The sequence below is a fragment of the Arthrobacter sp. ISL-5 genome, from assembly GCF_018613835.1.
Taxonomy (GTDB): domain Bacteria; phylum Actinomycetota; class Actinomycetes; order Actinomycetales; family Micrococcaceae; genus Arthrobacter.
In genome coordinates, this window is record NZ_JAGGPM010000001.1 from 113,282 (window position 1) to 157,494 (window position 44,213).

Consider the following 44,213-nt stretch of genomic DNA (forward strand, 5'->3'; position numbering starts at 1 on the left):
GCGCCCGTACAGCGCCAGGCCCGTCGCCCCCACCCGGTCGGACCACCATTGGAACAGCTCGTCGCTCGGTACGCTCCAGCCGAGGTCGTCGCCGGGCGCGGCGATGTAGCCGTCCAGGCTCAGGTTCATGCCGAAGGTCAGTTTGCGCATGGCGCCAGTCTCCCGTGAGTCGGTATTCGTTGTACAGACCAGCACGGCGCGGAAAAGTCATCGGTCAGGCCACACCGAGGGCCAGTTGACCACCACGCCAAGCAGATGCTCCGTACGGAAAGGATCCCCATGCGGACATGTAGTCGGCCGCGCAGACGACTTTGGACATTTCGTGCAGACGACTTCGGAAAATGACACTTCGGAAACTGACAGGACGAGGCCCGGGTTCCGTCTTTCGTTGCGTTATGTCTTCTGTTACGTTATTTCGTTCTGCGACGAAAGATGACACTAAAACTGATGAGTGGAAACGGTTCTGGTGGAGACGACGACAGCGGGAGTGCCGCTGCTTGAGTACCACGGGAGAACCTGGACGATCGCGGCTGAGCCGACGCGCTGGTACGAGCGCATCAACTGGTGGGCTGAATTCAAACGCCTCCCCCGCGAATGCGCGTCGCACATTGACCTTGAAGGGTGCGTAATTTTCAGGTCCGGCAGCGGTAGGAAGAGGAAGAATCTTCGGAGAGCGCCCGGGCAAGTAGATAGGAGAGGCGAACATCGTCATTCGCACCGACAACTACTAGCCGGGGCCGCGTCAGGCAGAATATCCTCATGTGCGGCAGATATGTGATGTCCAAGGCCACCGGTGACCTGCTGAGCTACTTTGATGCCAAAGAAGTGGAGGGCACCCCTCCCCCACCCAGCTGGAATGTGGCGCCTACCCAAGACGTGCCCATCGTGGCTGAACGATTGGACGAGGGAAACATCGAACGGCACCTCCTCGTGGCCCGCTGGGGACTGGTGCCGTCCTGGGCGAAGGACATCAAGATCGGCAACAAGCTGATCAACGCCCGCAGCGAGTCGATCCTGGAAAAGCCATCGTTCCGCAAAGCAGCAGTCAAACGCAGGGCTATCGTTCCTGCCGACGGCTACTTTGAGTGGCAGAAGACCGAGGACGGCAAGAAGATCTCGAACTACCTCTACTCTGAGAACGAACCGCTGCTCGGCTTTGCCGGCCTGTACGAGTGGTGGGCTGATCCGTCTCTTCCCGAGGACGACCCTGGCCGCTGGCTGCTCAGTTGCACGGTGCTGACCACCACGACGCAGGATGCCCTGGGACATGTCCACGACAGGTCGCCAGTGATCATCCCGCGTGACCGGTTCGCCGAATGGCTGGATCCGGATCTCACGGACAAGGCTGACGTGCAGCAGCTGCTGGACTCCCTGCCGGAGCCGACCCTGACTCCAAGGATTGTCAGCACCCGGGTCAACAGTGTCCGGAACAACGGGCCCGAGCTCATCGAGCCTGCTGAGTGAGCTCCGCGTGAAGCCAGCGAAGCGCCGCCCCAAAATGACCACAGGGCTGTTTGCGCTGATTCTCGTAATTTTCAATGCCGGCGTTGTCGCGTGGATGATTTGGGCCTTCAGGGACCCCACGTCAGGATACGGTGCGGGATTCGTGATGATCTTTGTCGCGCTGTCGACCTTGCTCAGCGCCTTCCTGGGCGTCAGGTCCCTAGTCGATAAGAGTGGCAGGCTGCCAGGAGCTATTGCTCTGGCAATATGCGGCGCCGGCTTGTTGCTTGCCCTTTACAGCATGATCGCCGAGGGTATGTGAAGCTCATGAAGCCAGTGCAGCTTCGCCTACAGAGTCCGCCGCCCCCGTCTACCCTTGCGTGGCCACTCTAAAAGTCGACGGGCAGGAAGACCGAGAACCCGCTAACGTCCCCACCTTTGCCGTTGGTTTCGAGCAGAAGAGGGTGGTCGTCGGATACTCCGCCTTCCTCTGCCCTCTTGACGAAGCGCTTCAGGTCGCCAAATGTGGCGACCTCGTTCGGGTCCTCAGGGTGAGAAAATTCCAGGTCCATTTTTAGTCCGATAGCCATGAGCCAAGTATGTCAGGCCGAACCGACACAACCCCCTGGGCCCCTACTTGGAATGAGCGTATTGCAGCTGCCGTGCACCCGGATACCAGCCAGGCCGTTGCACACCAGTCCGTGCGGGGGCCGGCTTAGCGCACGGCCCCCCGCCCACCGGGTGCATGCAGTGGCGCGAAGAAAGCCCGCCGATGGGGGCCGACGGGCTTTCCGGATTCGACACTACTGCGGTCGGTTGTGAACATCGAGTGGAAGTTCCGCAGTACAACGGCAACAGGTGTCCAGAGCCACAGCTGCACGGGCCAGCTAACCCCTCGGCGCACCAATGTTGTTATGACCTCCCAGTCGGATGTCGCCGGCCAGGTGCGGCCGTACACAGAGAACCTCGCGGCCTCCAAGGGCTTGGAGAGCCGGATCTACCTCAGCCTGGAGTAGGGCACGGGCGGATCCTTCAACGACTGCACCGGCTTCACACCAGCCGGCAGCGCACTCACGGACGCGACACTGTCCGCCCAGGCGACCAATCACCGTGACTACGCCACCGGCGGATCCCCATGGAATACGGCAGGCACTGTCGGAGAAACGCACAGTTACCGGGCCACCCGGCGCTTTGACACCACGGGCATGACCCAGGCACAGAGCGACGCCCTGCAGGGGGCAAGCGTCAGCATCGACCTGGTATGGGAACTGCAGTCGAGCTGATGCCCCGACCCGGCCCTGGCCCGAAGCCTGAGACAACCGCCACCCCGTGAACCCGGAGGAGCCCCAAGCTTCCGGGCAAACGGGCGTGCGCGCGTTGTTCTCGGCCGACGGCTGGCTCCTCTTCCTTCTCTCCAGCGTGTCCCGGCTGTACCTGGGCGTGCTGCTGAGCCTGGCCGCCATCGCACTCCTGCCTGCCCTGCTGGGTTGGCAGGGCAGTGTTGTCCAAAGCGGCTCCATGGAACCGCACATCAGCGTCGGAGACGTCGTCCTGTCTGACAGACTCGCCGGCACTGACTCCGTCCCTGTCGGTGGTGTGATCGAGTTCACCAGCCCCGCCTCGGCCGAGCCCGGCGGTGTGGAAAAGACCCGGCTGCACAGGATCATTGCCGAAAAGCCCGACGGGACCTTCATCTCTGCCGGTGACGCCAACGCAGAGCCCGACAGCACCCCGGTGAAGCGGGAACAGATCACGGGCAGGGCCCGGCTCCTCGTGCCCGCCATCGGACTGCCCGGCCTCTGGCTGGGCACCCGCTCCTTCGGAGCCCTGGCCCTGTGGGGCGCCGCCACCCTGCTCTGCCTGTGGGCCGCCGTGTATGGAGCCCGACCGGCGATCTCACCGCACTCAGAAACAAAACCAGACACTGCGACAAAATCAGGCACCGGGACAAAGCCAGGCCCTGGGGACCGGCCGAGGGTGAAGGCCTTCGCCCGCCGGCACCGCAGGGCTGTAGCGATGATGCTGGTCTTGGCCGCTCTTTGCATCCTCGTGATCGCCGGCGCCGCTGCTTTCTCCTCCGCGGCTTTCTCCGCCACCACCCGCAACGCCACGAACACTTTCGCCACGGCCCAGGACTGGGCTCCGCCGACGGTAACCCTGAACAATCCGGGCTCACCGGTGAAGGACACCGTGAACGTCAGCGCGTCTGCCTCCGATGCCGAATCGGGTATCCGCGACGTCGTGATCCAGTACCTTGCACCGGGCGGCTCAAACTGGACCACGCTCTGCACCGATGCCGCGGCTCCCTACTCCTGTGCCTGGAACACCACCACCGGGGCCGACGGCGGCTATGGCCTGCGCGCCATCGCCACCGACAACGCCGGGCACAGCACCACCTCGGCCCAGATCGACACCGTGGTGGCCAACAGCCTGCTCGTGGTCCTGGCCGACCCCGGCGAAATCCAAAAAGGCACCGTCAACCTCTCCACCACCCTGTACAACACCGGCGCCTCGAGCTACACCGTGCGGGTGGAATACTCCGTGGCCGGGGCGAACAACTGGAAGACTCTCTGCGCCGCCCTCGTCTCCCCCTACAACTGCTCCTGGAATACCGCGTTGTTCGCTAACGGCTACTACGACCTGCGCTCCGTCGCGACCGCGGGCACCACCAGCACGACGTCGGCTGTGGTGGCCGATATTCTGGTGGACAATCAGGCGCCCGCCGTCACGATGACGGACCCCGGCACCCCTCTCAGCGGAACCCGGACGTTCGCTGCCACGGCGACCGAAGCCGATTCCGGCGTCGCCCAGGTCCAGCTCCAATACGCCTCCACCGGCAGCCCGACCTGGACCACATACTGCACCGTGACCGCGGAGCCGTACTCCTGCCGCTTCGACACAACCACCCTGCCCAACGGCAGCTACAGCTTTCGGGCCATCGCCACCGACGCGGGGGGCCTCAGCACCACTTCAGCCGCCATCACGAACCGGATCGTGGACAACACGATATCCTCGGTCTCCGTCGAGGACCCGGGCGCGTACCTTAACGGCACCGTCACCCTGACAGCGGCCGCGAACAGCACAGCAGGCATCACCAATGTCAGGATCCAGACCGCCCCCTCAGGGACCACCACCTGGACCACCAAGTGCACGATTGCCGCCGCCCCCTTCACGTGCGGCTGGGACACCACTACTGTTTCCGATGGCCTGTATGACCTGCGCGCTGTCCTCACCGACGGCACCGGCGCCCAAACCACCTCCGCGACAGTCAGCGCCCGCCGCGTGGACAATAGCCCGCTGCGCGGCGTGGACATCCAGACCGTCAACGGCGCCGCCACCCCAGGGCGGCTCCAGCCCGGCGACAGCGTGAACTTCACCTACAGCCAACAGGTCAACATGGCGACTGTCAGCCCGGGCTGGACCGGGGCACCCCTTGCTGTCACGCTGCGACTGCGGGACGGCAACCTTCTGAGTCTGGGCAACAACGGAGACACGGTCGACATCCAGCGCGCAGGCAGCTCCGTGAATCTGGGATCGGTGAACCTGAAGCAGAACTACATCAAGAGCCGGACAACAGCCACGTTCAACGCCACCATGACCGCCGCTACCGTCACGGTCAGCGGTGTCCCGCGAACCGTCGTCACTGTCACCCTGGGCAGTATCGCAAGCGGCTCCACCACCCTGCGCACGGTCAACACCGCCTCCACCATGGTCTGGACCCCGACCGCCGCCGTGACGAACCTCTCGGGGAGCCCTTCGTCCGTTGCCCCAGCCAACGAAACAGGTGTCCTGGACAGGGAATTCTGACCGTGGCCACACGGCCGCCGCTTTCGGGGGGCAGGTTAGAATCGCACCTCCACGTCGAACTCCTCCGACGGATCACCGGTGAGCCTGGCCGCCGCCTCCCGGACACTGTCAGGGATTCCCTCGAAATTCCTCGCGCGGGCCACGAGGTCCGGCAGTTCCTCAACGCTCAGGTCCAACCAGCCGTCAGCGGCGCTCCTGATATGTGCTGTGAGCTTCAGAGCGGTTCCTCCCCCCATGATGACCGTCCGCCACCAGACTACTGCCACGACCGCGAAGCACCCCGCCCGAGATCCCCGCTGTCATTTTCAAAAGACGGCTGCACGAATGTCCGAGGTCGACTGCACAATTGCGGATGGTGCCAGGATATTCATCGAGGCCGCACCGCCGGTAGCGCCAAACCAGAAGATCCACTCACGGGCTCGTTGAGGATCTTCAACGCCCGGGGGCGAAGTCCATCAATCCGATTTCTCCTGTAGAAATGGTGGTGATCGCCCCGGCGATGATCATGCGGGGTTCCGGGCCTTCGATCTGAGCGCTGCGGTGTTCTGGATGGTGATGCGGCCGCGGCCTTGCCGGATGATGCCTTGGGCTGCGAACTCGGCCAGGGTCTTGCTGGTGGCTTCGCGGGTGGCGCCCAGCAGTCCTGCGATTTCGTGTGTGAGCCGGATAGGGCGGTTCTGTCCGAATCTGCCAGCCGGGGCGGTACTTGCGAGGTTGAGCAGGGTTGATGCAACGCGGGCCGTCATTGGGCGCAGGGCCAGATCGGTGAGGCGTTCTTCGAGCCGGGCGACTTGTTCTCCGAGGAGCCGGGAACTGGGGATGGCGATCCGGGGCTCCGAGATCAGGAATCGTTCCACCTCCTCGGCGCTGAGGAGGCAGATCGCCGAACGCGCTGGATGGGACGTGCGCGTGCGTTCAAGGGTGCGTGGTACTCCCTCCGGTCGGTGGACTCGGCGCGTGTCTCCGGCGCCTCAGCCGCTCGTCCTCATCGTTCGGCTGGCGCTTCGTTCGTGACAACGACTTTGCCGATGACCCGCCCGGTCTCCACGCGGATGAGGTCAGCATTTTGAGTGCTCGTGTGTTTCCCCGAACGGGACGGTTTTGCTGAAAGCTACTGTGTAGCGGCGGGGATTGTGCCGCGTGATCAGAATGCCACCGAGGTCCCGGGTTGCTAGTGATGCCGCCATGAGGGCTGATTCTGCATCGGCAAGCAGCTTGGAAATCTGTTCCGGGGCATGGATTAGAACCTCAAGTTCGGTCGTCTGATTCATCGAATTCTTTCCCATTCTTCACTTCTGGGGACTGTCGGACACCTTTGGCGGCGAACACAATGTTGGGGAGTCTGGGGCCTTTGCCGCATGAAGGCCCCGGTTCAGAAGTCCCTGGACCGGGGCGCCGGGCGGGGTGCGGGGCTCCGCAGGCGTGCCCCGGGGAATCATGTCACGATGCGCGCCTGGATTGTTTCGTGGAATCATTTGATTTTTGCCCGGATGGCGGGCTGGGGCTTGGTGGTTTGGGATTCAAGCCGGGCGATTGTCCCGGCGGTGCAGTCGCGGATGCTTTCCAGGTGCGTCAGGAACACGGAAGCCGACGGGGCAGAGCCTGGCCCAGGGCCCGGAGGGCACAGCCTCAGCTTCCACTCCAGATCGCCGGCCAGGACTCCAAGACGGGAGGCGCCGACCATCAGACTGGATGTCTTGAGGCTGAGCACGGCGTCCAGTGCCGCCTCTGAATCCAGGGACTCCATGGCCCGGTCAAGGCTGTCGAGTCTGGCCGGCAGCAGCCGGATGTAGTTGTGGATGAAGCGGTCGCAGATCCAGGGATCCGGCTGCAGTTCCTCACGGAGGCGGGCAAGGATGGCACCGTCCACCAAGGGTTGCCGCGTGCGCTGTGAGTCATTCATTCGTTTTCCCGTTTTCGATTCGACTGATCTGATCAAGGACCTGTGCGGCAGATCCAGCGACCGGGGCGGGCGCCAGGAAGCCGCTCCGGGTGTTCAGAAAAAATTGAACAAACCCTGATCATTCCGAGCCGGGTGCCTTTAGGATCAGGGAAGTGCCAGCTGGCACGCGAACTGACCGGCTGCTTCACCGGCAGCCTTGACGATTGCGGGGACCGACCGCCGTGTTCAAGTTTGTGAAGATTCTCACTGCTGCTCTTGCCGTCGGCCTTGGCCTGACACTGGCAGGAGTCCAACCTGCCCAGGCTGCACGCGCAGCCCAGATTTCCCTCAGCCCGGCCACCGGGGCCGCCGGATCCGCCGTCACGGTCAACGGCACCGGCTTCAAAGTCTCCACAACGGGAACCATCATCGCAGGCTCCGCGACGTTTTCCTTCCGGACAGCATCGACCGGCGCGTTCAGCGCCTCGATCACCATCCCGGCAACCGCCACCGGGAAACTGACGGTCACGGCCAAGACCTCCTCCGTCCAGGCATCCTCCGTGTTCACGGTGACTCCGCCGGCGCTCCCGCCGGTCAGCACAGCAGCCCTGCGCTTCGGGGTGGCGACCGCCGGAGGCCCGCTGGCGAGCGGGGAGCTCGATGAAGTCTCGCAACTGGCCGGTGAGAGCCCTTCCAGCGTTCTCTTCTACAAGGATTTCCTCCAGCCGCCGCCCATCAGCGAAATGAACGCCGTGCGGGCCCGCGGAGCCATGCCGCTGGTGACCTGGGAGCCGTGGGCCTGGGGCGGCGGACTGGACCAACCCGCCTATTCCCTGAACAGGATCACCGCCGGGGACTTCGACGCCAGCATCACGCAGTGGGGCCAGTCTCTGGCCGCCTGGGGATACCCGGTACAGCTGAGGTTCGCCCATGAGATGAACGGAAACTGGTACCCCTGGGCCGAAGGTGTCAACGGCAACCAGGCCGGGGACTACGTCCGGGCCTGGCGCCACGTCCACGATGTCGTGGCTGCCACCGGCGCATCCAACGTCTCCTGGGTGTGGAGCCCGAACGTTCCCTACTACGGCTCCACGGACCTGGCCAGGCTCTTCCCCGGCGCCGGCTACGTGGACATCGTCGCGCTCGACGGGTACAACTGGGGCACCTCCGCGTCGTGGAGCGGCTGGATCTCGCCGCAGGACCTCTTCGCCCCCGGAATCGCCCAGCTGCGGACGCTGGCTCCCGGACATCCGATTTTGATCGCCGAGACGTCCTCGAGCGAAGCGGGCGGGTCCAAGGCGGCGTGGAACACCGATCTGGTGTCCTATCTCGCGGCTCAGCCGGACGTGACGGGCTTCGTCTGGTTCCATATGCAGAAGGAAGCTGACTGGCGCATTAACAGCAGCGACGCCTCGGCGGCCGCCTTCAAGACTGCGTTGGCGGCCCGCCGGGCGTCGTAGCACCATCGACCCGGCTACGGCCGGGAATCGGCGCTGCGGCGGGTGAGGGCCACCAGTGCAACGCCAATCAGTATGACGCCGAGCGCGGTCAATACGCCTGCCCCCACATTCAGTCCGGTGTAGGCCAAAGCGGCGCCGGAAGCGGGGATGGACGCGTTCATTCCATACATTGTTAGTTGATTTCCTCTGCTGTGTATTGCGCTTCCCAGCGGTCGATGCGCCGCCGGGTGATCTTAGTTCTGAGCACGGCCCACCAGGAGGCAAGAAACCATCCAGACCGCAGCCACATGAACAGTTCCTGCGGGAAGAAGGACGCCGCGATCACGAGGTCTTTCCAGTCCCGGTGCGGGATCCGCAGCGCACGCTTGATGTCCAGCGCCACGAACAGCACAGGCACCAGCCACCAGAACAGGATGAAACGGAACACCCCCAACGCCAGTGACAGGGCGATGACCGTGATCCACAGCAGCTTCAGGAAGACGCCCAGCAGGCCCATGGCCTGCTGGGCCCAGTCACGCAGCGTGAGGCGGTTGATTCCCAGGTCCAGCAGGTCCTCCACCGTGCCGACCTGCCATTTCATCCGCTGGCCCCACAGCGCCCTGATGGTCTTCATCGAATCGGTGTAGGCGCGCACGTCCGGTGAGACCCGGCAAAGGTAACCGAGCTCGCGGATCCGGTAGGTCAGCTCGAAATCTTCGACCTGCGAGGTGTAGACCCAGGGCCCCTCCCGGTCCTCCCGGGCAGCGATCCGGCGCAGGACACTGTTATTGATCGCGCATCCCGTTCCGGCCAGGACACTGGTCCGGCCGCGCCGCAGGGCCGTATCGGTCCAGGTAGCGAACTCGGCCTTTTGCAGCCGGCCCAGCAGCCCCGGGTCCTGCATGGTGAACTTCGACGACGACCCGCCCAGCAACGCCCCGTCGTCGGCGCTGAATTCCCGTGCCCAGGCTGCCAAGGCATTCGGCGGGAGCACGGTGTCGGCGTCCAGGCAGACCACGACGTCCGCGTCGTACGCATACTGTGCCCAGGCATGGTTCAGCGCCTCGGACTTGCGGTGTTCCAGTCGGGGCAGCTCCATCACCGTCACCGGGTACTTCCGCGCTTCCCAGGCCGTCGAGTCAGTGCAGCCATTGGGGATTACCACGATCAGGTCCGCCGGGCGGGACTGGACCATCAACCCGTCCAGCGTCGCACCGATCGAGCCGGCCTCGTTATACGCCGGAACCAGCACCACCACCCGCAGCGCCAAGCCAGCGTCGGCAGGCTCCTCCTGCGGTTCCGTGACTCGACGCACAGTCAGCCCGGTGGCACGGTCCCCGGATGAGCGCGCCATCCCGTCTGCTGCCGAGGGCAGGGCAACGTGCACCGAGACCTCCTTACAAGGTTTACAGGTCCCGGCGGGACCTTCAGAATCCAACCTTTCGGCGCTTCCTCAGGTTTAGACCATGCATCGGATCAAGATTGCATCAATTCCATCTACGCCTCTGCGCAGACCAAGGGCAACTTTGGGCCTGGATGTTGACCCCTTCGGCCCGTGATCCGACAACGGCTGCTTTTGTCCGATTCCTACAACGCCCCGAACCATGTCCACATCCCTGGAACTGGGACAGTTCCCACGGAAGTAGTCACGAATGCCAGGGCAGGCCGAACGTCACGACGGTGACTTCCGCTGCATTGGGCAGATCTGCCGTTTCAGTAGCTGGGGCGCGCCCATCGGCGCAATGCGTCAACGGTGGTGTCTGGGGAGGTGTTGAAGCAAAACACGATGCCTGGGACGAGCTCGTTAAGTAGATTGAGGACGCGCTCGAACAGCAAGGTGTGCTCCCCTGCCATTCGCAGGCCTGCGCCGATCATCACAACCTGGACAGGTCGGGCGGCAAGGCACTCACGGACCCTTTTTTCGGCCTCATCCAGGTCGGGTGACTTGGCAGGGCACGATGTCGAACCCGGCCTCGCGCATTGCCGCCTCGCCCGCCGCGATCCGGGTCGCCAGCATCTCCTGGGTGATTTCCGGGTGGCGGCTGAGGTCGACGGCGCTCGGATGCAGACCGAATGGATTGGCCTCTGTGGATGTCTCGGTCATCATGCCTTCTTTCCTTGATTGCCATGCTAATGAGCACGATACGGCGTGGAGCACACTCCCCATGCAAAGTGGCGCCCACCGCTGATGGGCGCCCCATTCCACTAGGATCACGCGTCCGACAACCTTGAAACCGGGGACACCCTAGTGGGGACACAGTCAAGCAGAGAGCAGCAACTTCGATATTCTCGTCCAATGGATTTATCTCGAAAGCTGGAGCTCCTGGACGAGTAGATTACGATCGCTAATGGCGGCAGACCCGCAAATTTCGAAGAGTGGCATGACCAAACCGACGTTGTCCTACGCACCGTGATGGGTAAAGGTAGCCCCATCTATGACCGCTTCCAAAACGTCAGCTACTCTCCTTCCTTCTGGACGGAGAATACAGATTTCGAGCCCTACCAGCGAAGCGGCGTGCGATCGGTCACATCTCTGCTAAACGCCGCAAAGCGTGAACTGGAGCTCACAGCCGAAAGCAGCAACAAAGCCCTCGCCGCTGACGTGGAGAAGGTTATAGAGGTCAGCGACAAGGGCGCCGGCAGCCGAATGGTCGTGTCTTTATCGTCCACGGCCACGACCAAGCAAGAAAGCACGAACTGGCCCGGTTCCTGCGCACCCTCACTGGCTTAGAACCTGTCATCCTTCACGAACAGCCAAACATGGGCGCAGTTTTGATCGAGAAGCTAGAGACCAGCGCCGCCACTACAGGCTTCGCTGTCGTTCTGTTGACCGCCGACGACTTGGGCAGAGCGAAGAAGGACACGGAAGACAAACCCCGCGGTCGCCAGAATGTGATCTTTGAAATGGGCTTCTTTTTTGGAACGCTTCGTCGCGGACACGTTGCCGTGCTCCTGGATGAAGGCGTCGAAGAGCCAGGAAACATCAAGGGCCTCGTCTACACGCCCCTCGATGGTGGTGGGGCTTGGAAGGCAACAATCGCGAGGGAGATTGAAGCGGCCGGAATTTCTGTTGATTGGGCGGCGCTGCGTTAGCCCGCATCGCCGTTCCTTGGTCTGCGGCCACCGCTGCGGATATCTGGGCGTTCCATTGCCTAGGTTCTATGGGGGTCCGATCGCCTGTGGTGGACTGTGGCACAAGCTTGATCGCTTGATTGGTGGACGACGGGTTCTCTCTGTGTGTCGGTCAGGTGTTCGTCGTTATGGCGGCCATGATTGGCATAGGAGATGACTATGCGAACTTTTCCGGTCCAGATGCCCTCTGGAGTGCGCTACTGGACAGTGATCGGCGAGGACCTGCTGGTCATGTCTGTGGCGGATGCATATCTGCGGTATTTGCGGTTCGGGCGTCATGCTGCCGAGTCGACGACAAAGACCTATGCGGGCGCGGTCGCCCTGTATCTGTCGTGGTGCGCGGCCACCGGGCAAGACTGGCGAGCCGCTGCGGCGAAGATGCCGGCGTTCGTGTTGTGGCTCCGCCACTCTCCGTCGCAGCCGGGGGCAACGACCGGCGCTGCGGTTGTGCCTGCGGTCCGCGGACCTCGGCGGATCAACTGCGTGCTCGCAGGGGTACGGGGCTTCCTTACCTTCGCGGTGGATCACAGCGACGCTACGAGAGGGGTGCTTGGTCATCTTTATGAGCTTGCCGATAGCCAGGATCTGCCGGCTGAGGCGCGCGGCGAGGACGGCGTTAACGACGAACACCTGACCGACACACGGGGGGTCCCCCACCGATAAATGCCTCGCGGCTCGCCCGGCCGCGTATCCACCGACGCCGCTGGTCGGTGCCGCCGTGGCCACCGGGGCTTGCCCTGTCTTTCTCGGATCGCCGGGCATACTCTGAGCAAACCCCGGGACCGACCTCGTCCCGCTGGGCTCACTCAGAAAGGCATCATCAATGGAGATGAAAATCAAGGACCGCTGGGACCGGCTCAGCCCCGCAACGCAGCGGTGGCTCACCGAGAACCCCGGATGCCTGATCCTGCCGCGCACCATGACGGAAACGATCTGTCATGAAACCGGCGTCAGTGCTGACTGTGACCAGCACGGACAGGCAATGCTCTCCCAAGAGGACCTGGACTTCATCCGGGCCAAGGCGGAGGAACCCCAAACAGCCCCGCCAGAGCACCGGTTCTTCGACGCAACACAGCCTGGAGAAGGCACGTAAAGCCGGGACCGCCCCTGCCCGTTGTGCGCCGCGGCGATGCCAACCAGGGAGAAGAGTGAAGACGGTGACGGTTGCTGCAGCCCTGGAGTCAGCGGGCAGCCTCCGGCGTAGTCTGGTGCTGGCAGCCATCGGTTCGGAGGAGATGACGATGATCGGATTGAACAAGACTTCCCATGATGTTCAGCACGGCGCGGCGGGATGGATCAGACACGCCCAAGACTCGTCACCCCAGGTGAACGACGCTGTGCGCTGGGCGCTGTCCCGGCTTGAGGACGCCAATATGCCCGAGGTGGTCCACGCAGTTGTCCTCACCTTGACCGGGAATCAGAAGGCGGCGAAACAGGCACGGAGGGCTGCCGAACAGGCGGTCCACCGCGCGGAGCGGAAACTCGTGGGCACCCGCCACGGCCATGGCAAGGCATGGCTGGCCGCAGGCCTTCTCGTTGCGGGCGTGGCCGCAATAGTACTTGCCTGGCGGGGTGTAACCGGCAGCGGAGAGCCCGAAGCGGCCCAGGCCGGGGACCTTCCCGCGGACGCCATCTGACAACAACCCCGGTGGATGCCAGGAACGGACTCCACTCTCCGCTTTGACCTCATCCGGCCCTCCCACACGGTGATTCCAAACTGATGGCATCACCGGTGAAGGTGGGGTACCGATCACGCCGAGTGGATTCCAGTCCGCCCTGTCGGCAGAGATCAGACTGTCACACGCAGGCCCTGCGCGGCCTGCCCTGCTACGGGGCAAGGAAAGGGAGGCCGCGCTGCTTGCCGGTCTCCCCATTTTTCCTAGCGGAGGAAACCTCTACTGTACGTCGGGTTTGATCGGGCGGCCAGATCCCCGGGCAGGCCCCCAAGGACCCCGCCCACGGAGGGCGTCCACAGACCGTGGCACGGTTCTTGGTTCCGGGTTTTTCACAGGGTCCACCGGTGACAGTGGGGGTGGCCGGCGATGGATTGAGCCCTCTGAGACCGGGGCTTATCCATTAGCCGTCGCCGGCCCCAAGGCGGCTCCACCGCCCCGGGCTGCGGCGGCCCGCCCGGTCCAGTCCCGGGCCAGCGGCAGTACGCTGGCTGGCATGCCTGTCACAAGCAACGTCGCCTGGGATGAACGCCTGGAAGCCTTCAAGGGCCCGGACACCACCCACTTCGTCGCCGCGGTCGCCGCCACGGCCAGGACCTGCGCGGCCTGCGGGATGCCCTTGCGGCCCGCCTCTGCCACCGGCACTGCCGGGAACCCGGACTGAACCTGCGCCCCGGCGCAGGCACGGAGGATGAACTCAAGACCCTGGGGGCGCGGATCACCCTGGAGTACCACGACGGGCCAGGGAACCTGCCGATCCCGGCGCTGGCCTACGCTGTTCCCGGTCCTGAGCTTCCGCGAACCCTGCGGGGAACTGACCTCCGCCCTGGTCTCGGTGCTGCTCTCCCACGGCTTCGAACTGTCCATGAGCACCGACTACAAGGAAATTGTGCAGCACGCCCGGGACGTGCGGCCCGGCGTCGGCTGCACCGTGACCGGGCAGGGCCTCGTCAGCCTGCACATTGACGGGGAGCTGATGTACTCAGAGCAGCTGGACCCCGCCGATGCAGGAGAAACCAAGTGGCTCGAAGCCGCAACCCGGGCAGGCAAGGTCCTGGTCATCAGCGGGGACTACCTGGAAATCACCGACACGGGCCTGAACATGGACGCCGCCGCACGCCTGGGCACCCTGGTCACCGGCAACGTCCCCGTCCGCACCTGACCACCGGAAACGCGAGCAGAAGCCGGGAACCAGGGTCTGGACCGGCTGCGGGTTGGCTGCCGCCGGTCATACAGGAATCCTGGCGCTCTGGCGCAGCCGGCCTGCTTCAAGTCTATGTCCGGCACGGTCCGCCAGCTTTTGTGTGGCCCGCCGGTTCCCAGTCCGTCGCGCCCCCAGGGCCGGGCCCGCTGCCGGAAGGGCCCGCCCATCGCACATTACCGCCGGGTAGAGATGTTCAGTCCCGGGATGGCACCGATAGGCTTGGAAGCCGGTGTGCGCCGCCGGAAAGAGACGAAGAGCGCCTACGGCTCAACGGTGAGCAGGGTGAAGCAAAGGGTGGTAAGTGACGGCCAGGTTCGAAGTGTTCCACGACCCGGACGAAGCCTTGCCTTTCCGGTTCCGGTTGCGGGCCGAGGACGGGGCGGTCGTCGCCGTCTCCGGCCGACTGGGCAGCATCTGCGCCGTCAAGGCAGCCATCACGGCAGTGAGGGAAAGCGCCGCAACAGGTCTCGTGGTCGATATGACCGGATCCCGGCCCGCCGGGAATACTCCAGGGGAGCACCCGCCTCCCGCGTCGCCGGACGGGGAGTAAATGGGCTATTCGACAACCATGGTCCTTAATCTGACGTTCCTCGCGACCCTCGGCGCCGGCTTCGTCTTCTTCCTGTGGCACCTCCTGATCTTCACGATCATCCTCGTGCTCGCCGACGCCGGCCGGCTAGCGGCCCTGACACTGATAGCACTCTCCGGGCGGTACCGGACAAAACACCGCGAAGGGTCACACGGACGAGTGATACCAAACTCACGCCAGTCGTCCGGCAGCCGCGGCCGCCGCTAAATCGGCCCCGCCGCCTGAAACTGCCACGGTGACAGGGTTCCATAGCACCAAGGGAATCCACCGCGCCTGGGGTCTGTGGGTTCTATGATCTGTGTGTGGGGTCCGCATCCGGGGGCCTGGGCCCTGGCTCCGGCAACGGGCCCGGTGCCGGATCAGGCGGCACCGGAGAGGTCGGGTCCGGTGACCCAGGGGCAGGGTCTGGAGACGCCGGGTCCGGCGAGCCGGGGGCGGCTGGCCCCGGCTCGGGCGGAAACGGCTCGGGTCCTGGCAGCGGCGGAATAGTCACGGCTCCCCCTACATTTCTGGCCTGGCGCCGGAAGGAAACTCCAGACTACGGCCCGCCGTGTTCAAACAACAGGGCATCGCCGTCATTCAGGCGGGCGTCCTTTGCGAGTACCGTTCCCTTCTGGCCCTCTACAGCGTTTCCCAGCCCTCGATTTCCGAGTATCGGGCAACCACGACACCGCGGCCGAAGGACGTGCTCGCTGTGGCCGCGAAGCGCAGCAGTGCGGCCCGGCACCCGGCCTCCCTCACCGCCTCGGCGGCCCCGCCGAGAGCCTCCTCGCGGTCAGTGCCGTCCACTACAGAACGGATGTCGGCATTCTGATTAACGGTGTATTCGACATAGAACGGCATGCCTGAAGCATTCCACACGCCCGGGAGGCAAGAACAGACCAACGGACGCGGAAGGCCCCTGGCTCAGACCGGCCCGACCAGGAACATCCGGGCAGACTAACCGTGCGCGCTCCTCACGCGCGCAGGAGGCCTGATGATGTGATGTCAGCGTGTCCAGGCGCCGGCTGCCAGCGTCCTGTGCCAAGCCGGGGTCTTAGGGTCGGCCATCTTTTGGGCTGCGGCCGGGCCGGCGTCTGGCTGCGAAGTAGGCCAGAGAGGCCATGGCGGCAAAGAAGAACACGGTGGCGAGAAGATAGTTGGCGATCATCAGCATCCAGACGCCGCACAGCAGCAGCGCCGGCGGGAGGAGGATGGCCGTTGCCCAGAATGTCTTGCCTTGGTGCCGGCCGGTTCCGTCCGTCATGCCTTCGGTCGGGTTTTCCTGGTTGTCGGGTTCAGAGTTCATGCCGGTTCCATGCGGAGGGGGTAGCGCTCGGGAGTCCGGGTGCGGTGCCGTGGTTCGGAATCGTCAAACGGATCCGTAACGATGATGGTGGGGTGGCCGTCCTGCTGGTGTCCGGGTCAGAGGGGCGCGGGGGGACGGGTCGCTGTGGCGGTGGGTGGGTGCTCTATGGCCAGGACCGAGATGTCGATGCGCCCGGGGATGAGGCCGGTGTAGCTGATGGTCCGGGCGATCTGCTCCCGCACGGCCTGGGCGACGTTCAGGGCTGCGAAGGCGATATCGGTGGCGATGTCGAGCTGGACGTCGGCGATGCCGTTGTGGACGGTGACGAAGACGCCGTCGTGCCGGGCGGGAGTGGTACGGGTGTCTGTCCTGCGGAGATTTTGGATTGTTCCTTTTCCCAGGTGGGTGAGAAGGTTTTTCAGGGTCGGTTCGAGCCGGAGGACACCTGGTGTATCGAGGGCGGTGCGGGCAGCAAGGTCGGCAATGAGGCGGCGGCTGATCAGCCGGGCTTCGAGGGGATGCTCAGACATCGTAGAAATCCTCCACGGTGATGTTGACGGCTCCGGCGTTGAGTCCGACGTGTGCTGTGATCATGCCGATGATCCGCTGACGCAGCAGCTCGGCGGTTCCGGGGATGTCGGTGCCGGAGGCCACGGCGATTCGAAGGTCCACCGAGATGCCGGCGGTCCCGGCCGGGCGGGGGTCGTCCGCGGTATCCGGGTCAGGACGGACGCGGCAGCGACGGCCCCGTACCCCCGCAAGGGCATCGGCGCCGAACCAGATGACTGAAGTGATGGCTTGTTCGCTGATCGTGACGCCCCCCTGGCCAGACCGGTAGACGGGCAGCCGGCTGCCCCTCCGGACTTCGGCACGGGCCACGTTCATGATGGCGTCCTTGACGGCGTGATGGGGCTGCAGGGAGGCGTCTTCTGCATCGTTGTCCCGAAGCGTGCGGGCGGCCTCCGCGAGCTTTGCCAGGCTGGCCCGTGCCGTCCGGCACTGGGCGCAGCCGTTTTCATGGGCGGTGGGGGGCTGGCTGATGGTTGCCCAGACCTCGTCGATGCTGCGGCCACAGCCCAGGCGGGGGATGGTTTCGTCTATTGCCATTGACTCATCCTTTCCGCGAGTTGTGCGCGTGCTCTGGCGAGGCGGCCTCTGACCGTCTGTTCACTGACCTTCAGCGTTGCGGCTATTTCAGCGTAGCTGCGTTCGTGGATTTCCCGCAGGAGCCAGCAGGCGCGCTGCCCGGGCGGGAGGGTTAGCAGCGCTGTGGCCAGGCCGTCGATCTCGCAGGAGATTTCCGCTTCGCGGGCGGGATCGCCTCCGGCTCCCGGTCCGGTGAAGGAATCCGCGGTTGTTTGCAGAGTTACCGGTTCCTGGACGACCTCCGCCTTTCTGGACCGTCGACGCAGACTGTCCAGGCAGCGGTTGGTGGCCATCTGGTAAAGCCACCCGCTGAAAGCCTGCACGCTTGTCAGCAGCGGCAGCTTTCTCCAGCAGGCCACCAGGGTGTCCTGCACGACGTCTTCGGCCTCTCCCCGGTCATGGAGCATCCGGAAAGCGAGACGGAAAAGTCTGCCCTGATACGCCTCGACGAGGTATTCGAAGGCGTCCAGGTTGCCGTCCTGGGCCCGGGCGACAACGGTCGCCTCGTCCAGATCCTCTGGCCGGGTCAGGACAACGGGTTCACGCTCATCCATCGTCACCGCTATCCCCTTTTGCCCCCGAACCGCGCCACCCGGGTTCCGGGGATTAAGACCAATATTTTCAGACGGGGCCGGTAATGGGAATGCCCGGTGCGGGGGAAGCAGGGACAAAACAGTTTGCCTTTCCGCGTGACGTTTGGTGGTGACGTGCGTCTTTAACCATGTAGGCAAAATCGCATCGGTTGATTGAGGAGATGGTTCCCGTGACAGAAGCCCCGCAGCTCCCAGGACAGTCCGGAGGCATGGTGGCAACCCAGGAGGAACAGAAACGGAACGCCCCCGTTGAGACGCGCCGAACGACTGACCTGCTGCACACGGACCGGGGGGATACCACCATTGAAGAAACCGTGGTCCAGAAGCTGGCCGGCATGGCCACGCGTGAGGTTCCCGGCGTGTATGCGATGGGCAGCGCTGTCCGGCGCGCGTTCGGCGCGATGACCGAGCGGATTCCCGGTTCCCAGACGAATGTCAGCGGCGGGGTGAGCGTGGAGAAGGGCGAACGCCAGACCGCCATCGACTTGAGCATCGTCGTCGAGTACGGAACGTCCATTGTCGAGGTGAGCCAAGGTATCCGGCGCAATGTCATCCAGTCGGTGGAGCGCGCGACCGGTCTGGAGGTGCTGGAAGTGAATGTCCACGTCACCGATGTTCATCTGCCCGAGGATGAACGGCCCGAAGAGGACGCCAGGAAGCCTCTGGAGTAACCACCTCACCCACTCCGCCCCGTTTTCGGGCGGTAACCGATTTTTGGAAGGAGTGCCGCATGTCCACTACACGATGGTGTCTGGCCATCGGTCTGGTATTAGGAATCGTTTTGGCCTTCGGAGGTTTTACAGCCCTGGTGATAGCGGTCCTCTTTGGCCTGATTGGGCTGGTAGTGGGCCGTATTGCGGAAGGGAAACTGGATCTGCAGGCCCTGTTCGGCAAAGCATCCAGCCGATGAAGACCCCCGCAGCACCTGCCGGCTCCCGGGACCTGGATTCGCGGGGGCGCACTTTCCTTGACCGGAAGGTGGTGGAGAAGATCGCCGGTCAGGTCGCGAGCGAAGAGTCCTTTGCCGGCGGGTCCTCCGGAGGGTTTCTGGGCATCGGAGCACATTCGGACTTTTCCGCCCGGCCCAAAGTCACGGTGGAGCTTGCGGGCAATATCGCCGCCCTCAGCGTGGAAATAGGGCTGCTCTACCCGGTACCGCTGCGCCAGGTAACCGAACAGTTGCGCCGCCGGATCAGCGAACGCGTCAACGCCCTGACCGGGGTGGAGGTACGCCAGATCGACATCACAGTGTCCTGGCTGAAACCTGCCGATGAAACCACCGGCCGCCGGAGGCTGTTATGAGCCGGCACGATGGGAAAGCCACACCCCTGCGACACCGTCCCAGCCGGGCTGTTCCTGCCCTGATCCTGGGAACGCTGCTTCTGGCCGCCGGCGTGGCACTGGTATGGGCGGCAGTGGCCCGGCTGGTCACGGGTTCGTGGCCGGTGTATCTGGCCGGCCCCCGGGACTGGCTGACCGGTTTGACCTGGAACGATCCGGGAGTCTGGGCCGTGGGGGCTGCGGCGGCGGTCGTGGGAGTCGTCCTGCTCGCGGCAGCACTGGTTCCGGGCCGCTTTAACGCCTTGCGGCTGCAGGCGCCCGGGGACGGGGGGCAGATCCCGGTGGCGGGCGCGCAGGAGATTGTCATGACGCGGCGGGCCGTTGCGCGGTACGCGGCGGCGCACTGTGAATACGTCGACGGCGTCGGTTCAGCATCGGCCACGGCCTCGGCACGCGCGGTCCACCTGAACGTGACCACGGCCCTGCACGAAACAGGGGAGCTGCGCGGCCGTGTCATTGCCGTGGTCAGGGAACGCCTGGCCGGTACCGGGCTCAACCCGGTCCCAAAGGTCACCGCGTCCGTCCGGTCCAAGGAATGACCGCGGCCGCATTCCGGAAAGAAGGCACCCCATGCGACAACACGCCGGAGCGATGAACCGCACCTGGCTGGTCATCCTTGGCATTCTCGCCCTGGCCGGCGGCGTCCTGATACTGCTGGCGGCCAGCGGAACGCTGCACGCCATGAGCCCTGCAACGGTCGCTGCAGAAAGTCCCGTCGTGACAGGGGACCTGCACACGGTCTTCGGGCCGGCCTCTGTTACGGCCATTGTCCTGGTGGCCGGGGTTCTCATGGGCTCCCTGGGGTTGCTGTGGATCCTGGCACAGATTCCACGAAGGAATCCCGCCGACAGGTACCGGCTGCATCAGGACCCCGCCTCCGGAACCACGCTATGTGATGCCTCGGTGCTGGCCTCCGCCGTGGAAAACCAGATCAATACCCTGCCCGGGGTTGTGGGTTCCTCGGCGCTGCTGCGCGGCACCGCCATGGAACCGGATCTCACGATGAAAGTCACCGTTACCAACCGCGCCGACATCCAGCACGTCCTCCACAGCATCAACACCAGGGTCATTCCGGACCTCTCCACGGCACTGGAGACACCGCTGCGGCGGACAGGAATCCAGCTCGAGGTCAGCGGCCGCAACGCCATTGCCGGCACCACCGTGGACACCACCGGCACCGTCATCTACTAACAAGTCACGTCGAAGAACACGACCTTAGCGTCGGATATTTCACTTTTCCACAAGCCACCCCTACCACAACGCCGCACCCGTCCCACAACCTAGGTTCTTTGGGACGGCTGATATCTGGCCGCTGCCTGAGAATCAGGATCTCTCGGATCTGCTGCACCCGTGACAGCTGAAACCATCCGAGCACCGGCACCGGAACCCCTTATCCGCTCGTTTGAACAGGCTGCGCCGAACGGTTGGCCGAGCGATCTGTCGACCCTGTATCGTCTCTTCGACGGTGCAGAACCGTCAACGGCGGGGAACATTCTCCCGAGGTATCGCCCACTTCCCTTGGAGGAAGCTGAGAAAGTGCGACAAATGATGCTTGGCATCTGGGCGCAGGTCGGGGCGGACCTAAACGCAGAATTCGAACGGGAAAAAACGTCCCCAATCTACCGAAACCTGCGGGCGGTCCATGAAGCCCACAGCAGCGTTCCTGTGCCCGAACCCCACAAACCCTATGACCCAGCAAGCGCTGAAGCTGATGAGGCGGGCACTCAGGCTTTTATGTTTATCTCCTCGTTCCTGCCGATCGCAGACGACAACGCCGGCGACTTTCTGTTCGTCGGTCTCAGGAAAGGGCGGCAGCACGGCTGCGTCAGCGAGTATTTCAAGGACGAGGCCGATTGGCGCCCCGCCATCTGGTCATCCGTTGAAGAACTCCTAGAGGAAACGCTGACCAGCCTGCGAACAGGACGACCAGCATTCTCCTTCAGGCCCTCGGTGATAGACGGCAGTCTGAATTGGAAATTAGTCCGGGAACGGTAACCACTAAACAAGGCCGCCCCTGAACATCTCACGCAGACGGAACGGGCGGCGCCATTTAGGGGACTGCGATGTTTCCTAAAAGCCCATTGAAATAGAGAATCACAAATGCAGCCACGACAAGAAGCGTGATGATAGGCATCTGCCATTTTTTCATCGCTTGTCCTTTCACGGGCCTCTTATGGATGAGAGTACGGTGTCCCAGCTGTCCAGCGGCCCTTGCATGGCCGGCAGCGTCGGCTCGCACAGCTCCCAATCTGGAAAGACGCCAGATGACAGACAGCCCGGTGTGAGGAAGAGGCTTTACCTCTTCCTCACACCGGATCACCTATGAGCCATCTCAAACCAGTTTGGCCTGCATTATTGATGTCTCGGAGCGCGATGGAAACCCTAACACCGGTCCCCGCATTTTCGAATGCCCAAACTGAGGCATCATCCAGGCTCACGGAATCAAAGTCGAAAGCGGAAACCACCGGTCCATCCACCAAAAAAACGCGGAAGTCCGAAGTGTTGCTCTCCCACATGGTGTCGCGCTCGTCTACAAGTCGTGGCTGCATTACTTGAGCGTACATTTAGGCAGCCGCAAAATTGTCTGGTCGAATCCCTGGAACCGTGCTTTCGTTGACGTACATGCAACTCCACCTGGGGGTCATATGAGACGCCGTTCGGATGCGAAGAGTGTTCGCCAGATCATTGCCTTCTCGCTCACGATTGCAGCTGCCATAGCGCTACTCCTGGTTCCCATCTACAACACAGTGAAACTGACGAATGACGGACCAGACGAAGTAGCTGCCTCAACACTGCTCGAGATCGTAGGACCCTACATCTTCGTGCCGTTGCTGATCCCCGTCGCACTGACCGGATTGCCTCTCCTACTGAGGGGACCGGCACAGAATTACGTGTCCGTCGCGACCACCGTTGCTCTCGCCATCTTCACCCTCATCGCTTCGGCAACCATTGGCTGGTTCTACGTGCCCGCCCTTGCGGCCGCCCTGGCCTCCATATTGGCCCCATCCAGAAAGCCGTGGAACACCAAAGATCCGTCCCTCATTGCGGGCCAGCCTTGAAACAATGCTGCCATTCCAAAGGCGAATGGCGGACGCCGTGACCGAGAAGAAGGCTTCGATGGCTCGGGAAGAATCCGCTCATGGACACCGCCGCGGCTGGCCAGGAACCCTGCTCTGGGCGCTGCTCATCGTTGCCTCCGTCGCACTCATGGTCATGGGACTGTGGCGAACTACGTTCTTCATCTACGCTCCCGAGCTGGCCCTGATTGAGCGTTCGAGAGTCGGCGGGCTGAATATCCTCGCAGGTTCGGCAGCCTCACTCGGGGCGGCAGGGTGGTCCATCGTCAGAAGGAGCCCACTATGGGTTGCGGCCTTCGTGGCAGCGCCTGCGGTCCTGGTAGGTGGCGCTGAGCTGGTGGATCCAAACAGCCTGATCCGGCACCTCGCAGCTATCGTGGCGTTCCCCTTCGCGTTCGCCGGACTGTATGCAGGGCTTCCGCCCCGGAAATCTCGAACCCCGAAGTAGGGTGCAACGCCCGCCGGGCCAGTCTGGCCCGGCGTGAGCCGGACTCGCTGCTTCCGGCGCGATAGGGCCGATCAGCCCGTCAAAAAATACGTCCGATCATCGTGATCCTGCCCATGTCGCTTGTGTAGATCGTCCCGGGAATTACCGTTCGTTCCGTCCCAAGCCACATCAAAACGCGGTCACGGTGCACGACGACCATTCCTGTCGCGCCGTTCGCGAGCAGTGCCCACCCGAGGACCGGGTGGCCATCGACGCGCACGCTGTGCGCGTGTTAACGCCAACCGAAAATGGGGCCAATAGCGCCAATTGAAACGGGGCCACGGGGTTGTGGTTCTATTGTGCCGTACTGACGTCGGGTTGGTGTTTTTTGAGCCGGTAGCTGTTGCCTTTGAGGCTGATGACATCGGCGTGGTGGACGATCCGGTCGATCATGGCCGAGGCGATGGTCAGGTCTCCGAATACGTCGCCCCAGCGGGCAAACGCGAGGTTGGACGTCAGGATCATGGAGGCGTGTTCGTAGCGGCTGGAGACGAGCTGGAAGAACAGGTTCGCGGCGTCCTGATCAAACGGGATGTAGCCGACCTCGTCGATTATGAGGAGCCCGTAGCGGCGCAGTTTGACCAGTTCCTGGGCAAGTTTCCCGCGGGAGTGGGCCTCCTGCAGTCGGGCAACCCAGCCGGTGGCGGAGTCGAAAAGAACCCGCTGCCCGGCCTTGGCTGCCTTGATGCCGATGCCGACCGCGAGGTGGGTTTTGCCGGTGCCGGGAGGCCCGAGCAGGACCACGTTCTTGGCCTCGGAGAGGAACACCCCGGTGCCCAGGTGCGCGATGAGGTTCCGGTCCGCGAAGGGCTGGTGATCGAAGTTGAACTCTTCGAGGTCCTTGTGGGCCGGGAACCTCGCGGCCTTGATCCGTGTCGCCGCGCCGGAGGCTTCGCGCTCGGAGACTTCACGGGAGAGGACCGCTGCCAGATACTCCTCATGGGACCAGCCGGCGTCCCTGGCCTGGTCCCCGAGCCGTCGGAACCCATCACTGATCCGCGGTGCCCGCAGGGCCCTGGCGTAGTACTCGATCTGTGACGGTGTCCCGGTCATGACGCCACCTCCAGAAGGGCCGGCTGCTGGCCGAGGTCGATGCCGAAAATCTCGTCGTAAGCGGCCAGATCCCGCACCTGCACCGCTTCCTCGGGTTCGGGGCGGTGCACTCTTTGGGTCCGGAAGTCCCGGCGCATCACCGCCGCGCGTGCCACGTGGGCGGGATCGGTCAGGACCAGGTGCCGGGCCCATACCCGGACGTGGGTGGCGATGATGACGCCGTCATGTGTGACCCAGACAGTGTCCAGATCAGCGGTGACATCCACGATCCGCCCAATGAACGAAGGGTCCACGGAATAGTCGTTGGAGAACACGCGCACGTAGTAATCCCGTGGCAGCCGCACGGCGTTGCGGAAGACGGCTTCCGGGGTCACCGGCGGCAGTTCCCGCATCCTCTCCCGGTCCAGGACGATCAGTTCGTCAGGGCGGCCGTGGCGGGACCGCGAGTACCGGTGATTTGCCTTGGGCAGCCAGTCCTCCAGCTGGCCGTTGAAATCCGCTGGGGAGCGGAAGTCCCGGCCCGGCATGAAGCGTTGCCGGAAGAACCTGTTCATCCGTTCGACCATGCCCTTGGACTCCGGATCCCGCGGCGGAAGCAGCTTGATTTCCAGTCCCAGGGACCCGGCGAACGCGGCCACAGGCTCCGTGGGCCGGCGCCTGCCGATGCCGGACTCGTTGTCCCACAGCAGCCGGGACGGAACCGCTTGCGCGTCCTGCAGCAGAGTCCACATTCCGCCCAGAAGATCCGGCGTCGTCCGTGACGGCAGCATCCGTGCCTGGATGAATCCCGAGAACGCCGAGGTCATCACCAGCACCTGTGGCGTGTCGTTCTGGCCCTCACCGACGGGCAGCGGCTCATGCGGGAACCATAGATCGCACTGAACCTGGAACCCCGGCTCGTGGACCAGGCGGTCGGCCGGGTCAGGCGGGGCGTATTCCGGCCGGATCGCGGCGACCTTCGCCCGGAACAGCGACGCGGAACCAGACCAGCCCACCCGCTCCGCCAGCGTCGCGGCCGGCATCGTCGGCGTCTTCACCAGCAACTCACGCACCCTGGGAGCAAACGCATCAAAACTCGATACTCCGGCTGCCCGCTGATACTTCGGCGCCCGGTCCGACTCCAGCGCCCGGTCCACCGTTCCGCGGGAAACTCCCACGATCCTGCCGATCTCACGTTTCGAGTGCTTGCCTGTCGAAAACAGGTGGCGTATCTCCGCCCAATCATCCAAATTGATCACCTTCCATAATGGTCGGTGGCCCTGTTTTCAAATGGCAGAACTGGTCCTGTTTTCGGTTGGCGTTAACAGCGCGGAGCCTTGGGCAATGCTGATAGACCTAGCGGTGTCGGCGAAAGCTGTGAGCATCCGTGTTCTGGCCAACTCGGTCAATTCGTCGGCAAGGGCTGTGATGAGGAACGAGGCGTGATAGGGGCCAGGCCGGTCGGGCTTGAAGGTCACTAGGCACTCGGATGCCTCGGCTCCGGCGCCCGGGCCTGAGGCGATAGCGAAGCGTGCGATGACGCCTTCGCCGCCTGCCGCTCGCGGCATGGGGGCGGTTAAATTGTTCGGCTCGATTCCCTGGGCCCCTGTGCCTGCGGCATATAAGCCGAAGGCTTCGAGTTCGGCTAAGAGACGCTCACGCAAGGAGAGGTGCTGCGAGATGTTGTCCCGGCGCCCGTACATCGATCCGCCCTGGCGCTATTCTCCAGCGGACTACCGTGCGATGGCCATCCCCTCCACGTTGACCCTCCAGGAATCGTCCGGCAGGGGATCCGCTTCGGGACGACGGAAAAGCTCTCGTCCTGTTGCCGTTGTGCCCGCGTGCCTGAGGCTGGCGTTGGTTGAATCCAAGGCGGTCGCGGACGAGTTTCTCGACGATTGTCTTTATCCGTTCGGTCTATCGAACATCTTTTTGGCACCGTGATCTGGTTCACTCAGCGGTCGGCCGCCCCGGTAATCGTAGGTGGAATCACCAGAGCGAAGGGCTACGTGGTGAACCTTTTCAGGACCAGGCGGTGCGGGCCACACCAGGAGCAGGTGCTCCTCCGTCGACTCCAGGGAAATGGTGTTGAATTCAGACAATCGGGCGCGCGCCATACAGCGGACCCTGTACCAGCCGGGTCCGGCTGTACTGAGTGGCGGCAGCGACGGAGTCTCGTTGAACCCATCCACGGCCAGCTGCCCTTTCGGGGCATGAATCGAGATGTCGACGGCCTCCTCCCAGCCATCGAGGGAGAACTCTGGCTCGGAGTCCAGCATCGACACGCCGACGGTGATGAAACCGGTATCGGTGCCGGTGAGGATGACCGCCCCGGCATCCAGGGGACATACGAGGCCGTCGCAGTCGTTCAGCTGCTGCGGGGAGGGAATCGTTGGAATGTTGTCGTCAACCAGACGAACACCGGTGATGGCGGTTCCTTCCAGAACTGGACCAGGTGCCGCTCAACCGGCGATTCCACGACCTCGTCAAAGGCTGTGTCCCGGCCGGTGGCATGAAGCCGGGCACGGTAGCTGCCCTTCTCATCGCCCGTAACCGTGCCGATATCCTTCATCTCCCAGCCTGTGGGCTCATTGAAGTAGGCCCGCCCCTCGGGGAACATCAGGGACACCTCGCGGATGTCTTCCCATCCGGACGTGGGTACCTCCGGTCTCGCACCGAGGATCTCCACCGTCAAGTCGACCGGCCCTGAATACACCCCGGTGGTAACCAACGGAATCCTCAGCGGCAAGTCCTGCCTCTCGCCACGCATCGACGCCTGCAGGGCAGCTACAGGGTCTGCCGGAGGAAAGGGCTCCACCACGAAATCCACGACATGGTGCCATGCCCTGATCACGAAAGCTGCCGATTCGATCACAGGCCCTGCCTTTCAAGCAATGTGGACACGGAACGTGCCTGCTTCAACTACCCGCATTGGAACATAAAGGACGCTGGCCAGTACAGAGCAAGTTCGGGCGTCTCAGGTTCCAAGTAAGTGACAGGACTGGGCAGAGTCATATGGCATGGGCTCCCCTATCCCCTCAGTTCGAAGGCCCGTCAGCCTTGGGCCAGCCAAGCCATGGCCTCGTTCCTGGACGTGAAGAAACGGCTGGGACACGCTGGCTTGTGGACGCCGAGGAACAAGGTGGCGATGACCCGGTCTACCGGGCTGGACCCCAGCAACGCAATCCGCGAGGCGGCGCAGGGGGTCGAGAATATCGATCGGGCATCCCGGCTGACAGCCTCCGTCATCGCCATGTCCACCAGCATTGGGTGTTCTGTGCCCCGGGAGACTTCGTTGACGGCCGCCCATGCCGCAAGGGCATCATCGGCTCCGATGGTGCCTTGGGGTTTCCAGATGACGTGGATGACGCCACCGGTCCTCAGCTCCACGGTGCCCTTGCCGCCTCCGATGGTGATGGGGCCCGCCAGGCTCATTCCGGTCGCCCCTGTCCGCCCCTGCACGTCCGGAAGTACACGCTGCCGGAGGTGCAGGGGCGGTGTTCGGGTCGATGCCTCGGCTGGTTCTTGTCGTGAGGTCATGAAGAAGTGAGGGTGGCGGCGTGCGACAGGGCCAGTTCGAAGCATTCCTCAACAGTGTCGTGGGAATGCAGGATCCGGTCCAAGCCGGTCAGTTCCAGCACCATCATGACCTGTGAACCTGCGCGCGCGATCCGGAGATCGCCTCCTGCTGAAAGTGCGGTTTTCAGGCCCGAGATCAGCGCTCCGAGACCGGTGGAGTCCATGAAGTCCGTGCCGGCCAGGTCCACGACAATGCGGGTCCGGCCATCCGAGTCGACGACGTGTGCCACCAGTTCCCGGAACCGGGTGCCGTGACCATGTTCAGTGGGCCGTTCACACGGATTACGGCCCCGTCATAGCCCGATGGTTCGACGTCGAACTGCATGTCTCTGAATTCTCCCTGTCGGTGGACCCAGGCCCACTTGGAAGCGCCCGGGTCGTTCTCTTCAGTCAATGCTCACAGCGAGAACGACCCGTTGGACGGTTCCCGCGCAAATCCTCGGGAAATCCTGTGCAAATGCCGGAACACCCCCTGTCGGCTCGGGACGCAGTCGAGGACTCCTGGCCACCGGCGCTCACGCCGGCGGCCCACTAAATTGGCATCAATATGCGGTGTGTCTAGCCTGCGGGTACCGAGACATCGGTGGGATCTAGCTCCGGACGGACACGCAAATACCTGACGGAGTGACGAAAAGCGTTCCCCGACCAAGCAACATCGGCCGAAATTTCCACGACGATAGGTTCCACCAGCGTTAGCGACACAGGCCCTTTGTCCTTGCTGAACCTGTTCAACATCGTTTCCGTGATTACCTCGGGCCACGGGTGCCGGCCCTGCGGCCGCTGAAGGTGCGCGGCCAGGTCCCTTGCAGCCTTCGCCGTCAGTGTTGTGGAGCGGCCGACGATCCGTAGCCGGCCCTTGACCGGCAGGCCCACCACGACGTACCCAGATCGGTCCATCGGGCCTATTACGGCACCACAGACCACATCTACAACGTCTCTGTGTTTCACCTTCAACCTTATCTGCACTTTCTGTGTGGCGGCAATGACTGCATGCCTCACGTAGGAGAAAGGGCGTCCATCTTCTGTGGACGCAGCAGCTGGCCACAGCCCGCTCCGGGATCTCTGGATAAACGACGGGGACGTCCTCAGAGAGGTCCCTGTTCCTCGTCTTCGACGCCCAGCCGCGCCGGAACTTCAACGTTCAATGGGTCGAGTCGACCGGTCCACAGGTCCGATGACGACCCCGCGACATCCAGCTCCGAAACATGCTTGGCGTTAAGCCCTAGCCCGCTTTGCGCTGGTTAGTCGATGCGCCAAACGATCGTCAGCCATTTCAAGGCTTTTATGTTTGCAGCAGGGTGCTGTGGATCTTAGGCGGAACTTTTGGTAGTCGGTCCCGGACGAGTTTGGGATTAGCCGACGGATAGAAGCACCGCCCAACACCCCGTAGGTGTTCAGCGTGAAAGTGCCTCTCCGACCCTCGCGGCCGCGCCGGTTAGGGGGCCCCGCAGTGACCCGTACCGGCGCGTTCAAGTCCGGTGAACTCTTTTCTGCACGTTTGTGCAAAGCCATTGCCCATATTTGCATCGTGTCCCAAGAATGGTTGAAGAAGGCGCCTCCGGGTGCGGAACAGAAACTGCAAGGGAGCAATTTTGGACAAGCACGATTCCGGGACCAACCAGGGTTCACCGGCAACACGGCAGATCGTCAGCGGCCTGCGGGCCCGGCCGCAGGCAAGGGTACTGGTCATCGGCGGGGGCATCAACGGGGTCGGCACGTTCCGGGACCTGGCACTGCCTGCGGTCTGGGCCTGACCGGCAGCGGCTCCGGCCAGGGCCAGACCGAGTGGGGCTTCCTGAGCGCCACCACCGGCTTGACCCACACCGACGAGAACCCTGGGGCACCAAGTTTGACTACGACGACCCCACGTTCCAGGACACCATCACCTGGTGGGCTGGCCTGATCGAGAAGGGCGACTTGCCCAAACTTGGAAACCACCGTGGGCGCCGGCCTGGCCGACAACTTCGGTGCCGGCAAGGCCGCCATCAACACCAGCGGCGACTGGCTGATCGGCCAGTACCAGACCTACAGGGGCGTCGAGACCGCTTTCGCCCCCACACCCAAGGGCCCCGACGGCAAACGCGCCAGCATGTTCAACGGCCTGGCCGACTCCATCTGGGCAGGCACCAAGAACCCGGCCGCCTCCATCAAATGGGTCGAATACCTCGCCTCCGCCAAATGCCAGGACACCGTGGCCAGCAAAGCCATAGTATTCCCCGCCATCACCAGCTCCTCCGAGAAAGCAGCCGAAGCATTCAAACGTCTCGGCCTTCACCACCCACGGCAAGGAAGGCACCACCTTCCTCTTCCCCATCGCCGACAAGCCGCCAAAGTTGATTGCATCATGAAGCCCGCGATGGACGCCGTGCTCTCCGGCAAGAAACCCGCCAGCTCCCTGACCGAAGCCAACAACCAGGTCAACGCCCTCTTCAAGTAGACCGCCCAACGTGACTGCGGAAGTAGCCGCAGTCACCCGCTCCGGATGCCGCCGCTTCTCCTCGCGGCGGCGGCATCCGGAGCTTTCCCCCACCGCCCATCATGCCGATGAGGCCCGCTCCCCTGGACAGGTCCCACCTCCCGGGAATCGCGGATGAAAGATAAAGAGCCAACCATGCCCCAACTGGACGGAAAACCTTCCACAGCACCCGCCGCGCCAACGCGGTTAACCGTCATTGGCGAATCCCTCGTCGACATCATCACCGGACAAGGGACCCCGGTGGAAGTGCGTCCCGGCGGGAGCCCCCTCAACGTCGCGGCCGCGTGCTCGCGGCTGGGCCTGCCAACCACCCTCATCACGCACTACGGGGCGGATGTGCACGGGCAGATGATCAATGCACAGCTTGCGGCCGACGGCGTCACGGTCATCAATGCCGGGACGGCCCCGACCAGCCGGGCAATCGCATTCCCGGATGCAGACGGCTCCTCGGATTACTTTTTTGACATCATCTGGGACATGTCCGTCGCCTCGATCCGGGCGGTGGCCGCCATCGAGGACTCCGCCCACGTGCACGCCGGGTCGATGGCCGCCGTTCTGGCACCAGGGAACGAGGCGGTGTACTCCCTGCTCCGTGGTGCCAGGGATCACGCGACAATCAGCTACGACACCTGCCGCCCGGCGATAAGCCCGGATGTCGGCCGCGCATGCAGGGAAGCGGAAAAATTCGTGCGCATCAGCGATATCGTCAAAGCCAGCGACAAGGACCTGTCGTGGCTTTATCCGGATATGACACTCGAGCAGGTCGTTAAGTCCTGGCTCAAGCTGGGACCATCCTTAGTCGTTGTCACCCGCGGCACCCAGTGCCTGGTCATCGCCACCGACGGGAATGTTCTCCGAATGCCCGCGAAGCTGACCGGCGTCGCGGACACCGCCGGGCCCGGGGATGCCTTCATGGCCGCACTCCTTGCAGGACTGCATCACCTCGATCTTCTTGGCCCGCCCGCCCGTAAACAGCTGGGCAATCTGTCATCAGACACACTCCGCCGCCTTGCTGTCGACGCCAACAAGGCATCAGCCGCCACCCTTTCACGTCCCGGCGCGAATCCGCCGTGGTCAGCGGAAATCGCCGCCCTGAAGCAGCTCGCGGGCTGACCGCGAGGAACGCCACGGATCCGGCCACCCGGCCTACCTCAAGACGCAACCCGATTCTTCGTGCCCTCTTTCCCAGGGGACGTTGCCTCCAAGCGCTTCACGAATGTCCGGATCTTCGATTTGTTCGGTGTAGCCGAATTACCCCAACCCGGCATGCACCTGCCCTACAACAACCCAACAACCCAACAACCGAGAAAGTACTTCCGATGCCCCATACACTAAACGTTGATCTGCGGTCATATCCGCACGGTTCCGAACTCCACAGCCAGGCGCTCAACTGGCTCTATGCCAATGGGTTCGACGCCTTCACGGTCCGCCAGGGCCCCGTTTACCTCACCGGAACCCACCTCACAGCGACTCTGGCCGATGCCACCGAGCGCACGGTAGCGATGAGGAGAGCGCCGGAGGAGTTCGGGCTGCGCAGGATCAGGCAGGGCATGGGCATGGTGTTCGGCCAGCCCCGCGGAGGCCCGGCGGTGCGGGCGTGAAGCCAGGCTTTGACGGCACGGAGCTGACTCCCTGCGGGACCCGCACATCAATGACCGGAGCCTGGGCAGAGCGGGCCGCTGCGGTCCCGCCGGCCGAACACGATGACCATCGGGCCTGCCGCCTGATACGACCAGCCACGAAAAAGGAACACACCATGGAAACGATGACCACAGCGGCGCAGGACAGGCCTCACACGGACAGGGCCCCCGCGCCCGTGAACCGGGCCCGGGTGTTGGTACCGGCACGTTGTTCAGCCTTCAGCAAAAGATCTGACGTTTGTTCTCGTCTGACTGTCCCGGGTGGAGATGACACCAAGTGAAGGCAATCCGTCGAATAACTGTCCGCACAGTCCTGCCCGCACCGATCGCTCCTCTGGCCCGGCTGGCAACCAATCTGCGCTGGTCCTGGCACCTGCCCACGCGCCAGCTGTTCGCCGGCCTGGATGCCGAAGTTTGGGAAGACAGCAAGCACGATCCGGTCACCTTCCTGGGCTCGGTCACCCGCGAGCGGCTGCAGCAGCTGGCCCAGGATCCCGCCGTCGTCGCCCGGGTGGCTTCCGCGGCCGAGGACCTGGACCGCTATCTGGAGGAGCCTCGCTGGTATCAGGGTCTGAGCGAGGCCGCACCCAAGTGCATCGCGTACTTCTCTCCCGAGTTCGGCGTCACCGAGGTGCTGCCCCAGTACTCCGGCGGCCTGGGCATTCTCGCCGGCGACCACCTCAAGGCGGCCTCGGACCTTGGCGTGCCCCTGATCGGCGTCGGTCTGCTCTACGAGGCCGGCTATTTCGAGCAGTCCCTCTCCCGGGACGCCTGGCAGCAGGAAAGCTACCCCGTGCTGGACCCGGACAACCTGCCGCTGACCCTGCTGCGCGAAACGGACGGCACTCCCGTGGTGGTCTCGCTGGCGCTGCCCGGCGGCAGGGCCCTGCATGCCTATATCTGGCGCGCGGATGTGGGCCGGGTGCCCCTGCTGCTGCTGGATTCCAATATTCCGCAAAATGACGACGAGGCCCGCGGCATCACGGACCGGCTCTACGGCGGCGGCGGGGGCCATCGGCTGCAGCAGGAACTGCTGCTGGGCATGGGCGGGGTGAAGGCGCTGCGCGTATACGCGCGGTTGACCGGCGGCACCGCTCCGGAGGTTTTCCACACCAATGAGGGCCACGCCGGTTTCCTGGGCATCGAACGCATCCACGAGCTGATGGATCCTGCCACGACCCCCGCGCCGTTGAGCTGGGAAGAGGCACTGACCGCAGGGCGGGCCTCAACCGTCTTCACCACCCACACCCCGGTTCCGGCCGGCATCGACCGCTTCCCCGCCGCGCAAATCCGGCACTTCTTTGAAGCCGGGCTGGCCCCGGGCGTGCCTCTGGAAAAGGTCCTGGCGCTGGGGGCGGAAAACTACGACGGCGGCGACCGCACCGTTTTCAACATGGCAGTGATGGGGCTGCGTCTGGCCCAGCGGGCCAACGGCGTCGCCAAGCTCCATGGCGTGGTGTCCCGCGGGATGTTCTCCGGGCTCTGGCCGGGCTTCGACCACAGCGAGGTGCCGATCACCTCGGTCACCAACGGCGTGCATGTGCCCACCTGGCTCGACCCGAAGCTCAGCGCGCTGGCCGCGGAACGCTTCGGCGCCAGCGTGCTCGACGGAACGGACTGGGAACGGGTCTATGACGTCCCGGACGAGGAGATCTGGGCGCTGCGCCGGGACCTGCGCGGCGCGCTCGTGCACGATGTGCGCCGTCGCCTGCGCGCGTCCTGGAAGAAGCGTGGTGCGGCGGACGCGGAGCTGGCCTGGACCAACAACGTGCTGGACCCGGACGTGCTGACCATCGGCTTCGCCCGAAGGGTGCCCACCTACAAGAGGCTCACCCTGATGCTGCGCGACCCGGCCCGGCTGAAAGCGCTTTTGCTCCATGAGACCCACCCGATACAGCTGGTGATTGCCGGCAAGTCCCACCCCGCGGATGACTCCGGCAAGAAGATGATCCAGGACCTGGTCCGGTTCACTGATGATCCGCAAGTGCGGCACAGGATCGCGTTTCTGCCCAACTACGACATCGCCATGGCCAGGACCCTGTTTCCGGGTTGTGACGTCTGGCTGAACAACCCGTTGCGCCCCCTGGAGGCGTGCGGCACTTCGGGCATGAAGGCCGCGATCAACGGCTCCCTGAACCTGTCCGTGATGGACGGCTGGTGGGACGAGCTCTACGACGGAGAGAACGGTTGGGCGATCCCGACCGCGGATCCTGGCGTCTCCGCGGACGAACGTGACGACATCGAGGCCTCGGCCCTGTACGGGCTGCTGGAAAACGAGGTGGCTCCCCGCTTCTACGGCCTGACTGTCTCCGCCGCGGCGGGGGCCGCCGGTCCATCGACGGCCGGCGAAAGGGGCGTGCCCACGCACTGGATCTCCATGGTCAAGCACACCCTGGCCACCCTGGGGCCGGCCGTCTCCGCCGAACGCATGATCCGGGACTACGTGTCCAAGCTCTACCAGCCGGCCGCCGTGGCCGGCCGTGCCTCCCGTGACCAGAGCTTCGCCCGGGCCAGGGAACTGGCGGCATGGACCGGCACCGTCCGGGCTGCGTGGCCGGAGGTGGCGGTGGAACACGTCGATTCGGACGGGGTTTCGGATGATCCGCAGATCGGGGACCTGCTCACCGTCAACGCTCACGTGGATCTGGGCGTGCTCTCACCCGCGGATGTCTGTGTCGAGGTGGCCTACGGCCGGGCACTGGAAACGGATGAACTCGTTGACACCTCAGTCGCGGAACTGGCCCACGAGGAAGAACTCGGCCGTGGCCGGTACCTGTTCAGCGGCAGCGTGGTCATCGACCACGCCGGCAGCTTTGGCTACACCGTCCGCGTACTCCCCAACCATGAAGCCCTCGCCGGCACCGCCGAACTGGGGCTGATCACAAACGCCTGACGCCAGCGAAGACGTCAATGACGTCACCACAAAACGGTGCGGCGGGAAGGCCCTAGGTCACATCCCGCTGCACCGTGCACGCACCGGTTCTCCTGTTTCTGCACGCCGTCCACGCCCGGCGACCACAACCGCCACCGCCGGCTGAACCGCATCAGTGCACCATCGCCCAACCAACCATTAGGACCAAGTAACGACCGACAAGGAAAACCAGGTAATGCAACACACCATTTACAGGCTTCCCCGCCTGCTCAGCGCGCTGACCGTAATCGGAGAATCTCTGGTGGAGTGCGTCAGCATGCCCAGGTCTTCCACCGGCCAGCCGCCCCGGAGGAAGCCCCCTCAACGTCGCCATCGGGGCCTCGCGCCTGGGCATGACCACAAACCTCGTCACCAACTACGGAGAAGAGCGGAGCGGGCAGCTAATCGACGACCATCTGTTGGCAAACAACGTCACCGTCATCAATGCGGGAAACCTGACCACCGGCCAAATGACCCTAACCGTTGACACTGGCGGGTCCGCGGTCCACCGGCTCGACAGTAGCCCGGGAGTGTCCATCGCAACCCTCCCTGCACTTGCCGCCATCGAGGACTCCACGCACGTCCACACTGGGTCGATGGCAACTTCACTGGAACCGGGCTCCACTGCTGTCTACTCGCTTCTCGCCGGGGCAAGAAGTCACGCGACAATCAGCTTTGACCCTAATTGCCTGCCCGGGCTCACCCCTAAGGTTGGCGACGCCCGGGCGAAGGTGGAGAAATTCGTGCGGATCAGCGACATTGTCAAAGCCAGCAGCGAGGACCTGTCCTGGCTCCACCCCCAAATGTCACTTGAAACAGCTGCGCGACAATGGCAGAGGATGGGCGCTGCAATCGTGATTGTTACCCGCGGCCACGAAAGCCCCGTCATCTGCACTGACAAGACCATCATCAGGCTCCGCACTGCCTCGAATCCGCTCCCAGACAGCGTCGGAGCCGAAGATTGCTTCATGGCAGGTCTCGTGGCAGGGCTGTATCAACTCGAGCTCCTCGGCGCACCGGCCCGCAAAGGGCTCAGAGTACTCTCCTCGGACACTTTGTTCGGGTTGGCCGCCTACGCCCACAGGGCGGCGGCCGTCGCCTGCTCCCGCCCCGGCGTCACCCCCTGGACGCATGGGACCCGCCAGCCCGCGGCAGCTGGAGCGTGCGACGAGATCAGTACTTTGAATTCAGTGCCTTCACCGGCCAAAGCCGTCATGGCATCCGGTATCCACACCACCCTCAGCTGCGATCCTCAACGACGCTCCACCGCAGCTCACCGCCCAGCGAGTCTCTCTCGCCACGGGACCAGTCACTGTTGTCTGCCAGTCCCGCCCCATCTAGAGCCGTATGGGCCCTCGGCCAGGTACGACTTCTTCCTTTGAGCTAGGACCTTCAATGCCTATTCCAGCTGGACAATCCACCAATTCCGACGCTGACAACACATCAATCAGCCAGCCTCTTCGCTTTGGCATTGTCGGACCCACACGAAGCAGCGCCATTTCGGCATTGCCTGACACGGAGCGTTCCAGACGGCGTGAAGGCGGCCAGCGGATTGTCGCGGGCTGGTCGGAAGAGAATTCAGTGTGGGGTTTCGCCCTTTACATGGGAATTGATGAATCAGCGGCCCGATCAGCCGGCACATCGGTGTGTGCGCTGGTCCGTGACATACGTGCTTTTGGTCAGTCCCTGGTACCGGGGCTGGAATGCCACGCAGCCGTGGCGCTTGGCCCTGCCAATGCCCCTGGAGGGGCTTTGAAGAGCGTGTTCTCAGCGCTCGGTCACCCGATGCAACCGGCTGCGCCTGCGACGGATGCGGCCGACCGGGGTCGGGGCGGGCTGCGCAGGCCTGAGGGCATACGCATTGATGTCTCGGGGCGGCGCGTGTATCTGGACGGGGACCCCGTGCGCCTGACACGCGTGGAGTTTAGCCTCATGGCTTACCTCATAGGGGCCAGTTTGCGCGCCGTCGGCCGGGATGAACTTCTGCGCCATATCTGGGGCGACAGTGTCGCAGTGCCGGCCGATCGCACGATCGATGTCCACATCCGCCGCCTTCGGAATAAACTGGGGCGATTCGCCATGGCAATCCGGACGGAACGAGGGGCCGGTTACCGTTTCCACGCTCATCCGGAAATTATCGTGTTCACGCCCGACTACGTGATCTAGACACATCAGCGCGGCGACTGCCCGCTGCCCGGTAGCGGGTTTCGCGGCTGCTGCCCTCCCGGCTAGCAGCAGGCCAAGCCCAATGATCCGTTCGGACCCCCGGCGCGGACATCCTTACGGGAGCACAAACGAAGACAGCCAATACCGACCATCGCCATCCACGCTCCCGGACCACCCCGCGCTCCGGGTCATCCACAACCAATCTGCGATCCACGGGCTGGCCACCATAGACCCGGAACAGAGGTCGCCGGAGTCCTTCAGCGCGTGGACGGGCCGGAACCCGGCCAGATCCGTTGACGGCATGGCCATCTAGGCGGCGAAATAGCTGCGGGCGGGAGCGGCCCTAGCTCCAGCGGTCTTCGGCCCCGGCATTTGCGGATGCGTGGTTCGTGTCGAGGTCAACGCGGACAACCGCGGCCAGGTCACGGACCCACTGAGGCATGGACGACGGGTAGCGGCCGTCAAAGTCTTGCCAGGAGTCAAAGGTATGGGTCCGTTGCTCCGCCGGCCAAGCGTGCGCTCTGCAGGATTCGGGGCCACCGGCCGTCGCTGACCTGCCACCACACGCGCAGGTCAGCCGGAACGAATTCCAGGGACGGCTCAACGGGTGTGCCAGTACCGGCTCAGCGTCGCTGAGGTCCCAGCGGCGCTCCAGAGAACGTTCGGCGGTGATCTTGGCCAGGGTCAGCTTCATTCTGACTTCCCGAGGTCGTTGAACTGGACGATCGTGGGCATGGCGAAGAACTCGTCGTCCGTAACCCAGAGGGCAACGTTGTGTCCGATCAGGCCGCTCAGTTCCTTGCTCAGTGCAGTGGGCTCAGAGGTGTTGCTCGGCGGCGTGTAGGCGTTGCCGCGGCGGGCGAACTGGCCGTCCCAGCCGGTGGCGTAGCCGACGATGTCGCAGAATCCGCGACCGATGAATCGTGGTTGCCGAGTAGGCGCGGAGCCGGCGGTGATGCCGGTGGCGTTGTTCGCGGCCGGGTGCCGGTCTGTCATCTGACTGTACGTGGCATGGGCGCAGTGGGTGATCAGGTCGGGCGGGACGCCCAACCTGGGCAGCCACTGCACTGCGCGGGCTGCCGCCCGGTGTGCCTGAGACCGGACCGGCCCGGATAACTGATGATCTCGCCCAACACCCCGTAGTTGTTCAGCATGAAAGTGCCTCTCCGACCCCCGCGGCCGCGGCGGTTAGGGCCCCTAAGTGACCCGTACCGGCGCGTTCAAGTCCGGCGAACTCTTTTCTGCACGTTTGTGCAAAGCCATTGCCCATATTTGCATCGTGTCCCAAGAATGGTTGAAGAAGGCGCCTCCGGGTGCGGAACAGAAACTGCAAGGGAGCAATTTTGGACAAGCACAATTCCGGGACCAACCAGGATTCACCGGCAACACGGCAGATCGTCAGCGATCTGCGGGCCCGGCCGCAGGCAAGGGTACTGGTCATCGGCGGGGGCATCAACGGGGTCGGCACGTTCCGGGACCTGGCACTGCAGGGGGTCGATGTGGCCCTGGTCGAACGCGGGGACTACTGCCAGGGCGCGTCCGGCGCCTCGTCCCACATGATCCACGGCGGGATCCGTTATCTGGAAAACGGTGAGTTCCGGCTGGTCCGGGAATCCGTGCGGGAGCGCAACGGGCTGCTCAGGATCGCCCCGCACTATGTAAAGCCGCTCAAAACCACCATCCCGGTCTTCAGCACCTTCTCCGGCGTGCTGGCCGCCCCGCTGCGGTTCCTGACCCACAGACAGCACGGCAAGCCCAAGGAACGCGGCGCTTTCCTGATCAAGGTCGGGCTGAGCCTGTATGACCTGTTCTCCCGCGACGGCGGCACGGTGCCCCGGCATGAGTTCAAGGGACGCACCAAAGCCCTGGCGGAACTGCCCGGCCTCCATCCCGGCATCAAATACACCGCCACCTACTTCGACGCGTCCGTGCACAATCCGGAGCGGCTCACCCTGGACGTCCTGCAGGACGGGCTGCAGGCCGGGGCAGCGGCCGGCGGGACCACGGCGCGCGCCGCCAATTACGTCAGCGTCGTAGGAACTTCGGAGGACGGTGTCCTGATCCGCGATGAACTCACCGGTGAGCTGTTTACCTTCAACGCCGATGTCATCGTCAACACGACCGGCGCCTGGGCCGACCGGACCAATGAAGCGCTGGGTTCGCCCTCGGAGTTCATGGGCGGGACCAAGGGATCGCATATCGTGCTGGATCACCCCGGGCTCCTGGACGCCTGCAATGGCAGGGAAATCTTTTTCGAGCACACCGACGGCCGGATCGTGCTGATCTACCCCATGGGCGACCGGGTGCTGGTCGGCACCACGGACATCGTCGCGGACATGAACGAGGACGCCGTCTGCACCGATGAGGAGATCACGTACTTCTTCGACCTGATCCAGCACGTCTTTCCCGGAATCGGGATCAGCCGCGAGAGCATCGTCTACAGTTTCTCCGGCGTACGGCCCCTGCCCCGCAGCGACGCATCCGAGCCCGGCTTTGTCTCCCGCGATTACCGCATTGAGCGCAGTGACCGTGAAACCTCCGGGACGACGGTCACCACGCTGTCGCTAGTGGGCGGCAAGTGGACCACGTTCCGGGCCCTGTCGGAGCATATGACCAATGATGTGCTCCACCTCCTGGGCGAAACGCGCCGGGTGTCGACGGCGGGGCTGCCCATCGGCGGCGGCGCCGACTTCCCGGGCACCGGGACGGAAATCCGGCAATGGATCACGGACCACACGAATAACACCCTTGACGCCTCACGGGTCGACGTTCTGTTGACCCGCTACGGAACCCGGGCCGCCGCCGTGATCGATTACCTCAACGCCGGCCCGGACCGGGTGCTGGACTCCACCCCGGAACTGAGCATCCGCGAAATCGGATACATGGCCGGGCATGAGCAGATCGGCCACCTGATCGACGTGCTGATCCGGCGCACCTCACTGGCCTTCCGCGGACTGGTCACCACCGAACTCCTGGCCGAACTCGCGCAGGCCCTGGCGGGACCCCTGGGATGGGATCCGGCCCGGGCGGCAGCGGAAATCACGCACGCCGGCGATGTTCTGCACCGGCTCCACGGAGTGCAGGTACACAGCCTGACCACCTCACCCCAGGCCTGACCGTCCGGCACACAGCCGCGTACGCGCCCAGCGGCGTACCAGGATTGGACCGCGCCTTTTTGCGACGGTCCGAGAAGGCAGGGGGCGGGCCATTGCGATGCCCCCTGCCGCTTTACCGGCCGGTCACCACCCGGGACCGGCCGACAACAGAATACATATGGAGTCAAAGATGTCTCTTGGCATTATTTTCCTGTCCGAATTATTCGGCACCGCGATGCTGACACTGCTCGGCTGCGGTGTCGTCGCCAACGTCGCCCTGAAAGGAACAAAGGGCAATTCCGGCGGGTTCCTGATGGTCACCTGGGGCTGGGGCATCGCCGTCTTCGCCGGCGTCTTCATCGCCGCCAAATCAGGCGCCCACCTCAACCCGGCCGTCACGCTGGGCCTGATTCTGAATGGCAGGAAGGAATTCGTCCCGGGGATCCCCGTCGATTTCCTCTCGACCACCACCTATTTCGGCGGCGAACTGACCGGCGCGTTCCTGGGTGCCGTCGTCTGCTGGATCGCCCACAAGCAGCACTTCGACGCCGAGCCGCTGGCGGCCAGCAAACTGGCGGTGTTCTCCACCGGACCGGCCATCCGCTCGGCCGGCTGGAACCTGGCCACGGAGATCATCGGGGCCTTCGTGCTGGTCTTCGTCATCCTGACCTTCGGAGGCTCGCCCTCCGGACTCGGCCCGCTGGCGGTGGCCCTGCTGGTCGTCGGCATCGGCGTGTCCCTCGGCGGACCCACCGGCTACGCCATCAACCCCGCCCGTGACCTGGGGCCCCGCATCGCCCACGCGCTGCTCCCCATCAAGGGCAAGGGCAAAAGCGACTGGTCATACTCCTGGATCCCCGTCGCCGGACCCCTGGCCGGCGGAAGCCTGGCAGGGATCGCGGCCGCCGCCCTGCCCATCGTTTTCACCGCCACCCCCTAGCCATCACCGCAGCAACCATCCACGGCAACAACACTCATTCACCACGACAAGGAAGTCATCATGAACCAGTACGTCATTGCCATCGATCAGGGCACCACCAGCTCCCGCGCCATCATTTTTGACCACAGCGGAAACATCGTCTCCAGCGGCCAGAAGGAACACGAACAAATCTTTCCCCAGGCCGGCTGGGTGGAACACAACCCCGTTGAAATCTGGGACAACATCCGCGAGGTCATCGGCTCGGCGCTGTCCAAGGCCAACCTGACCCGCCACGACATCGCCGCGGTGGGCATCACCAACCAGCGCGAAACCGCCGTCGTCTGGGACAAGAACACCGGCGCCCCGGTCTACAACGCCATCGTCTGGCAGGACACCCGCACCCAGGACATCGTCGACAAACTCGCCGCCGACGGCGGCGTCGACCGTTTCAAACACAAGGTCGGCCTGCCCCTGGCCACGTACTTCTCCGGCACCAAGATCAAATGGATCCTGGACAACGTCGACGGCGCAAGGGCCAAGGCCGAAGCCGGGGACCTGCTCTTCGGCACCACGGACTCCTGGGTGACCTGGAACCTGACCGGCGGCAGCACCGACGGCGGCATTCACATCACCGACGTCACCAACGCCTCCCGCACCCTGTTCATGGACCTGGAAACGCTGGCCTGGGATGAAGACATCCTGGAAGTTTTCGGTGTGCCCGGGTCCATGATGCCCGAAATCAGGTCCTCCTCCGAGGTCTACGGCACCGTCCACACCTCCCAGCTGCTGCGCGGAGTGCCCATTTCCGGCATCCTCGGCGACCAGCAGGCAGCCACCTTCGGCCAGGCCGCGTTCGACCAGGGTGAAGCCAAAAACACCTACGGCACCGGCTGCTTCCTCATCTTCAACACCGGCGAGGAAATCGTCCACTCCAAGAACGGACTGCTGACCACCCTCGGCTACCAGCTCGGCGACGCGGCGCCGCACTACGCGCTGGAAGGATCCATCGCCGTCACCGGATCCCTGATCCAGTGGCTGCGGGACAACCTCGGCATGATCAGCAGCGCCCCCGAAGTGGAAACCCTCGCGGCCGCCGTCAAGGACAACGGCGGCGTCTACATCGTCCCGGCGTTCTCCGGACTCTTCGCCCCGTACTGGCGTTCCGACGCCCGCGGCGCCATCGTGGGCCTGACCCGGTTCGTCAACAAAAACCACATCGCCCGCGCGGCGCTCGAAGCCACCGCCTTCCAGACCAGGGAGGTGCTCGACGCCGTCAACGCCGATTCCGGCGTCCCGCTCACGGAACTGAAGGTCGACGGCGGCATGGTCGCCAACGACGCCCTCATGCAGTTCCAGGCGGACATCCTCGGCGTGGCCGTCGTCCGTCCGAAGGTCGTGGAAACCACAGCCCTGGGTGCCGCCTATGCGGCCGGCCTGGCCGTGGGATTCTGGAAGGACCTGGGCGAGCTCACCGCCAACTGGGGCGAGGACAAGCGCTGGACACCGAAAATGGACGACGCCGAGCGTTTCCGCCAGCTCCGCCTCTGGAAAAAGGCCGTCACCAAATCCATGGACTGGGTAGACGAGGATGTGAAGTAGGGCCCGGCCGCCCCCGCCAGACAGCGGCGGCGGCCGGGAGCCTATTCCGTGCAGGTGGCGCCTGCGGGCCGCCACCTGCACGCCCTCGCGCCGGAAACCGGCCCAAAGGCCGGCGCTCCAGTTGCCAAGGCTTCCGGCAACGGCCCCGCCCAGGAACACAGATCCGCCGCACGCTGACCGCCACGCATCCCCCCACTACCGTTCAAGAATGAGGTCGCTATGTCCGACGCTTCCAGATCAACCCGCTATTCAATCCTGTCCCCGGCGCTGGCCGTGGGCGACGACGAACCCGACCGGAACCTGGCGCTGGAACTCGTCCGCGTGACCGAAGCGGCCGCCATTGCCGGTGGCCACTGGGTCGGATTCGGCGACAAAAACAAGGCCGACGGCGCTGCCGTGGACGCCATGCGTTCCCTGCTGTCCACCGTCCATTTCAACGGCGTCGTCGTCATCGGTGAAGGCGAAAAGGACGAAGCGCCCATGCTGTACAACGGTGAGCACGTCGGTGACGGCACCGGCCCCGAATGTGACGTCGCCGTGGACCCCATCGACGGAACCCGCCTGGCTGCCCTGGGCATCAACAACGCCCTCGCCGTCCTTGCCGTGGCCGAGCGCGGCACCATGTTCGATCCCTCCGCCGTCTTCTATATGGAGAAGCTGGTCACCGGGCCGGAAGCCGCGGACGTCGTGGACCTGCGGCTGCCGGTCAAGCAGAACCTGCACCTCATCGCCAAGGCCAAGGGCGTCAAAACTAACCAGCTCAACGTCATGGTCCTGGACCGCGACCGCCACCGCGGGCTGGTGGAGGAAATCCGCGAGGCCGGTGCCCGAACCAAATTCATCATGGATGGCGACGTCGCCGGCGCGATCGCGGCCGCGCGCTCCGGCACCGGGGTCGACGCGCTTATGGGAATCGGCGGAACGCCGGAAGGGATCGTAACAGCCTGCGCCATCAAGACGCTCGGCGGCGTGATCCAGGGCCGGCTGTGGCCGACTAACGATGACGAGAAGCAGAAGGCCATCGACGCCGGCCATGACCTGGACCGCGTCCTTTCCACGAACGACCTCGTCACCGGCGACAACTGCTACTTCGCGGCCACCGGTATCACAGACGGCGACCTCCTCCGGGGTGTCCGCTACGCCAAGGACAAGGTGCTGACCCAGTCGATCGTGATGCGGTCCAAATCAGGCACCGTCCGCTTCGTCGGCGGCGAGCATCAGGCCCACAAGTGGGAATCCTATTCCCGCCAGAGCTAGCCACTGAACCTCAACAGGCGACGCATTCCAACCGGACTGCGTCGCCTGGTGAGTTCCGTGCGTCATTGCGGAGTTTTCGCAGAGCCGGCGGGTGGGCTGGCAGCGACCGTAGACAAACAGATTGGCCTGTGAACTCGCCGGCATCGAATATTGACGACGCCGATCAACGGTTAGTGGCCCAGCCATGTCGATGGAGCTGCCCTCTGACCGCGCGATCCGTGCGGCGCATGAGCGGCTAGAAGCAGGCGACTTGCGCGGAAGGCTCGTACTCGACTTCAGCGGCTTAACTGCGGTTAACCTCCAAAGCGGCCTTAGCCTTGATCCACCGATCTGCCTGGTTGGATGATCTGATTCCGGTTTCGGCGGTTTTTCGGGCTGAGGGCGTGCCGGAGCGCCGGGCCTCGCTGCCGTTGGGTGTTCCACTGGTGGTTCCTGGTT

Annotated in this window: 51 protein-coding genes and 2 pseudogenes (1 of these 53 cut by a window edge); 31 read left to right on the forward strand and 22 right to left on the reverse strand. The window is 64.1% G+C overall.

All coding sequences use genetic code 11. The features are described from left to right. Nucleotides 1-150 carry the start of a dihydrofolate reductase family protein gene (locus J7I89_RS00540; RefSeq protein WP_214966453.1) on the reverse strand. Its footprint begins 414 nt before the window's first position, so only the first 150 of its 564 coding nucleotides appear in the window; it begins with the start codon at nt 148-150; the stop codon falls past the left edge of the window. A 609-nt stretch (nt 151-759) separates the two neighbouring features. Between J7I89_RS00540 and J7I89_RS00545 the strand changes: the two genes are divergently transcribed. Further along, nucleotides 760-1,464 (forward strand): SOS response-associated peptidase, encoded by a 705-nt coding sequence (locus tag J7I89_RS00545; RefSeq protein ID WP_214966454.1) that lies wholly within the window; start codon nt 760-762, stop codon nt 1,462-1,464. Between the two features lie 7 nt (nt 1,465-1,471). Further along, nucleotides 1,472-1,765, forward strand: a complete 294-nt coding sequence (locus tag J7I89_RS00550; RefSeq protein WP_214966455.1) for a hypothetical protein — start codon at nt 1,472-1,474, stop codon at nt 1,763-1,765. A 67-nt stretch (nt 1,766-1,832) separates the two neighbouring features. Here J7I89_RS00550 and J7I89_RS00555 read toward each other — a convergent pair whose 3' ends face one another. After that, nucleotides 1,833-2,033, reverse strand: coding sequence for a hypothetical protein (locus J7I89_RS00555; RefSeq protein WP_214966457.1), 201 nt, complete (start codon nt 2,031-2,033; stop codon nt 1,833-1,835). A gap of 739 nt (nt 2,034-2,772) precedes the next feature. On the opposite strand from J7I89_RS00555, the gene J7I89_RS00560 reads away from it, so the two are divergent. Continuing rightward, a complete protein-coding gene (locus J7I89_RS00560) occupies nt 2,773-5,250 on the forward strand; it encodes a signal peptidase I (RefSeq protein WP_214966459.1) in 2,478 nt (825 codons plus the stop codon). Between the two features lie 35 nt (nt 5,251-5,285). Here the strand turns inward: J7I89_RS00560 and J7I89_RS00565 are convergent, their stop codons facing one another. The 4 genes from J7I89_RS00565 to J7I89_RS00580 form a co-directional block, all read right to left on the reverse strand. After that, entirely contained in the window at nt 5,286-5,516 is a 231-nt protein-coding gene (locus tag J7I89_RS00565; RefSeq protein ID WP_214966460.1) for a hypothetical protein, read from the reverse strand. A gap of 237 nt (nt 5,517-5,753) precedes the next feature. Then, on the reverse strand, nt 5,754-6,107 hold the full coding sequence (locus J7I89_RS24890; RefSeq protein WP_308159767.1) for a Crp/Fnr family transcriptional regulator: 354 nt from the start codon (nt 6,105-6,107) through the stop codon (nt 5,754-5,756). 201 nt (nt 6,108-6,308) lie between these two features. Beyond that, the gene (locus J7I89_RS00575) at nt 6,309-6,536 is read right to left on the reverse strand and encodes a hypothetical protein (RefSeq protein ID WP_214966462.1); all 228 of its coding nucleotides are present in this window, start codon (nt 6,534-6,536) and stop codon (nt 6,309-6,311) included. Nucleotides 6,537-6,721: 185 nt separating this feature from the next. After that, nucleotides 6,722-7,153 (reverse strand): Hpt domain-containing protein, encoded by a 432-nt coding sequence (locus tag J7I89_RS00580; protein WP_214966464.1) that lies wholly within the window; start codon nt 7,151-7,153, stop codon nt 6,722-6,724. Between the two features lie 203 nt (nt 7,154-7,356). Here J7I89_RS00580 and J7I89_RS00585 point away from each other — a divergent pair, with 203 nt between their 5' ends. Further along, complete coding sequence (locus J7I89_RS00585) at nt 7,357-8,592, forward strand: glycosyl hydrolase (protein ID WP_251044722.1); 1,236 nt, start codon at nt 7,357-7,359, stop codon at nt 8,590-8,592. Between the two features lie 14 nt (nt 8,593-8,606). Here the strand turns inward: J7I89_RS00585 and J7I89_RS00590 are convergent, their stop codons facing one another. The 3 genes from J7I89_RS00590 to J7I89_RS00600 all read right to left on the reverse strand — a co-directional run bounded on the left by J7I89_RS00590 (nt 8,607) and on the right by J7I89_RS00600 (nt 10,678). Then, a complete protein-coding gene (locus J7I89_RS00590; RefSeq protein WP_214966466.1) occupies nt 8,607-8,753 on the reverse strand; it encodes a hypothetical protein in 147 nt (48 codons plus the stop codon). Nucleotides 8,754-8,764: 11 nt separating this feature from the next. Then, complete coding sequence (locus J7I89_RS00595; RefSeq protein WP_214966468.1) at nt 8,765-9,958, reverse strand: glycosyltransferase family 2 protein; 1,194 nt, start codon at nt 9,956-9,958, stop codon at nt 8,765-8,767. 540 nt (nt 9,959-10,498) lie between these two features. Then, nucleotides 10,499-10,678: a hypothetical protein gene (locus tag J7I89_RS00600; protein WP_214966470.1), complete on the reverse strand. Its 180-nt coding sequence runs from the start codon at nt 10,676-10,678 to the stop codon at nt 10,499-10,501. 554 nt (nt 10,679-11,232) lie between these two features. Here J7I89_RS00600 and J7I89_RS00605 point away from each other — a divergent pair. The 8 genes from J7I89_RS00605 to J7I89_RS00640 all read left to right on the forward strand — a co-directional run bounded on the left by J7I89_RS00605 (nt 11,233) and on the right by J7I89_RS00640 (nt 15,376). Beyond that, entirely contained in the window at nt 11,233-11,664 is a 432-nt protein-coding gene (locus J7I89_RS00605; RefSeq protein WP_214966527.1) for a TIR domain-containing protein, read from the forward strand. Between the two features lie 198 nt (nt 11,665-11,862). After that, nucleotides 11,863-12,366 carry a hypothetical protein gene (locus J7I89_RS00610; RefSeq protein WP_214966472.1) on the forward strand — a complete coding sequence of 168 codons (504 nt, stop codon included), beginning with the start codon at nt 11,863-11,865 and terminating at the stop codon, nt 12,364-12,366. 160 nt (nt 12,367-12,526) lie between these two features. Then, nucleotides 12,527-12,796 (forward strand): hypothetical protein, encoded by a 270-nt coding sequence (locus J7I89_RS00615; RefSeq protein WP_251044723.1) that lies wholly within the window; start codon nt 12,527-12,529, stop codon nt 12,794-12,796. Between the two features lie 64 nt (nt 12,797-12,860). Continuing rightward, nucleotides 12,861-13,340, forward strand: coding sequence for a hypothetical protein (locus J7I89_RS00620; RefSeq protein WP_308159768.1), 480 nt, complete (start codon nt 12,861-12,863; stop codon nt 13,338-13,340). A 532-nt stretch (nt 13,341-13,872) separates the two neighbouring features. Beyond that, on the forward strand, nt 13,873-14,040 hold the full coding sequence (locus J7I89_RS00625; protein WP_214966474.1) for a hypothetical protein: 168 nt from the start codon (nt 13,873-13,875) through the stop codon (nt 14,038-14,040). A 27-nt stretch (nt 14,041-14,067) separates the two neighbouring features. After that, nucleotides 14,068-14,538, forward strand: a complete 471-nt coding sequence (locus J7I89_RS00630; RefSeq protein ID WP_214966476.1) for a hypothetical protein — start codon at nt 14,068-14,070, stop codon at nt 14,536-14,538. Between the two features lie 343 nt (nt 14,539-14,881). Continuing rightward, on the forward strand, nt 14,882-15,130 hold the full coding sequence (locus tag J7I89_RS00635) for a YegP family protein (protein WP_214966477.1): 249 nt from the start codon (nt 14,882-14,884) through the stop codon (nt 15,128-15,130). Next, on the forward strand, nt 15,131-15,376 hold the full coding sequence (locus J7I89_RS00640; RefSeq protein ID WP_214966479.1) for a hypothetical protein: 246 nt from the start codon (nt 15,131-15,133) through the stop codon (nt 15,374-15,376). A 414-nt stretch (nt 15,377-15,790) separates the two neighbouring features. Here the strand turns inward: J7I89_RS00640 and J7I89_RS00645 are convergent, their stop codons facing one another. The 5 genes from J7I89_RS00645 to J7I89_RS00665 all read right to left on the reverse strand — a co-directional run bounded on the left by J7I89_RS00645 (nt 15,791) and on the right by J7I89_RS00665 (nt 18,157). Beyond that, complete coding sequence (locus J7I89_RS00645; protein WP_214966481.1) at nt 15,791-16,012, reverse strand: hypothetical protein; 222 nt, start codon at nt 16,010-16,012, stop codon at nt 15,791-15,793. 193 nt (nt 16,013-16,205) lie between these two features. Further along, nucleotides 16,206-16,457 (reverse strand): hypothetical protein, encoded by a 252-nt coding sequence (locus J7I89_RS00650; RefSeq protein WP_214966483.1) that lies wholly within the window; start codon nt 16,455-16,457, stop codon nt 16,206-16,208. A gap of 116 nt (nt 16,458-16,573) precedes the next feature. Next, entirely contained in the window at nt 16,574-16,987 is a 414-nt protein-coding gene (locus tag J7I89_RS00655) for a hypothetical protein (protein WP_214966486.1), read from the reverse strand. Next, complete coding sequence (locus J7I89_RS00660) at nt 16,980-17,564, reverse strand: Asp23/Gls24 family envelope stress response protein (RefSeq protein ID WP_214966488.1); 585 nt, start codon at nt 17,562-17,564, stop codon at nt 16,980-16,982. Before J7I89_RS00660 ends, J7I89_RS00655 begins: the two co-directional genes overlap by 8 nt. Then, a complete protein-coding gene (locus J7I89_RS00665) occupies nt 17,555-18,157 on the reverse strand; it encodes an RNA polymerase sigma factor (protein ID WP_251044748.1) in 603 nt (200 codons plus the stop codon). Before J7I89_RS00665 ends, J7I89_RS00660 begins: the two co-directional genes overlap by 10 nt. Before the next feature lie 248 nt (nt 18,158-18,405). Between J7I89_RS00665 and J7I89_RS00670 the strand changes: the two genes are divergently transcribed. From J7I89_RS00670 to J7I89_RS00705, 8 genes are all read left to right on the forward strand, one after another. Further along, nucleotides 18,406-18,867: an Asp23/Gls24 family envelope stress response protein gene (locus J7I89_RS00670; protein ID WP_214966530.1), complete on the forward strand. Its 462-nt coding sequence runs from the start codon at nt 18,406-18,408 to the stop codon at nt 18,865-18,867. Nucleotides 18,868-18,926: 59 nt separating this feature from the next. Then, a complete protein-coding gene (locus J7I89_RS00675) occupies nt 18,927-19,106 on the forward strand; it encodes a hypothetical protein (protein WP_214965176.1) in 180 nt (59 codons plus the stop codon). Then, nucleotides 19,103-19,498 (forward strand): Asp23/Gls24 family envelope stress response protein, encoded by a 396-nt coding sequence (locus tag J7I89_RS00680; protein WP_214966491.1) that lies wholly within the window; start codon nt 19,103-19,105, stop codon nt 19,496-19,498. The genes J7I89_RS00675 and J7I89_RS00680 overlap by 4 nt, the downstream gene beginning before the upstream one ends. After that, a complete protein-coding gene (locus J7I89_RS00685) occupies nt 19,495-20,076 on the forward strand; it encodes a DUF6286 domain-containing protein (protein ID WP_214966493.1) in 582 nt (193 codons plus the stop codon). Before J7I89_RS00680 ends, J7I89_RS00685 begins: the two co-directional genes overlap by 4 nt. A 31-nt stretch (nt 20,077-20,107) precedes the next feature. Then, a complete protein-coding gene (locus tag J7I89_RS00690; RefSeq protein WP_214966495.1) occupies nt 20,108-20,728 on the forward strand; it encodes a hypothetical protein in 621 nt (206 codons plus the stop codon). A gap of 159 nt (nt 20,729-20,887) precedes the next feature. Continuing rightward, complete coding sequence (locus J7I89_RS00695) at nt 20,888-21,532, forward strand: SMI1/KNR4 family protein (protein ID WP_214966497.1); 645 nt, start codon at nt 20,888-20,890, stop codon at nt 21,530-21,532. Nucleotides 21,533-22,182: 650 nt separating this feature from the next. Next, nucleotides 22,183-22,596, forward strand: coding sequence for a hypothetical protein (locus J7I89_RS00700; protein ID WP_214966499.1), 414 nt, complete (start codon nt 22,183-22,185; stop codon nt 22,594-22,596). Nucleotides 22,597-22,633: 37 nt separating this feature from the next. Continuing rightward, nucleotides 22,634-23,062, forward strand: coding sequence for a hypothetical protein (locus tag J7I89_RS00705; RefSeq protein ID WP_308159770.1), 429 nt, complete (start codon nt 22,634-22,636; stop codon nt 23,060-23,062). Nucleotides 23,063-23,395: 333 nt separating this feature from the next. Here J7I89_RS00705 and istB read toward each other — a convergent pair whose 3' ends face one another. The 6 genes from istB to J7I89_RS00735 form a co-directional block, all read right to left on the reverse strand. Continuing rightward, the gene (gene istB, locus J7I89_RS00710) at nt 23,396-24,154 is read right to left on the reverse strand and encodes an IS21-like element helper ATPase IstB (RefSeq protein WP_214966501.1); all 759 of its coding nucleotides are present in this window, start codon (nt 24,152-24,154) and stop codon (nt 23,396-23,398) included. Beyond that, nucleotides 24,151-25,392 (reverse strand): IS21 family transposase, encoded by a 1,242-nt coding sequence (istA, locus tag J7I89_RS00715; RefSeq protein WP_214966503.1) that lies wholly within the window; start codon nt 25,390-25,392, stop codon nt 24,151-24,153. Before istA ends, istB begins: the two co-directional genes overlap by 4 nt. Before the next feature lie 27 nt (nt 25,393-25,419). Continuing rightward, on the reverse strand, nt 25,420-25,836 hold the full coding sequence (locus J7I89_RS00720) for a hypothetical protein (protein ID WP_214966504.1): 417 nt from the start codon (nt 25,834-25,836) through the stop codon (nt 25,420-25,422). Nucleotides 25,837-26,501: 665 nt separating this feature from the next. Next, nucleotides 26,502-26,963, reverse strand: a complete 462-nt coding sequence (locus J7I89_RS00725; protein ID WP_214966505.1) for a hypothetical protein — start codon at nt 26,961-26,963, stop codon at nt 26,502-26,504. A 224-nt stretch (nt 26,964-27,187) separates the two neighbouring features. Further along, nucleotides 27,188-27,568: an STAS/SEC14 domain-containing protein gene (locus J7I89_RS00730; RefSeq protein WP_214966506.1), complete on the reverse strand. Its 381-nt coding sequence runs from the start codon at nt 27,566-27,568 to the stop codon at nt 27,188-27,190. Nucleotides 27,569-27,669: 101 nt separating this feature from the next. Next, complete coding sequence (locus J7I89_RS00735) at nt 27,670-27,942, reverse strand: STAS domain-containing protein (RefSeq protein WP_308159771.1); 273 nt, start codon at nt 27,940-27,942, stop codon at nt 27,670-27,672. A 1,362-nt stretch (nt 27,943-29,304) separates the two neighbouring features. Here J7I89_RS00735 and J7I89_RS00740 point away from each other — a divergent pair. The 7 genes and pseudogenes from J7I89_RS00740 to J7I89_RS00770 all read left to right on the forward strand — a co-directional run bounded on the left by J7I89_RS00740 (nt 29,305) and on the right by J7I89_RS00770 (nt 36,905). Continuing rightward, the gene (locus tag J7I89_RS00740; protein WP_214966533.1) at nt 29,305-29,466 is read left to right on the forward strand and encodes a hypothetical protein; all 162 of its coding nucleotides are present in this window, start codon (nt 29,305-29,307) and stop codon (nt 29,464-29,466) included. Next, nucleotides 29,454-30,149 (forward strand): annotated as a pseudogene (locus tag J7I89_RS00745) (extracellular solute-binding protein); the annotation flags it as partial. The gene J7I89_RS00740 and the pseudogene J7I89_RS00745, both read left to right, overlap by 13 nt. Nucleotides 30,150-30,323: 174 nt before the next feature. Further along, nucleotides 30,324-31,301, forward strand: a complete 978-nt coding sequence (locus J7I89_RS00750) for a PfkB family carbohydrate kinase (RefSeq protein WP_251044725.1) — start codon at nt 30,324-30,326, stop codon at nt 31,299-31,301. Between the two features lie 206 nt (nt 31,302-31,507). After that, the gene (locus tag J7I89_RS00755) at nt 31,508-31,789 is read left to right on the forward strand and encodes a hypothetical protein (RefSeq protein ID WP_214966508.1); all 282 of its coding nucleotides are present in this window, start codon (nt 31,508-31,510) and stop codon (nt 31,787-31,789) included. A 316-nt stretch (nt 31,790-32,105) separates the two neighbouring features. Beyond that, entirely contained in the window at nt 32,106-34,721 is a 2,616-nt protein-coding gene (gene glgP, locus J7I89_RS00760) for an alpha-glucan family phosphorylase (RefSeq protein ID WP_214966509.1), read from the forward strand. A 332-nt stretch (nt 34,722-35,053) separates the two neighbouring features. Further along, nucleotides 35,054-36,121: pseudogene (locus tag J7I89_RS00765) on the forward strand (carbohydrate kinase family protein); the annotation flags it as partial. A 13-nt stretch (nt 36,122-36,134) separates the two neighbouring features. Further along, nucleotides 36,135-36,905, forward strand: coding sequence for a winged helix-turn-helix domain-containing protein (locus J7I89_RS00770; protein WP_214966510.1), 771 nt, complete (start codon nt 36,135-36,137; stop codon nt 36,903-36,905). A 343-nt stretch (nt 36,906-37,248) separates the two neighbouring features. Here the strand turns inward: J7I89_RS00770 and J7I89_RS00775 are convergent, their stop codons facing one another. Together J7I89_RS00775 and J7I89_RS00780 are read right to left on the reverse strand one after the other, a co-directional pair. Next, a complete protein-coding gene (locus tag J7I89_RS00775) occupies nt 37,249-37,599 on the reverse strand; it encodes a hypothetical protein (protein ID WP_214966511.1) in 351 nt (116 codons plus the stop codon). Beyond that, complete coding sequence (locus J7I89_RS00780; protein WP_214966512.1) at nt 37,596-37,901, reverse strand: hypothetical protein; 306 nt, start codon at nt 37,899-37,901, stop codon at nt 37,596-37,598. The genes J7I89_RS00775 and J7I89_RS00780 overlap by 4 nt, the downstream gene beginning before the upstream one ends. A gap of 347 nt (nt 37,902-38,248) precedes the next feature. Between J7I89_RS00780 and J7I89_RS00785 the strand changes: the two genes are divergently transcribed. The 4 genes from J7I89_RS00785 (at nt 38,249) to glpX (ending at nt 43,775) form a co-directional block, all read left to right on the forward strand. Further along, a complete protein-coding gene (locus J7I89_RS00785; RefSeq protein WP_214966513.1) occupies nt 38,249-40,021 on the forward strand; it encodes a glycerol-3-phosphate dehydrogenase/oxidase in 1,773 nt (590 codons plus the stop codon). A gap of 169 nt (nt 40,022-40,190) precedes the next feature. Next, nucleotides 40,191-40,940: an MIP/aquaporin family protein gene (locus tag J7I89_RS00790; RefSeq protein WP_214966514.1), complete on the forward strand. Its 750-nt coding sequence runs from the start codon at nt 40,191-40,193 to the stop codon at nt 40,938-40,940. 60 nt (nt 40,941-41,000) lie between these two features. Next, entirely contained in the window at nt 41,001-42,518 is a 1,518-nt protein-coding gene (glpK, locus tag J7I89_RS00795; protein WP_214966515.1) for a glycerol kinase GlpK, read from the forward strand. A 219-nt stretch (nt 42,519-42,737) separates the two neighbouring features. Then, nucleotides 42,738-43,775: a class II fructose-bisphosphatase gene (gene glpX, locus J7I89_RS00800; protein ID WP_214966516.1), complete on the forward strand. Its 1,038-nt coding sequence runs from the start codon at nt 42,738-42,740 to the stop codon at nt 43,773-43,775. Nucleotides 43,776-44,213: the final 438 nt, after the last annotated feature.

Coding starts and splice junctions, on each gene's coding strand:
- J7I89_RS00600 (WP_214966470.1), bottom strand. CDS start 10,678: ATGATGACCGAGACATCCACAGAGGCCAATCCATTCGGTCTGCATCCG.
- J7I89_RS00580 (WP_214966464.1), bottom strand. CDS start 7,153: ATGAATGACTCACAGCGCACGCGGCAACCCTTGGTGGACGGTGCCATC.
- J7I89_RS00640 (WP_214966479.1), top strand. CDS start 15,131: ATGGGCTATTCGACAACCATGGTCCTTAATCTGACGTTCCTCGCGACC.
- J7I89_RS00575 (WP_214966462.1), bottom strand. CDS start 6,536: ATGGGAAAGAATTCGATGAATCAGACGACCGAACTTGAGGTTCTAATC.
- glpX (WP_214966516.1), top strand. CDS start 42,738: ATGTCCGACGCTTCCAGATCAACCCGCTATTCAATCCTGTCCCCGGCG.
- J7I89_RS00780 (WP_214966512.1), bottom strand. CDS start 37,901: ATGACAGACCGGCACCCGGCCGCGAACAACGCCACCGGCATCACCGCC.
- J7I89_RS00615 (WP_251044723.1), top strand. CDS start 12,527: ATGGAGATGAAAATCAAGGACCGCTGGGACCGGCTCAGCCCCGCAACG.
- J7I89_RS00700 (WP_214966499.1), top strand. CDS start 22,183: ATGAGACGCCGTTCGGATGCGAAGAGTGTTCGCCAGATCATTGCCTTC.
- J7I89_RS00590 (WP_214966466.1), bottom strand. CDS start 8,753: ATGAACGCGTCCATCCCCGCTTCCGGCGCCGCTTTGGCCTACACCGGA.
- J7I89_RS00675 (WP_214965176.1), top strand. CDS start 18,927: ATGTCCACTACACGATGGTGTCTGGCCATCGGTCTGGTATTAGGAATC.
- J7I89_RS00650 (WP_214966483.1), bottom strand. CDS start 16,457: ATGAACTCTGAACCCGACAACCAGGAAAACCCGACCGAAGGCATGACG.
- J7I89_RS00690 (WP_214966495.1), top strand. CDS start 20,108: ATGCGACAACACGCCGGAGCGATGAACCGCACCTGGCTGGTCATCCTT.
- J7I89_RS00555 (WP_214966457.1), bottom strand. CDS start 2,033: ATGGCTATCGGACTAAAAATGGACCTGGAATTTTCTCACCCTGAGGAC.
- J7I89_RS00655 (WP_214966486.1), bottom strand. CDS start 16,987: ATGTCTGAGCATCCCCTCGAAGCCCGGCTGATCAGCCGCCGCCTCATT.
- J7I89_RS00645 (WP_214966481.1), bottom strand. CDS start 16,012: ATGCCGTTCTATGTCGAATACACCGTTAATCAGAATGCCGACATCCGT.
- J7I89_RS00750 (WP_251044725.1), top strand. CDS start 30,324: ATGCCCCAACTGGACGGAAAACCTTCCACAGCACCCGCCGCGCCAACG.
- J7I89_RS00665 (WP_251044748.1), bottom strand. CDS start 18,157: ATGGATGAGCGTGAACCCGTTGTCCTGACCCGGCCAGAGGATCTGGAC.
- J7I89_RS00610 (WP_214966472.1), top strand. CDS start 11,863: ATGCGAACTTTTCCGGTCCAGATGCCCTCTGGAGTGCGCTACTGGACA.
- J7I89_RS00790 (WP_214966514.1), top strand. CDS start 40,191: ATGTCTCTTGGCATTATTTTCCTGTCCGAATTATTCGGCACCGCGATG.
- J7I89_RS00775 (WP_214966511.1), bottom strand. CDS start 37,599: ATGAAGCTGACCCTGGCCAAGATCACCGCCGAACGTTCTCTGGAGCGC.
- J7I89_RS00670 (WP_214966530.1), top strand. CDS start 18,406: ATGGTGGCAACCCAGGAGGAACAGAAACGGAACGCCCCCGTTGAGACG.
- J7I89_RS00720 (WP_214966504.1), bottom strand. CDS start 25,836: ATGTACGGGCGCCGGGACAACATCTCGCAGCACCTCTCCTTGCGTGAG.
- J7I89_RS00680 (WP_214966491.1), top strand. CDS start 19,103: ATGAAGACCCCCGCAGCACCTGCCGGCTCCCGGGACCTGGATTCGCGG.
- J7I89_RS00770 (WP_214966510.1), top strand. CDS start 36,135: ATGCCTATTCCAGCTGGACAATCCACCAATTCCGACGCTGACAACACA.
- J7I89_RS00545 (WP_214966454.1), top strand. CDS start 760: ATGTGCGGCAGATATGTGATGTCCAAGGCCACCGGTGACCTGCTGAGC.
- glpK (WP_214966515.1), top strand. CDS start 41,001: ATGAACCAGTACGTCATTGCCATCGATCAGGGCACCACCAGCTCCCGC.
- J7I89_RS00625 (WP_214966474.1), top strand. CDS start 13,873: ATGCCTGTCACAAGCAACGTCGCCTGGGATGAACGCCTGGAAGCCTTC.
- istB (WP_214966501.1), bottom strand. CDS start 24,154: ATGACCGGGACACCGTCACAGATCGAGTACTACGCCAGGGCCCTGCGG.
- J7I89_RS00730 (WP_214966506.1), bottom strand. CDS start 27,568: ATGAGCCTGGCGGGCCCCATCACCATCGGAGGCGGCAAGGGCACCGTG.
- J7I89_RS00630 (WP_214966476.1), top strand. CDS start 14,068: ATGAACTCAAGACCCTGGGGGCGCGGATCACCCTGGAGTACCACGACG.
- J7I89_RS00660 (WP_214966488.1), bottom strand. CDS start 17,564: ATGGCAATAGACGAAACCATCCCCCGCCTGGGCTGTGGCCGCAGCATC.
- J7I89_RS00755 (WP_214966508.1), top strand. CDS start 31,508: ATGCCCCATACACTAAACGTTGATCTGCGGTCATATCCGCACGGTTCC.
- J7I89_RS00685 (WP_214966493.1), top strand. CDS start 19,495: ATGAGCCGGCACGATGGGAAAGCCACACCCCTGCGACACCGTCCCAGC.